This window comes from Fonticella tunisiensis, assembly GCF_004364155.1.
In the GTDB taxonomy this organism is placed as follows: domain Bacteria; phylum Bacillota; class Clostridia; order Clostridiales; family Caloramatoraceae; genus Fonticella; species Fonticella tunisiensis.
In genome coordinates, this window is record NZ_SOAZ01000001.1 from 173,014 (window position 1) to 230,684 (window position 57,671).

The following is a 57,671-nucleotide window of genomic DNA, read 5'->3' on the forward strand; positions in this document are numbered from 1 at the left end:
CAAGTGGCAAAAACAAATAGAAATTTTAAAGCCCGTATTTTTAAAGTATAGGGGTAATTGTCCTGTTCAGGTTGTTTTAAATAAATCAAGGAAGAGTTTTATGGCATCCAGAGAATACTGGGTTGACATATGCGATAAATTAATTGAAGAAATTGGAGACCTTATTGGGTCAGAGAATTTAAAGGTGAAGTAGCCTTCACCTTTATTATTAAATTATAGTTTAATAATCATTAATAATGTGAAAAATAATAGTAATACCACTACAAAGTTTTAAATTTATATGATAAAATTTTAAATGTGAATTTAGCAAGTTTTTAGTGCTGTCTTAAGTGAGATAAGCCCAATTTATTTAAAATCATTATGTAAAAGTACAGGGGGCTCAATACATATGTGGACAGTGGTTTATGTTGCACAAAATATTGAAGAAGCTAAAAAGATAGAAAAGGTTCTGGCTGCCGATGGAGTTTTAGTTAGGGTAAGGCAGATAGGAAAGGGTAAAAATGGCCAGGGGATATTCGAAGTGCTGGTTCCTAAAACTGAAGTGGAGGACGCATATTTAATTCTAACTTCCATAACATATTAAGGTAAGTTCATTGCTATCTTTATTATTAGTTCAATAGGGTAAATATTTTAAAAGTGGGACCAATATAGTCCCTATGGACAAGGAGGTATACTATGAGAACAATTGGTATTTTAACAAGTGGTGGGGATGCACCGGGAATGAACGCAGCCATAAGGGCCGTTGTCAGGTCAGGTATATCCAGTGGAATGAGAGTAATGGGGATACAAAGAGGATACAATGGCTTAATTAATGGCGAAATATATGAAATGAGCCGCTCTTCTGTTTCAGATATAATACAGAGGGGAGGAACAATCCTTAGAACAGCAAGAAGTGAAGAGTTTAGGACCCCGGAGGGAAGAAAAAAGGCATATAATGTGCTTAAAGTATTTGGTATAGAAGGGCTTGTCGTTATAGGAGGAGATGGTTCCTTTACGGGAGCTCAAAAGCTTTCACAGGAGTTTGATATAAAAACCGTTGGAATTCCAGGAACAATAGACAATGACCTTGCATATACCGATTATACAATTGGTTTCGATACAGCTTTAAATACAGTTCTTGATGCTATAAATAAGCTCAGGGATACATCAACTTCCCATGAAAGGGTAAGCATTGTTGAAGTTATGGGAAGACACTGCGGCGATATAGCTTTATATGCAGGCCTTGCAGGTGGGGCAGAAAGCATAATTATACCGGAAGTGGATTATAGTTTTGATGAATTGTGTAAAACTATTATTGAAGGAAAGGTCAGAGGAAAAATACACAACCTCATAATTCTTGCAGAAGGAGTTGGAGGTGCAGAGGAGCTTGCAAAGCACATTGAGGAAGTTACAGGAATAGAAACAAGGGCTACTATACTTGGACATATTCAGAGGGGAGGAAGTCCAACTGCCTTTGATAGAATACTAGCTTCAAGGCTTGGGGCAAAGGCTGTCGAGGTTCTTCTTGAAGGTAAGAGCCAGAGGGTAGTAGGAATTAGAAACAATAAGATTATAGATGTCGACATAAATGAAGCACTGGCAATGCAAAGAGAAAACAAGCATGACCTCTATGATCTGGCCAAAACACTTTCATACTAAGGAGTGAAATCATGAGAAAAACTAAGATTGTTTGTACAATTGGACCTGCAAGCGAAAAGGAAGATGTTCTCAGAAAGCTTATAGAAAGAGGATTGAATGCAGCGAGGTTAAACTTCTCCCATGGCGATCATGAAGAGCATGGAGCAAGAATTAGACTGGTAAAGAAGTTAAGGAAAGAGATGAAAAAGCCCATAGCCATAATGCTCGATACAAAGGGGCCTGAAATAAGGACAGGAAAGTTCGTAGATAAGGTTGAACTCGTTGAAGGGCAGAAGTTTACAATAACTACAAGGGAAGTAGTTGGGGATAATACTATTTGTTCAGTGACCTATGATAAGCTTCATGAGGATGTGAAGCCTGGAGATACAATTCTGATAGACGATGGACTTATAGGGCTTAGAGTTGAAAGCATAGAGGGACAGGATATACATTGTACCGTATTAAATAGCGGCCCTGTAAGCAATCATAAGGGGGTTAACGTTCCAAACGTTAAAATCAACCTTCCTGCCCTTACCGAAAAGGATATAGCAGATATAAAGTTTGGTATAGAGCAGGGCATAGATATGATAGCGGCTTCCTTCGTTAGAAAGCCATCAGACGTTATGGCTATAAGAAAGGTACTTGAACAAAATGGAGGCGAAGGAATATTAATAATCTCAAAGATAGAGAATCAGGAAGGCGTAGAAAATTTAGATGAAATTATAAAGCTGTCAGACGGTATAATGGTTGCAAGAGGCGATCTTGGAGTTGAAATACCGACTGAAGAAGTTCCCCTTGTACAGAAGATGATAATAGAAAAATGCAACAGGGCAGGAAAGCCTGTAATTACAGCAACTCAAATGCTTGATTCCATGATAAGAAACCCAAGACCAACAAGGGCTGAAGCTAGTGACGTTGCAAATGCAATATTTGATGGAACCGACGCTATAATGCTAAGCGGTGAAACAGCAAATGGCAAATATCCTGTAGAGGCTGTTACAACCATGGCAAGAATAGCTGAAAAGGCAGAAACTGCATTAAATTATGAGGCAATGCTGGCAAAGAGAAGAGTACAGCATGCTCCAACGGTTCCAGACGCCATAAGCTTTGCAACTGTTACAGCTGCAATGGAGCTCAATGCCTCAGCTATAATCACGGCGACACAATCAGGCCATACGGCAAGGATGGTATCCAAGTATAGACCGCAGTCACAGATTATTGCTGTAACACCATACGAAAAGGTTGCAAGAAGGCTTTCAATAGTTTGGGGAGTTTATCCGATTATAACTGAAAAGATGGAATCAGCCGATGAGGTTCTTGATAAGTCTGTTGAAGAAGCACTTAACCAGGGATATGTAAAGAAAGGCGACCTTGTTGTACTTGCGGCAGGCGTGCCAATAGGCTTTACAGGAACTACCAACCTTATGAAGGTTCATATAGTTGGAGATGTCCTTGTAAGGGGTAAGGGTATGGGAAATTCAACCTACGGCAATGCATGTGTTGTAACTGACAGCTCAATTTTGGAAGAATCACTGAATGAAGGGGATATACTGGTAACCAGGAATATTGAAAAGGAGTATCTTCACATTGTTTTAGACAGGGTAAGTGGTGTTATAACAGAAGAAGGTGGACTTTCATCCCACATTTCAGTGGAATGTATAAGCAAAGGAATTCCGATTATAGTTGGAGCAGAGGGTGCAACCAATATCATAAGGACAGGAACACTTATAACAATGGACCCAAGAAATGGAATGGTCTACAGCGGAAAAGCCAGCGTTCTATAAATAATTTTATATTTTGATTTTTAATAAGCCCTTTTTAGGGCTAATTTTTTTATGGTGATATGTTTATTTGATATAATATATATAAGTTCTATGTTAAGGAGGATAGATATGTATAAAAAATCTATCCTCAGGGGAGGTTTTAGAAATGTACGTTTATAGGCATAAATTCAGGGTAAGATACCCTGAAACCGACAGGATGGGCATTGTATACCACTCAAACTACATAATATGGTTTGATATTGGAAGGACTGAGTTTTTAAGATCCCTTGGATATACATACAGGGAGCTTGAAGAACAGGGAATATGGCTTCCTATAATTCAGGTAGGGTGTAAATATAAAAGCCCTGCAAGATATGATGATGAGATTACTATACATACCTATATTGAGGAACTTGGAAGAGTCAAAGTTAAATTTGGGTATAAGATATATAGGGGCGATGAACTGCTTGCTGAAGGCTTTAGCCTTCAGGGAATCACAAACGATAAACTGAAGCCAATTGCCCTTGATAAACATAATCCTGAAGTTTATAATAAGCTGCTTGAATGTACTGACAGGCAGTGATTATAACGTGTTGTGCCGTTTTTTTTTGAAGATGCTGCTATAAAAAATATATTCCATTTTGATTTGTCTTTATGGCGCAAGATTTTAATTTTTATGAAATCAGGGGGAATTGATATGATTTACAGGGAGCTTGGGAAAACAGGGCTTAAAGTTTCAGCAGTAGGCTTTGGAGGGATTCCCATTCAAAGGGTTGCAGCTGAAGAAGCGGTTAAGGTCATTCATAGGGCTGAGGAACTTGGAATCAATTTTATTGATACTGCGAGAGGGTATTCTGTAAGCGAAGAATATATTGGCCATGCATTAAAGGGACGAAGGGATAAATGGATTATAGCTACAAAGTCAATGGAAAGAACAAGGGAAGGGATGCTAAAGGACATCGATATAAGCCTTAAAAACCTTCAAACTGATTACATAGATCTGTATCAAATACATAATGTAAAGGAAATGGAAACATATAATCAGGTGGTTTCAAAGGGAGGGGCTTTAAAAGCTCTTGTCGAAGCAAAAAAGCTGGGAAAGATAAGGCATATAGGAATTACTGCCCACAGCCTTGATACTTTGAAGGTTGCAATAGAAAGTGGTTTGTTTGAAACAGTAATGTATCCATATAATATAATTGAAAGACAGGCGGAGGGGCTTTTTAAGCGTGCAAAGGAGCTTAATATGGGAACTATTGCAATGAAGCCCATGGCGGGAGGAGCTTTAAATAATGGGTATCTTGCAGTAAAGTTCATACTTCAAAATGAAAACATATCAGTTGTTATTCCAGGAATGGCGACAATAAAAGAGGTTGAAGAAAATGCATCTCCTGCTGAAAACCTTACTGAATTAACACAAGAAGAGGAGAGGCTATGTCAAAAAATTGCCAGTGAAATGGGTGAAACCTTCTGTAGAAGGTGCGGATACTGTGCACCCTGTCCTCAGGGCATAGACATACCTTTTAGCTTTATCTTAAAGGCATATTATGATAACTACGATCTTAAGGGCTGGTCCATGGAAAGATACAAGGGTTTAAAAGCCCATGCATCAAATTGTAAGGAATGTGGAATTTGTGAAGGACGGTGCCCTTATAATCTGCCTATTAGAAGTATGCTTAAAGAAGTTAGAAATACTTTTGGAATTTAATGAATAATCTTTTTGTATATAGTAAATAATCATAATAGCTATGTCCATGTAAATGAAGGGCAAGCTGATTCTATACCTGCACACCTTATGGTGTGTCTTTTTTTATTCACTTTTATAAACGATTTTGAAACGTATAAATCAGAAATAATATGAGCAATATAAGTATGAAAAACAATTTATTAAGCTTTTAAAGGAGGAAAAGAGATGAGGAGGTTAGACGGTTTAGACTGGATTGCAATAGTATTAACAATAGTCGGAGCATTAAACTGGGGACTTATAGGACTGTTTAACTTCGATTTAGTGGCTGCTATATTTGGAACCATGAGCTTATGGAGTAGAATAATATATACACTTGTAGGAATAAGTGGTTTATATCTTATCTATACGGTGAGCAAATTTGGTGAAACCGACGTAGATGTAGAAAGTCGTTAATCAGCTATAAAAAGTATTCTTTCCCCCGGGAGAGGATACTTTTTTGTTTCATTGTTCAAATGCTATTATTTTTTTGGTAAAATAAAGTGGTATTTATTATATTGCCTAGAGATTGATATGGGCAAAGGTCTGTAATTATGATAAAACTATTGGTACAAAGGATTAATTTTGAAAAGGGTGATATAATTGAGGACTGGAGTTCCAGTTGAAATGAATAAGGAATATATAATTGAGATTACAGGAATGGGCCACGAAGGAGAGGGAGTAGGGAAAATAGACGGCTTTACAGTTTTTGTACAGGGTGCATTACGGGGCGAAATTGTCTACGTAAAGATCGTTAAAGTAAGCAAAAACTATGCCGTTGGTAAGCTGTTGAAGGTTGTAGATCCATCCTCCGATAGGGCTAATCCCGTTTGCGGGATATATGAAAGGTGCGGTGGTTGTCAGCTTCAGCATGCGTCCTATGGGGCCCAGTTAAGGTTTAAAAAGCAGAGGGTGATTGATGCCATTGAAAGAATAGGAAAGCTTGAGGATGTAATTGTCCACGATACCATAGGTATGGCAAATCCATATAGATATAGAAATAAAGTTCAGCTTCCTGTTGGGGAGAAAAATGGTGAGATACAAATTGGATTTTATGCTCCAAAAAGTCATGATATCATCAACATGAATGTATGCCATATTCAGGATGATACTGCAGATGAAGTTGTAAAGCTAACAAGGAGATGGATGAAAAGCTATGGAGTTAAAGCATATAACGAGGAAAGAGGAACGGGCGTTGTAAGGCATATAATGGTAAGAAAAGGTTTTAAAACAGGGGAGGTAATGGTAGTTCTTATTACCAATACCAGAGAAGTTCCGTTTGTAGAAGAATTTATAGAGCTTGTTTCTAAAAACATAAAGGGTATTAAGAGCATAATTCAAAACATTAATCTTAAGAAAACCAATGTAGTATTGGGAGAAAGCTCAAGAACCCTCTGGGGAGAGGACACAATAACTGATTATATAGGTAAATTTAAATTCAACATATCCCCACAATCCTTCTTCCAGGTCAACCCTGTTCAAACGGAGGTACTTTATAACAAGGCCCTGGAGTATGCAAACCTCACAGGAAATGAGATAGTGTTCGACGCATACTGCGGAACGGGAACAATATCCCTTTTCTTAGCCCAAAAAGCAAGGAAGGTTTATGGGATTGAAATTGTACCCCAGGCAATAGAAAACGCAGTTCAAAATGTAAAGCAAAATGGAATAGAAAATGCAGAGTTTATAGTAGGAGAGTCTGAAAGGGTTATACCAGAACTAATTGAAAAAGGAATAAGAGCAGATGTAGTTGTTGTTGATCCTCCAAGAAAAGGCTGCGAGAGAGAGCTTTTAGAAGCAATTGCAAAAATGGCTCCCAAAAGAGTAGTATACGTTTCATGTGATCCTGGAACTCTGGCAAGAGATTTAGGCATATTGGACGAATTAGGATATAAAACAATTGAAATACAGCCTGTAGATATGTTTCCTCAGACGGCGCATGTGGAGTGCGTCACATTGATGTCAAAGGTTGAGAAATAAAAAACTGAAAAGCTTGTAAATAAAGGGTTTCCAGACATTTAGTTTTTCTCGAGGCCGATCTGCCGGATGTGGCAATGTCAGGAAACCCTTATTTTTATTGTTTGCGGGAACATATCAACCGTCCCGAAAATTAATAGTTGAGTTACCAGATTAGATAACCCCCTTTTTTACAGGGGGTTGAGGATGCAGGATGGATGTATAATTTAATCTTCTCGCTCAGCATCCGTATCAAAAATTCTATCAAGTTCCTCGTTTGATGTAATGCCACGAACTTTATTTCTAACAGCTACTTTTGCCATATCAAGTCTATAGAAATGTTCACGACCGTCTAATCCTTTCTTTTGCCGGATAAGTTGAATTCTTCCAAATTTATCCCAATGTTTCTCTGCGAATTTTGCTAGGCCAACTGCCTTGGGATAATTGTCCTTACGGCTGGGGTCGTGTGGTTCTAGAATATCAAAAATGTAACCTTGTGCATCAGCTCTCACTACCACTAAATCAGGAAACATAGAAGTGATAACACCGCCGACCTCATATGGGATTTCAAGTGACCACTTTTTACGATCAAGATTACGTAACCAGCAAACGGCACCGTTTTTTAGTTCTTCTTCAATAACTCCCTTTTCCCATGGGTTTAGTGATGCTTGGAATGTTCCATCCTCAGAACAATAGAGGTGTCGATCAATTTTTATACTGTTATCTGAAACTGAAAAATCGATTGAATCTGGCAATACCCAAGGAATAGCTATTGGTTGAGCGGAAGCATTTATTAATCTTTCATAGATGTTTTTTCGAGCCTCATTTAATCTTGCAATAGAGCGTTTATTATTCTCATATAGACTAATAAATTTCTCTTCTGCAAAGGCGTTTATTCGCTCCATAGCAGCAGTATCACTTGTAAGCACAATGACTTCAATCTTTACTTCAATATGGTCTCGGGTACTGTGGCGAATCCAATACTCCTTATGTAAGCCTTCTCCCAATATCCTTCCAGCTTGTTCAAAATGTCGAGAAATGTCAAATTCGGTAACAGTCATGGTTTGTGTAGCTTCATCAAATGAATAAGCATTTTCTCCATAGTCAAATGTTAGCGTATTAAGAGCAAATCCAGTGATTGAAGCAACTCGACCATCAAAGTCACCACTTTCTTTTATGCGAGCAATTTCTTCGTCCATTTTTGATAAAACTGCATTTTTAACGGCTTTTTGTGCTTCCAAATCAATACCATCCATTGTTAATGCTCTAGAAAGCTGTATTAATAACTTAAGCGGTGCTTGCTTGCGGGATGAATCCAGGCGGTATGTAATGAGCTTATCCATTGAATCAAACACATCAGAATAAGCGAGGTTGCGCCCGAGTGTTATAAGCTCTTTATTTGTACCAGTTTCAGTGGGCATAACCGATTCACTATCATGTAGAGCATTAACAACATTTTTTACTGTATCTTTATCAAAGTATGGAAGAAACAGACTTACATTATTAAGTTCAGCATCGGAGGCAATTCTTCTTGCCAAAGGAGTGCGAATCATACGCCCCAAAAGCTGTGCTATGTAGGTATAGTCCTGCGCGCTACGAAATGACATCATTGTTTCAGCACGAGGACAGTCCCAACCTGTGGAAAGGTTCATTTTGAAGAACACAACCTTCACATTTTCTTCGTCTTCGATTCTAGAAGCTTCAATTTGATGAATTTCAACGTCACGCACTTTGATCGTACCATAATCATTAAAGGTATGTACCACTTCACCGGGCAATAACTTGCGTACCATTGCCTCTTCCAGCAAATCGATACAAATCCCTAAATCGGTACGGGTTATTTCTCGTTCATTACCATCTTCGACTTGGACGACAAGGATAGGGTTTACCATTTTCTCATTTTCACGTTCACAGTAAGCTTTCCAGTGAGCACATTTATTAAGCCAATTTTCGACTGCACCTTTGAACATTGTCATATCAGCACCAAGTTGGATATCTGGGTAATGAATAATGATTCTGTCCTTTAAAAGCCCCGATTCACGTACTTGTTCAGGTGGAACAATAACTTTTTGTACTGTCGAAGTAGTCCCAGCAATTAAGTTATCAAATCTCTGGGGTGTTGCGGTCACGCCGATAACTAAAGGCATAATACAAAGTCCGTCTTCTTCGCTACCTTTGATGAATTTTTGCATGATGGATTGTGCTTTATTTTCTGCTTGAGCAGATGTATAAGTCCCTCTATGTGCTTCATCAATGACCACATAGAACTGTTTGGGAATGCGTTTAGCTGTATTTGTGAGTGTTTCCCAAATTGTATATTGCCTTGTATCGGACTTAGTTGTTAATAACTTGTCAGAACCGAGTTTTTGTGTGTTAATAAAATAAATACGTCCACCCTCCAAATACTCGGCATCAAAGTTTGAATCTACAGTTACTAAGTCCCGTACACGAATTTTGTCTGATTTGCTTTCAATTTTTAATCGCGTTTGCTCGTTAAGTTCCGGCGAATCGGAAAGCCAAACAAACACTGAATTCGGATCGCCGATATTATCTGAACCTCCATATAGGATTTCTTCAAAAAGTGCAGTCATAATTATAGTTTTTCCAGAACCCGTAGGTGCGGAAAACGATATTACCTGAGGGTCTTTTTCGCTCCACATTAAATGAGCTTTATTAATTTTCTCATGCAATTCTGCAAGAGCCGTTTCCTGAAATGGAAATAAAGTAACTCTCATTTATGAATCCCTCCTACTTCCCAACACAAAGTTATCAATGTAATCGCGGTATAGTTGGTATGTATTTTTTATTTTTATGCCATCAGTCATTTCGCGGAAAGCTTCCTCCGAGTTTGTTACAAAATATACCACTTTAATATTATTTACTTCTGAAATCTTTTTTGCAAACTCGGCATATTTTGTTTCATCAACCAGAACTGCAAAGCCGTTTTGAGGAAGAATTAACATATCTGGTTCTTCATCGCTGTTTATTTCTGGCCTCCGGCCGATAGCACCGGATTTTAGCCAAAGCAATGGTAATATTTCGCGGAATTGTTGACCTAGTGATACGCTGTTTTTATCTAAAAAACCTAGTTTAAAATACTCAACATTTGCAGGAAAACCATCGCTCATGGGACGTTTAACTTGCAATGTTACATTCATTGGACCGAGCAAGTTTGATACCTGTGCTTTAATTTCCTTGAAAGTGGCAGCAGATTTTACCACTATATAAAAGTCTGTGATGTGGTCTTGATCTTCTAAAGCTTCCAGCCATTCATTAACAGCATTTACATCAAACAAGATCGTCGCCGAATGTTTATCCGAAACAATGAATTTACTATCTGCTTTGACTAATGATTGTGGTAATTGCGACTTTCCATCCTTACCGCGTAGCAAAGAAACAAGCTGCTTTTTTGCATTAGTTGTTAGTTCCGTAGGATTATCAATAAAGCCCAGCTGATAGAATGAACGCTCTACCTCTTTTGATACTGTTTGGTTTGTGTAATACTCTCCTGATAGGATAGTGCCATCATCACGTTTTCCAAGGATACTATATTTTATCCTAGGCCAAGTAACCGAGCGACATATACCATGTTTTTCCCATTCTGGGTCGCCAGGTTGATATCCTTGTTCGCGTAAAGCTTTTGATTCTGCGTCTGATACTTCGTTATTTGTTACTAAAATACAACGACGGTTACCATTATCCTCTACGTTTAGTAAATTTACCGCATGGAGCGTTGTTCCACTACCAGCAAAAAAGTCGACAATTAAAGCATTTTTCTTTCCTGATACAGCGAATAACAATGCATCATGGACAGCATAGAGTGATTTTGGGTAAGAAAAACCGCCACCAATTATGGTTTTAAGCATATCTGTACCATGGGCTTCTGCATTATATAAAGGATCAGTCCAAACCGTTTTTGGAGGTTCGCTTTCTCTACGTAAAATAATTTCTATTCGATTTCCTCTTTTTTCAATAAACATTCTATCTTTTACTGATTCTACGGTATCACGTCCATATCGCCATTTCTTTTCAATGCCATTCTTATCAATTGGCCAAACATAAATTGTACCATCTGCATTATATTCTACTTGAGCTGTAGGGTGTAACTCTTCATCGAGTAAATCACCAAAACCGATGATGTTATAGTTAGAGTCTAGAATTACTGGATAAAAACATGTTGCACCTTCGTAGCGACCTGAAGTGCTTCCCCAACGTCTTAAATTATATACATCTCCACCAGTATGTTGCTTGCGAAAAATAGTACTTTCTGATGAATATGAAAATATTGCATATTCATGAGTCACAGAAAATTTTTTGCCCTGAGTTCCGCCGGGATTATGCTGAATGGTTATGCAGGTATGAGTTAGGTTTGGAAAAATTTCGTGAAGGAGAATCCATAGATGAGCATATTCATTGTCATCTATTGTAGTAATCAAAACACCATCATCAGCAAGTATTCTTTTTGCTATCTTTAAACGTTTCTGCATCATGGATAGCCATTTACTATGACGCCAATTATCAGTGGAATCAACATAATCATTATTATATTTCCAATCCCGAGCACCGGTATTGTATGGTGGATCTATATAAATGCAGTCTACTTTCTTTGGATATAAATATTCTAATAACTGGAGAGCGTGGTAATTATCTGCTTCAATAATAGTGTGCCATAAATTACTGTCACGTGCATTCTCTACAGCAGCAATTGGCTGAAGCATGGGGAAAATAGGTTCTCCAAATTGAGCAACTGAAACCAACTCCGAAACTGGGATATTTCTAGTATCACCTGTTGTTTTGTTGCGGCAAAGGGCAATATCCTCTTCTATTTTTAACACCGTATACAAATCGTTAATATGACCTGTTTTGAGTGCAACCGTCGAGCCACGTTTTACAGGAACATCATAAAGAGGAGTACATTCAGGAATGTGCTCTTCAAATACAAGACCAAATTTTTTATTTTTTGATAAGCGGGCAAATTCCTGTTCTAATCGATCACGCAAAGAAGTGTCAGGAATTTGACGCAGTAAATCATTTATTGCAGCCATAGTTTTTTTCCTCCTATGTTTAATAATCATTAGATTCGTATTTACTCCACGAACGACCAAATAGTTCATTACCATCTGATAATCGCAAGATTGCTGTTTCTTCTAAAATCTTGTGCGCTTTCTCAGTTGTAGAATCAGCTTTATCAAACGCAATGAAAACCTGGCGATTACTGGATTGATAACGTTCCAATATATGTTCTAAGTGTATATCCTCAATACGTTTAAGGATATTGGAGTCGTGGATAAGTGCAGGGATTGGACGTAGTTCAAGTATAGTTAAATCGTATATAACTAGGCTCTTGAAAGCGGTTCCCTCACTTGTGTTTCCGGGTGTTTCAAATATAATTTCCTTTTGAGGAGTTATCTGCAAAAGTGGGGCGATTTCCTGCTGTTCAGTTACTACGTCGTTAATTATTTTCATTCGTAGGTTAATGTTATCTTGTATTTCATGTATTATTTCGGTTTGTTGCAGCAGCAGATCTTTTAATTTCCTCTCCGCTTCAATGCGAGCTTCTTGAAGCTCTTTCTGACGAATTAAATCCGCCGTTTCTTCTTCAAGTCTATCAATTGTTTTAGACACATTAACACACTGTGATAGTATTCTCTCTGACATTTCCTTAGCTAAGCCAGTTTCTTTAATTTTTCTATTAAGGCGATTTATTTCTTTATCATATTGATCAATTATTTGCTGCAAACGCTCAATTTCCTGATTCATCTCTTCGCCTAAAATTTCTCTAATTTTCTCATGAAAATATTCAATCTTTTCAAATGCTGCTATATTAGCATTTGGGAAAAAGTGTAACAATGAATCAAATTCACTTGCGATTTCGGCCTTGCTATCAGCTATATTGCTCGTAATAGCATTAAGCTGCGATTGCAAGCGATTACGTTTGCGAATAAAACTATTCAATTCTTTTTGAATTGCAGTTATTTGTTCGAATGTATGTGTATTAAACCCAAAAACTGCTAATTGCGCTTCTTCGTTGTTTTTCATTAATTTTTGAAGCCTTTTCTTTAAAGACTCGATCATTTTTTGATTGGTTTCGATTTTTTCTATATCCACTCTCTGATGTTGGCGATATTTGAGCTGCGAAAATTTAATCCCAAGTTCTTCTTCCATGCTCTTAATCGCAGATAGAATTTCATAATGCCCAAAAAGTTTTAATAAAAAATCGACTGCCTTTTCATCTTGTTCACGAGGTTTTACAAGTAATGGATACTTTTCTAGCGTATTTTCGCGCCCATAAATGCGGAAAAAACGCTCAGTTATATCTGAAAAAGTAAGAGAGGGGATACCAACTTTATATTCTTGAAATAGAAAGCTACGAAATTCATCAAGTGTCAATTTTGTAATAAAATGTCCGTCCTTATCACTTCGATATACATTTTTAGTATCTTCAGTACTTCTATAAAAATAGTACGGTTGTCCTTCAAACTCGTAAGTGAAATGGATGGTATGTGGGCCTATTTCCTTTTTTATATCATCCGACATGGAGTAGTATCTGTCACCGCCGAATGCATAATCTATAACCCACAGAAATGTTGATTTTCCTATTGCATTAGTACCGCTGGAACTGCCCAAAACCGTGTTTAATCCTTCATTAAGTTTTATCACTTGATGATTTGGAGCAAATTTATCGCATCGTATCTCTTTCAACATAGCGCAGTACCCTCTTTTCCTCAATTAGTTTAATTCTGCCTAATGCAAACAAGCAGTCTAAAGCACTTAGAAAATCAGCCATGTTTTTTTGGCGTGGCATGGTTCGTTCAAATAATTCTTTTGGGGACATATCTTGCTGTGACAATGCTTCTAAAATACCTGGAAAAAGCGCAATAATACTGTTTGAATATGATGTTACTTTATTTGGTAATCTCATCGAACACCTCACACCTTTGCACGAAGTAGGAGATTATTATCTCACAAGCCTCTCTGTATTTACGACCGGTCTTTTCAAATAATGTCTCAACAAGGAGGTTGTAAATAGCACTTTGTGAAATCTGTGATTCACTAGCATCTTCATACATCCGTTTAATACTTTTAGCAAATCTATCCACATTTAATTTATTTTCTCCGGCTAACCGATCTAATGTATCATTTACTCCTTCATAAAACCGTCTAACATCAAAAAGCACTCTTTCTTTCAGGCGTTTTTCAGTAATTTTATTTTCAACCTTAATAGGTTCCATTTTGAGTTGTGTATCGGCTGTAACATCCATTAGATCAACTTCTCGAAGTACTTGTTCAATTTGCTTTTCTATTTCATGTCTTGATGTAGCATCTCTTGCCTTAACAAGTATTTCTAAGTCATGCTTGTCGGATAATAAAGCCAATTTATCTTCTTCAGATAAATTTCGAATTTCGCGTTCACAGTCAACACATAGAATAATATCGTCAGTTTCTGAAAGGCGAACGATCTTAGCGTAGTTAATATCGTTGCCTTCTTTTTTTATACCAAGAATTCTACCGCACTTTTGGCATCTGCCGCCCGTTTCAGCTAGTAGCACCAAAGCTCGAGCATCGATCGCAACTTCATTAGCGGCTTCCATAGAAAAATTATTGTAAGTTGTAATAAATTTAATGCTTTTCTTTTGAGTTTCAAATGATTGTATGTACTCATCGGTTATCTCTCTTACACTATTTTCACAATTCCTGTTTTCGACATTAAGTACTGTATAAAGAAATATTCCGGCAAGAAAGTCTTCCAGAACAAATGAATTACAGCTAACAATATCCTCCTTTGTCATGTTATTTACTTTCTCAACAATTGTTTCAGGTTCGATTGTGTCATCAGAAGCAATGATGTCCTTCAATGCAAGAACTATTAGGCTATTTTTATTACTATCCAACATGGGGAGGACTTTCTCCTTAAAGAAAACCGAAATATCACGAGCATCTACATCCGGAGCAGCATCGGTTACAACAGGTGAAAGATTTTTTTTACCTAATATCAAATCTGAAACGGTGCCATCATCGCTGCGAATATCATAAGTAGGCGCAATAGAAAGCAGCATGGTACCGCACAATTGCTTTTGTGTTACTCTTTTTGCCATGCAAATCTTTAAAATTGTTGCAAAAGTGCCAAAACATAGCTTCTTCATGTATTGCGCCCTCCTGTTATTTTGTTTTATTGGTTGGAATATCGTCGTCAACATAGTCGACAATATCGCCTATGTTGACATCAAGAGCTTTACAGATTCTTCCTAACACATCCATGCTTACCGGCAAATCTTTACTCAACTTCGCTATTGTTGTCGATGTTAAATTCGTCATCGCCATCAGATCTTTTTTCATCATCTTTTTATCAATTAATAGTTTCCAAAGTTTATTATAACTAAATGCCATTTTAATCGCCTCCAAGCACTATTGGATGGTATTCCCAACAGGTTATTTATTATTATAGCAATTAACTATACAAATTACAATTAGTTATTTATATATACAAACTTCGGCTTTGCAAACGCTTATGTTAGTTTTGTTCCAAAAATAAATGGAGACTTGCGGAGTTTCAGCGGAGTAACAGCGGAGTCATAGCCGAGGACTTCAGGTGCTCGAATTAATAAAATTTAGATAGACGGCGGAACAAAGCTGTAATTTAAGAAAAAGGAGGGTAACTCATGGAAGATATTCGCGATTTCAATGGTCGCTTAGTCTGTAAAGCTGACGCAGCCACAGGTCTTGTAGAAGTTGCATATAAACGATGTAAAACCAGTACACAGATACCTATCGGAGGAACATTGAAGATTGAACGTGATGGGGTTGTCACAATAATCAAACGAATAAATGATGCTGCTTTTCATGTAGAAAGCTATGTCTGCGCAGCATAAGACGTTAATCAACTAAATAGAAAATCCGCGGAGCTGCATGACGGCCAGGATTAATTCTCATACCAGAGAATTATCCCGGCCGTCATTTTTTGTTCTACGGATTTTCGGCTCCTGCGGATTTCAAAAATCTGAAATTCAAGGAGCTGAGAAAAATGAAAATCAAATATCACTTCAACACTGAAACCATTGAAATTGAAGTATCTGAAGAGTGGGGAGAAATTCTGGTCGAACTTGACCGTCAGGAATACAACATTAACCATAAAGAGACTCGCCGACATACATCACTTGATGCAATGAAATATGAGGGAGAGATTTTCGCAAGCAATACCGACATTGCCGCAGAGTACATAAGAACTCAAGAAAATGAGACATTGCTAAAAGCCATCGATAGTCTTCTCCCACAGCAAAAAGAACTGGTACGAAGGGTGTACTTCAATAATGAATCCCTTGCTTCAATAGCACGAGAAGAAGGGGTCAGTAAGATGGCTATTACAAACCGCATGAAAAAGATCCATGAAAAACTAAAAAAAATTTTGAGTTAGGGGGTTTACTTTTACTGTTTTCGTGGCCTAACAGTGAGGGCCAAAACATCAGTCCTAAGAAAGATGAGGTGAAAAGAGCATATGAAACACAAACTCAAAATCAATATCTCGGATAATGACAGAGATTTAGGTATTGTGAAATGTCGCAATGTCACTCTACGAGAAAGGTTTTTGCAATATCTGCTGGGGAGAAAACAGAGAGTAACGATTATTGTTCCTGGTAACAGTGTAAAGTCTGTCGATATCCGCGAAGTTTCGGAGGTAGATGATCTTGATGCATTCTAAACGCGAAGAAATTATTCCAATGCCCATAAAGGGCAGACCATATAAGCATCAGATTCGTGCTTTCAATTTCATCTGCAGTCTATTTGGGCTTTTGAAGGGTGGTGGTGTTTCTGCCATTTCCGGATGGGGTGCAGCGCTCCTGATGGAAATGGGCTGACCAGCACCGGGAAAACTCTTGTCTCAATTGCAATTATAGGAGCATTGCTTGCCGCAGGAAGAATAAAACGTGTGCTGATTGTTGCACCGCTTTCCATTCTTGGAGTGTGGGAGGACGAATTTAAACGGTTCGCAGATTTCCCATATCAGCTTATAGTCCTTAATGGCACGATTCAGAAGAAAATCCAACAACTAAGATTTTTAACTGGCGAAGGTGTCCATGTAGTGGTAGTCAACTACGAATCTGCATGGAGAATGGAAAAGGAACTGGCAAATTGGCATCCTGACATTATCATCGCCGATGAAGGACATAAAATTAAAACTCATAATACAGCGGTTTCAAAGGCAATGCACAGGTTGGGCTTGCTTGCCCGGTATCGGCTCCTACTGACAGGAACGGTTATAACCAACAAAGCCATAGATGTATTCAGCCAGTATAAATTTCTCGATCCACGCATCTTTGGCAACAGCTTTTATGCATTCCGAAACCGGTATTTCAACATGGTCGGCTATGGCAACCATACACCAGTGCTGAAAAAATCAATGGAACAGGATTTGATGAAAAGGATCCACAGCATTGCATTCCGGGCGACCAAAGCGGAGTGCCTGGATTTGCCGGAAACCACCGATATTATTCGCCATATTGAGCTTGAGCCTGTCACTTTAAAGAAATATAAAGAGCTTGTCAAACAAAGCTATACTGAGCTGTCAGCAGGAGAAGTAACAGCTACAAACATACTGACACGCTTGCTTCGTCTTTCGCAATTAACCGGCGGCTTCATCGGAAGCGATGACGGTGGGAAAATCGAGCAAGTCAGTGATGCCAAGTTGAAAGCTCTTGAAGATATCCTTGAAAGCAGTATTCAAGAAGGACATAAGCTGGTTGTTATAGCAAGGTTTATCCCTGAAATTCATGCCATATGCAGGTTGCTGGAGAAGAAGAACATCGGTTATGCGTGTATTTATGGGGCAACAAAGGATCGCCAAGGGCAAGTAAACCGGTTTCAATGTGATCCCGACTGCATGGTGTTCGTAGGCCAGATTGCAACTGCTGGACTCGGTATTACACTAACCGCTGCAAGCACAATGGTATTTTACTCACTTGATTATTCCATGTCGAATTTCGAACAGACAAAAGCCCGCATCCATAGAGTTGGACAAAAGAACGGTTGCACATATATCTACCTTATCGCCAAGGGTACTGTAGACTCAAAAATCCTGACTGCTCTGCGCAATAAGGCAGATCTTGCAAAAATGCTGATAGACGACTACCGCAAAGGAGCAAATCCTTTTGCCCCAGAGGGAGGTGAAAGCTGTGAGCAATAATGCGATGTTTGAACTTGCTGACCGTCTTAAGGAGCTTCGCGATGCAAAAAAGGCCGCGGAAGAGGAACTAAAAAGCATTAATGCAGAGATTGACGATGTTGAATACCGCCTGTCTGAGCTGATGATCAGCAGTGAGACGCAAAACTTCACAAGAGCAGGAACAATGTTCTGCCTTTCAACGACAACAAGAGCCAGTGCTGCCGCAGGCATGAAGGAGGAACTGTTTGACGCACTACGCAGTAAAGGCTTTGGAGAACTCATCTATGAAACAGTCAATGCAAATTCCCTGTCAGCATTTGTTAAAGAACAGATTGCGGAGAATGGGGACGAGCTTCCGGACTGGCTGAAAGGCCTTGTGAATGTCTTCGAAAAGACAACAGTAACTGTGCGGAAAGCAGCAAGGTAAATAGCTTCAGAAAGCAATGCTCCAATATCAATGTTCAAGGAATAACTGTTCGAAGAACAATGCTTCAAAGAACAATGATATAGATTACATTTCAAATTCATATTTACGGAGGTATAAAAGCATGAAAAACAATGAACTCGTAACTATTAACGAAAATACAGGTTTTCTTCAGCTCGCTGATTTCAATCTTGACGAGGCAATGGCATCAGAACTTGACGGTCTTGACATGACTTTTGAACGCATAAAAATCCCGTCCGCAGGCAGCACAGTATTCGAAGTACCCGGGGAAAATCCCGGAGAACCTGATACTGTCAAGGAATTCTCAGCGGTAATTCTTTATCATCATCCACTTTATGCATACTACAAGGACAAGTATACCGGAGGCAGTAACCCACCGGATTGCGGAAGCTTTGATGGTATAACCGGCGAAGGAGACCCCGGAGGAAGCTGTGCCAAATGCCCATATAATCAGTTCGGTTCGGGGGAAAACGGCAGCAAAGCTTGCAAGAACCGCCGCAGGATATATGTACTGCGTGAAGGGGAGATTTTCCCGTTGATACTCTCATTGCCAACAGGATCGTTGAAAGAGTTTTCCCGCTACATCAAAAGGCTGCTTTCTAAAGGTAAAAAATCGAACAGCGTAGTTACCCGCTTTTCATTGAAAAAGGCGACCAATTCAAGCGGTATCACCTATTCACAGGCTCAGTTTGCTGTAGATCGGGATCTGACCGCTGACGAATATGCGTTGATATCCAAGCTCTCCGAGCAGGTCAAAGCATTCAGTACCCGAGTCGGCCATGACACTGAACCTGCCGGTGAAGAGGTAATAAATGTAGACCCTGAATCAGGTGAAATTACTGAGCCGCTTAAGTGATCAAAGGCCCTATCGGAGAGTAACTTCCATCTCCGATAGGGCGGAAAGGAGAACCGCATGGGATACAAATGTGTTTATATGCTGCCTGAAATAAAAGAGTATCTGAAAAACACTGGTTTATTTGCTTTCGATTTTGAAACCTCGCCTTGCGATAAATGGAGGAACGATAAAAGTGCAGCTCTGGATGCTCATAAAGCAGATATTACAGGGATCAGTTTTTCAGTATCAGAAGGGACTGCTATATATGTTCCACTTAAACATCGTAGCGGGCGAAATGCAGAGAACCAGGCGGTAATATGGGATTATCTGAAATTACTATTCGAATCAAAAGATGTAATAAAAGTTGCTCATAATCTGGCTTTTGAGTCTATGTTCCTTTACGCAAGAGGTATCGTCCTTCAAAAGCCTTGCTATGACACGATTGCAGCATCACAGCTTACATTAAAAAGCAAGTGGGAGTTCAGAAGTCTTGCTGACAGCGGACTTAAAACGCTTGCGCCTGCACTCTGCAAAGCAGAAATGACAGAATTCTCAACGGTTACTGAAGGTCGGTTTTTCGATGAATTGAACCCTCAGGATGAGAAGACTGTCCGCTACGCTTGTGCTGACAGTGATTATACTCTTCGCCTATACCATGTTTTCAATCAGTGGTTTGATAGATTTTTACCCAAACACAGAACTATTGTGGAAGAGGTAGAATCGCCTACATCAGTATATGTCGGGATAATGAAGTATAACGGCATATTGGTGGATAAGTCAGCCATGCTGAAGAAACAAGCGGAAGCCACAGAAAAGATTGTCAGTATCAGAAAAGAGATTGCCGGAATTATCGGCAATGTAGAGATTGGGGCAAATGCTTCAACTTCAGCATTTAAAAAATATCTTTTTGTGGATCTCGGTCTTCCGGTAATGAAAACGACCGCAAAACATCAGGAAGCTGCCGATGATGAAACCATGATCCTATTAAAAGAATGGTGTGAATCCAACAGGCCTGAACTTGCTCGCTTATTTGAACTGGTGCAGGAATACCGCAAGTGGGGAAAACTCAAATCCACCTATATAGACGGGTATCTTCGATTTATTGATGAGGATACCGGCAGGATTCATCCGGACCTTATGCCACTGGGGACAGAGACAGGCAGATTTGCGTCAAGAAACCCGAATATGCAGAATTGTCCGCAGAAAGACAATGACCCAATAGGCGTACGGAAATTTATCATTGCACCGGAAGGAAAGGCTATTTTATCCCTTGACTTCTCGCAGATAGAACTGCGCGTCGGAGCGTTTTATTGCAGGGACAAACGTATGCTGGAAACCTATCGTACTGGCGGTGATATCCATGCTCAGACCACTTCTGTTATTTACCGCATTCCTTTTGAAGAGGCAGCAGACAAAAATGCTCCACATTATAAAGAGCGCAGGACCATTGCAAAGAACTGCAATTTCGGTGTGTTCTATGGCCTGTTTCCTACTGGCTTACAGAGGACACTTAAATTTAAAGCAGGGCTGAACCCAACTTTGTCCGAATGTGAGACCATCATTCAAAACTTGAAATCCGGATACCCCGGTCTTGCCAAATGGCAGGATGAGGTAAAAAAGCGGGCTGCTGTAAGCTGCTATTCAGAAACATGGCTGGGCAGGCGAAGATACCTGCTGGGAATTCGGTCATCAGATTGGGGCAAGAAGTCCTTTGCCGAGCGGTGCGCATTAAATACACCTATTCAAGGTACAGCGGCAGATATTCTAAAGCTTGCCTGTGGGCGCATCATCAGTGGACTTCCCGAAAGGCTTTGGCTGAAACCTATACTGCAGATACATGACGAGCTGGTTTTTGAATTACCGGAAGACAAGGTGGACGAAGCAGTTGCTTTTATAAAAGAGTGTATGGAAACACAACCCTTCCCTGAATTTGATGTACCTATTGTGGCAGAGGCTTCGGTAGGGAGAAATTTTGGAGAAATGAAAGAAATGGAGGATTGATGTTATGAATAACTTACAGGTTTTTAAGAATACAGAATTTGGAGAACTTAAAGTACTCGTTATTGATGGAAAGGAATACTTCCCTGCGGCAGATTGCGCGAGGATGCTTGGATACTTAGATCCCTACGATGCAATTAAGAGACATACAAAGGGGTCGGTGAAACACCGAGTCCTTACAAGTGGCGGTGAGCAGGATATAAAATTTATTCCGGAAGGAGATCTTTTCCGATTAATTGTTAAATCAAAACTTCCTGCTGCTGAACGCTTTGAAAGATGGGTCTTTGATGAAGTGCTGCCCACGATCAGAAAATATGGAGTTTATGCTACAGATAAAGTTATCGAAGAGATGATTTCTAATCCGGAGTATGGTATCAGGATTTTCTCTGAACTGAAGGCAGAACGCGACAGACGGAAATCTTTAGAAATAGAAAATGCAAAGAATAAACAGATTATCAGCGAGCTAAAGCCCAAGGCGAGCTATTATGATCTCATATTGCAAAATAAAAGCCTTGTGCCGATCAGCAAGATTGCCAAGGATTACGGAATGTCTGGCCGCGCTTTCAATAAGCTGCTTCATGAGCTTGGAGTACAGTACAAAATGGGAAACTGCTGGCTTTTATATCAGGAGTACGCCGATCAAGGATACACGCAGTCCAAGACTCATGCTATTGATGCAGAAAGAAGCGTAATGCACACATATTGGACACAAAAAGGAAGGCTATTTATCTATGACCTTCTTAAAAACAAGAAAGGTATATTGCCTGTAATCGAACGTGAACAAAAAAGCGCATAGGCAGGGGGTAATACCATGAGTATCAGCAAGTTTAACGCGGAAGGATATTACGACCCCACACCTTATGAAGCATTGCTTAGGATTGAGCGAGAGGCCAGGAAAGCGCCTTACAGACCGATGGTATTTATCTGCAGCCCATATGCTGGTGATATAGAACGTAATATCCGTAAGACTCAGGGGTACTGCCGATTTGCAGTGAGCAGGAATTGCATACCTATTGCTCCGCACCTCTTGTTTCCGCAGTTTATGGATGACGATGATGAACAAATGCGAAATCTGGGATTGTTCTTTGGCATGGTATTGATGTCAAAGTGCTCAGAAGTGTGGGTATTTGGCAGAAAAATTACTAAAGGGATGTCCATTGAGATTGAAAAGGCAAAGCAGCGCAGCATTCCGATTCGGTATTTTAATGAACGATGCGAGGAGGTGCAGTGTAAGTGAGCATCTCATTCCCTAAAGAATTGGCAAACCGGAAGCAATGGATATGCTGGCGTCTGGAACCAAACACAAAGGACGGAAGAGACAGTAAAATCCCTTATAATCCCTTAACTGGTAGAAAAGCCTCAAGCACTAACCCAAACGACTGGTCGACGCTTGACGATGCGATTGCGGCAAAAGAACAATACCTCTATACCGGATTAGGTTTTGTATTCGCAAAAAGCGGAGGTTTAGTAGGGATAGACATAGATCACTGCCGCGACAAAAACACTGGGGAATTAAGCGATACCGCCAAGGATATCCTTGAGCGGTTTCCGTCCTATACGGAAATCAGCCCTTCAGGAACTGGGCTTCATATTTTCTATAAAGGGGAGATGCCTGCTAAGGGCAATAAAAACACTAAAACCGGCGTTGAAATGTATGCCCACAGCAGATACTTCACAATGACTGGCGAGCGACTGCCAGGGACCCCTGATTACATTACTGAAGATAACGGGGCACTGGCCTGGATACATGAGAATTATATCAAAAGTAAAAAATGGAGAGGAAAAAGCAAGAAAGACCGTAAAAATTTTAAGCTAGAGCCGCTTACAGATGAAGAAATTCTGGAGAAAGCCCGTACAGCCGAAAACCATAAGGAATTTAATCTGCTATGGGAAGGAAAATGGCAGGAAGCAGGGTATCCGAGCCAGTCCGAAGCCGACCTTGCTCTTTGCTGTATGCTGGCTTTTTGGTCAGGCAAAAACAAAGAGCAGATGGACAGGCTGTTTAGAAATTCCGGGTTATTCCGGGAAAAGTGGGATACGGTACATCATGCAAGTGGAGCAACATATGGGCAGGAGACACTGGATAAGGCCATTGAAGTTACAGAGAACGTATACAGCCGCGAAAGCGAGTCAGTTATCTTTGAACATGAGGGCAGGTATTACCGCACCAGAGGCGAAAGTGTGTATCCTATAACAAATTTTATCATTCAACCGGTGGAGATGATTGTATCGGAAGATGAAACGCAGATGACTGCTGACCTTATTACAATTCGTGATGAAATATACCGCCAGACATTTATGACTACCGACTTCAATAACATCCAAAAATTTAAAAATATCTTGAACCGCCGGACAATATCCTTAGGCTATTTTGGCTCAGAAGGAGATTTGGAACTGCTGAAAGGTTATATATCTGAAATGGAGTGGGTAAGGAAAACAGGGGTCAAGGCTCTTGGGATTTATGAGCATGGCGGGCGGATGGTATATGTTTCAACGGATGGTGCCATTGAAGCAGGAGGCAACATGGTTGAAGATATCGTGCAGCTTGATAAGTATAAAAGCATAACAACCGATATACTAACCTTTGAGCCATTGACAAAGGAACAGCTTATTATGCTTGGTGAATGGCTCCTCAGCTATAACGAACCCATAAAAACGGTATCAGTAATGGCCTGGGTGGCCGGGTGCTTTATCAAACCGCATCTAAAAAAATCAGGCATTAAGTTTCCTCATTTATTGCTTGTCGGAGAACAAGGCAGCGGAAAAAGTAATACATTGGAGCGGGTTATTCTGCCGGTATTTTCGTGCAGTAAAATCCGCGCGGCTACACAGGTTACTGCATTTACACTGATGAAGGAATCTGCATCATCGAATCTGATACCACAGTTGATGGATGAGTTCAAGCCTTCAAAGATAGATAAGTTAAGGCTAAATGCCTTATACAACCACCTTCGAGATGCATATGACGGCCATGAAGGTGTCCGCGGTAGGGCGGATCAAAGTGCTGTTACTTATGAACTGTTGGCACCTATTATTGTAGCTGGTGAGGAATCGCCGGATGAAGCGGCCATCAGAGAACGGAGCATAGAATTGCTATTCAGCAAGAAGGATTTAAAACCGGCCAGCCACAGGCAAGCATTTTATAAGTTGTGTGCAAAAGCAGATTTGCTTGGCAGCTTCGGCCGGAGCCTGCTGGATATAGCACTCAGAGTATCGCCCGCTGAGGCAGGGAAATGGTATGAGGAAGCAAAGTCAGAGATATCTGATGAGTTTCCATCCCGTATCGTCAATAACCTTGCCTGCTGCTATGCCGGATTGAGCCTAGTTAACAAGCTGTGTGAATTTCTTAATGTTACATGGACTGAAGTGTTTCCGATTAACAAAGGGACATGTATACGTTATCTCCAGAACGGTGTGCAGGAGTACTTGCTGGATGGCGGCAGTAATAACAAGACCATTGTAGAACAGACGCTGGAAATCATGGCCCGAATGAAACTGGCTCCAAACCAAGATTACACTTTTGATAAAGGTGGCAAGGTTATCGGGATTCGTTTCTGTGATGTATATGACCGCTATACCAAGTACAGACGCGATTATGCAATCACTGGTGAATGTCTTCCATATAACCAGTTTTTGAAGCAATTGAGGCAAAGTGACTTTTTTCTGGAGAGCAATAAAACGATGCGTTTCGGGAATGAAACTAAGAAAGCCTGGGCTCTTGATTTTTCGATATTGAAAGAGCGATGCGATGTGAGCGGCTTTGAGATCACAGATATTGAGCCTCTTTAACCTCGAAAAAGGTAACAAGGTAACAAAAAGGTAACACCCGAAACGCTGATGAATAGCCACTTGTTACCTATGTTACCTTTGTCACCTCAACTTTATATATACGCGCGAGAAAACATTGCTTTTTTGAGAATAAAAAATATAAAAATAAAAATATTCGTGTATACACCTGCCCAAAAAAGAGGTAACAAGGTAACAAAATCCGGAAAAGCGCTTGATAGGTGGATTTGAGAAATGACTTTTTTGGATATTACGAGGTTACAAGAGGAAAAAAGGTAACATTTTTTGGAGGATGAACAGGTATGTCCGAAAAAAGTATTGTGACTAAAGTCCTGCGGTACTTAAAAACTGTACCGGGGTGTTTTTGCTGGAAGGAACATGGCGGTATGTACGGGACAGCAGGAATACCGGACATTATTGCCTGTGTAAATGGGCGATTTGTAGCTTTTGAAGTAAAAACTCCATCAGGAAAGGCAACAAAACTTCAGGAAGCTACTATTAGGAAAATCCTCAATGCCGGAGGCGTGGCAGCGATTGTCTATTCGGTAGATGAGGTGAAGGTTATTCTGGAAAAGCATGACCTTCTGCAAGGAACGAAGTAATAACGAACAAGGAAACGAGCACTGCGAAGCAATGCATAAAAAGCACACTGCTTAAAAGATCAAGGTTTTTTATCTTGATTTTTTGGAGGTGCAATATGCTGATTGCATGGCAGTATTTAGATAAAAAAGCAGCTGCTGTTGAAGCCTTGAAAGATTACAGCAGCATGCAGTACATTATCGAGCACAGTGATGAGGATATATATGAAGTTGAAACCCGTATGACAAGCCCGCATAGCGCAAAGATTACTGGAGTTCCGGGCAAACACAATCCCAAAAGTGGGGAAGAACGTCTTGTTGCTTGCCTTGACGAGATTGATGTGTTGAAAGAACGTTATAGGCGGGCATTGGAATATATGGAGTGGTTTAAGCCTGCATGGGAAGCCTTGTCGGAGGAAGAACAGTTTATACTGACAGAATTCTTTGTCAACGATGTGAGCAAGACAGAAGCCGTAGCAAACATCGATGAGAAGCTGTTTCTTGAAAGAGCACAGGTGTACCGCAGGAAGGACAAGGCACTTAATCATCTGGCACTGCTTTTATATGGGAAGTAGTTCAAGATAACATCATTTTGCATATAAATAGGAAACCCACTTAGATAGAGCAATCTACCTAAGTGGGTATTTTTATGGCCTACCGTATTGCGCTTAATATAAGCTTGTAGGAGCTGTTATCTTTAGTATACATATTTTAATGTAAAAATCAACAAAATAAAAAACGCATCAATTGATGCATATATCTTGACAAAAGGCATATAATATAGTATCATTGTATCACAAAAGAGGTGATGCAATGAATCAGCACTATAATCAGAATTATACCTGGGAACAGATTGATGAGATTTTGGCAATGATACAAGACTGTATTAGAGAGGGCAGATTCATTATATCAAAAAATGAGAATAGACAAGAAAACATAGATTTTATAAATGAACATAACCTAAACAGCAGAAGGCAAAAAGAGATTTTACTAAAAATAAAAACAGAAGATTTCTGCCATTCATTGCAAAATACAAAAATAGGATTTGAACATGAGGTTTTATATGTATTTTGTCCCCAGGTTACGTTATTTAACTTTGATGGCATCGAGGAGCTAGTTGATATATATACGAAATTTAATCTAATTGATAGTGAGAGCGGAAAACGAGTGGTTGTCATATCATTTCATAAGCGAAACAAGCCGATTGATTATCTTTTCCGATGATCAATCAGAAAGTTTGAAAGGAGGTCACCTTATGAACAGAAATAAGACATTTTGCGAGGAATGCAGAAGAGATGTCGAATACATGGTAGAAACTGCAACAATTAAGGGTAAGCTTAAAGGAGAAGAATATGAGTATACCGGAAAGAAGGCTGTTTGTACGGAATGTGGAAGCGAAGTCTATGTAGCGGATATAGAAGACGAAAATCTGAAGGCTTTGTATGACATGTACCGTCAAAAAAACGGCATTATTTCGCTGGAGAAGATATTAGAAATACCTCAGAAATACAATATTGGGAAACGTCCGCTGTCATTGCTTTTAGGCTGGGGAGAAATGACTTTTTCGAGATATTGTGAAGGTGATATGCCTACAAAACAGTATTCAGATATTCTTCAAAAGATTTATGATGACCCAGCATATTATAAAGAATTGCTGGAGAAAAATAAGGACAATTTAAAATCTCCGCAGGCATATGAAAAAAGTAAGCGGAAGGTACAGGAACTGCTTGGAGAAGAAAAAAAAGCAGGTTCAAAGCTGGACTCGATTATCCAATATCTGCTTTATAAATGCGAGGACATAACTCCTTTAGCTTTACAAAAGGCATTATATTATGTCCAGGGCTTTTATTACGCTTTTGAAGGACGGTTTCTTTTTGAAGAAGACTGTGAGGCATGGGTTCATGGACCGGTTTACAGAGATGTGTATAACAGGTATTCATCTTATCGGTTTGACCCCATTGAAAGCGTTGAAGTTTTCGATGAATCAATTTTTACAACATCTGAAAAAGCGATACTGGATAGTGTTATTAAAAACTTCTGCTGTTATAGCGGAAAAACATTAGAAAAGTTTACGCATTTGGAAAAACCATGGCGGCATACCAGAGACGGTTTGCCGGTGGATGCGCATTCTAATCGTGTAATACCCAAAGAATTAATCGGGGAATATTTTGTTGCTGTGAAAGAAAAATTCCGCATGCTCACTCCTGGAGATATAGAAGTATACTCGAAAGCTATCTTTGAACAAATAAACTGATATTTTTGTATTCCTTTAAGGTGAGATTTTTATGAGATGTAAAACACAGGTATACCATATATAATGATATCGTGGAAAAATGACATAAAAATGCATAAGCCCTTCGGGGCTTTTTTTATGCCATAAAACGGGAGGGAGGAAAGATGTGCGATAAATGTTTTGGAAGTAACGGAAAGAATGGCTGCAATATCCTGACTGTACGCAAGTGTCAGCAAGATAAATGTTCCTTCTATAAAAGCACCCAAGATTTAGAGGAAGACAGGAAAAAGGCTTATCTTTTGCTGGCAGCTTTGCCATCCGATATGCAGCGGTATATTTCAGATAAGTATTATAACGGCAGGATGCCATGGGCAAAAAGTAAATGTGCTGTTTAGCATTCCAGATGAGATTTTTATGAGATGAAATTCAGTAAAAAGCCAAATATAATGGTATTGTGAAAAGTTATGGATAAGCCTTCATGGGTGAACCTGTGAGGGCTTTTTTTATACCCGAAAAGGAGGTGGCCAGATGCCAAGAAAGCCAAAAAGGCCTTGCTCCTTTCCCGGCTGCCCTGTGCTGACGGACGGAAGGTACTGCGACACGCATCAAAAACAAGTTGATGCTTATTACAACAAATACGAACGAGATCCCCAAACAAGAAAACGTTATGACCGGAGATGGAGACGCATCCGGGACAGATATATCTCAGAGCATCCGCTTTGCCAGGAGTGCAAAAAGTACGGAAGGCTTACGCCAGCCGAAGAGGTGCATCATATCATCCCTTTATCCAAAGGCGGAACCAATGCAGACAGCAACCTTATGAGCCTTTGTAAGCAATGCCACTCATCGATCACTGCCCGCGAAGGAGAGCGGTGGGCAAGACGGTAGGGGGGTCAAAATCTCTGGTGGATATTTTTCGTGCAACGGGCGGGGGGTCACGCGCGAAAAATCGCAGTTTCAAACGGGGTATATCCCCCGTTTATTTTTACAGGAATCGAGGTGATGTGTATGGCAAAAGACGGTACCAACCGCGGCGGGGCGCGTATCGGCGCAGGACAGAAGAAAAAGCCGCTTGCAGATAAGATTTTGGAAGAAAACCCTGGCAGACGAAAGATCATGGTAATGGAGTTTACGGATCCTGCGGAACTGGAAGGAGAGAGCATGCCGCCACCGAGGGATTATCTTGCTGCAAAGCAGAAGAACGGAAAAACAACACTGGCGGTGGAAATATATGGAAAAACATGGCAGTGGCTTAAGGAACGCAGGTGTGTTCATCTTATTCCTGCGCAGCTTATAGAGCAGTATGCCCAGAGCGTGGCGCGGTGGATCCAGTGCGAGGAATGTATCACTGAATTTGGCTTTCTTGCCAAGCATCCGACGACTGGCAATGCCATCCCGTCGCCTTATGTGGCCATGAGTCAAAGCTTCATGAAGCAGGCCAATAACCTGTGGTATCAGATTTACCAAGTTGTGCGGGAAAACTGTGCTACCGAATACAAAGGGGCAACTCCCCATGACGATGTGATGGAAAAACTCCTGACAGCCAGGAGGGGTGGCTGATGAATAAAACAAAGTCAATTTTTCTTAGAGAACTTAGAAAATATAAAGACCATTTAACGAAGCAGCAGTTTAAGACCCTGCGGGGACAAGTATTAAACGGAGATTGTGAGGGTGCTAAAAAGGGTCTTGAGAAAATATTGAAAAGGAGAATGCAGCATGAACATACAAAAAATATCGGTTGATAAGCTTAATCCTGCAGAATATAACCCGCGCAAAGATTTAAAACCCGGAGATAAGGAATATGAAAAGCTGAAACGGTCAATTGAGGAATTTGGCTATGTGGAGCCTGTTATCTGGAACCAAAAGACAGGTAACGTGGTAGGCGGACATCAACGTTTAAAGGTTTTGCTGGACTTGGGACAGACTGAGATAGACTGCGTCGTTGTGGATCTTGATCCGCAGAGAGAAAAAGCGCTTAATCTTGCCCTCAATAAGATTCAGGGAGAGTGGGACGAGAATAAACTGGCAGAGCTGATGGCTGAGCTGGACGCAGGCGCTTTTGATGTTTCGCTTACAGGGTTTGATGCTTCTGAAATTGACGAACTGCTTAACCGATGGTACTCCAAAGAGGCGGTACAGGACAGCTTTGACATTGATAAAGCGCATGAGGAAATCATGCAGCGCGAGCCGGTAACAAAGCGTGGTGATATCTGGCTTCTCGGGAATCATCGCTTGATGTGCGGCGACTCTACGAAGGATGAAGATTTTGAGAAGTTAATGGACGGGTGTCACGCACAGATGGCAGTAACTTCCCCGCCTTACGGGGTAGGCAAAGAATATGAAAAAGCCGGGATTGAGCCATGGTTTGAGACAGTACGCCCAGTGATTAGAAACTTGTGCAGGTATGCAGATATTGTCTGCTGGAACTTAGGTGATTTATATGTAACCGGCTCCCAGTTTATTGAACCCACCAGCGTTTATAGTGTGAATATGTTTTTGGACAACGGTTACCGACCTATCTGGATCCGCATTTGGAAGAAACAAGGGCAAAACTTCGGTGTAGGCCCCTATCACCTTGTTTCAAACAAGCCGGTTCAGCAGTATGAGTATATTTCGGCTTTCAGCAATAAAGGAGAAGTTGAGGAATATAACGATCAGGAATATGTTTGGCTTTCGGCCTTTGCAGGACACAGTTATAAATTTGTGAAAAGGCTTACAAAGGAAGAACGCAAGAAATGGGGCTATGCGGGCATATGGGAGATGACGACTGTCCGGGCAAACAAGGAGCATCCGGCAATGTTCCCTGTGGAGCTTCCATGGCGGTGCATCAAAATGCACAGCGACAAGGGTGGCATTGTGCTTGAACCGTTCTCCGGTAGCGGAACCACTATAATTGCGGCTGAACAGACCGAGCGTAAATGCTATGCGATGGAGTTATCTCCTATTTACTGTGATTTAGCTGTTAAGCGCTGGGAGGAATTCACCGGTGAAAAAGCCATCAAACTGGAGGGTTAAGATTTATGGATATACTGAAAATACCAGCAGAAAAACTAAAACCTTCGAAATATAATCCGCGGAAGGACTTAAAGCCAGGCGACCCTGAATATGAAAAATTACGTCGGTCTATTGAAGAGTTCGGATATGTAGAGCCAGTCATATGGAACAAACGAACCGGGAACATTGTCGGCGGACATCAGCGGTATAAAGTACTAACAGCTTTGGGGTATAAGGAGATCGACTGTGTTGTTGTTGATTTGGATGAACAACGGGAAAAAGCACTCAATGTTGCGCTGAATAAAATCAGCGGCGAGTTTGATATTCCGCTTTTGACCGATCTGCTTATGGACTTGAATGAAGATGGCTTTGACATTTCTCTTACCGGATTTGACGCTGCGGAAATTGACGAGTTATTCCGCGATAAAACAACCACAAATGTCAAAGAGGATAATTTCGATGCGGGAAAGGCAGCAGCAGAGATTAAAACTCCGGTTACCAAAAAGGGCGATATATGGACGCTTGGCGACCACCGGCTGATGTGCGGTGATAGCACCCTGCTTTCAGATGTGCAAAAGCTGATGGATGGCCAAAAGGCGAGATTTGTTTTCACCGACCCACCCTGGAACGTTGATTACGGTTCGGATACCAGGCATCCGAGCTGGAAGCCAAGGCAAATTCTAAATGACAGGATGAGCACCGAGGAATTCGGCGCTTTTTTATTGCGCGCTTTTAACTGTATGCGGGAAGTCTCTGAGGTTGGCTGCATGACCTATGTGGTGATGTCCGCGCAGGAATGGGGCAGTTTGATGAACGTCATGCGGGAGGCAGGATATCACTGGTCAAGCACGATTATATGGAAAAAGGACAGCCTGGTACTATCCAGAAAGGACTATCACACCCAGTACGAGCCAATTTGGTATGGCTGGCTTGAGGGAACGCGCCTTTGCCCGCTTAAAGACCGAAAACAGTCGGATGTTTGGGAGATACCCCGCCCCAAAGTGTCGGAGGAGCACCCGACCATGAAGCCTGTTTCGCTTGTGGCAAAGGCCATGCTAAACAGTTCCCATACCGGAGATTTGACGCTTGATTTATTCGGAGGTTCCGGCACGACAATGATTGCAGCGCAGCAGACCGGGCGGGTTTGTTTTATGATGGAGCTTGACCCGAAATACTGTGATGTGATTGTAAAGCGCTATGTTTCACAATTTGGATCAGATTCGGTTTTCCTGCTGTGCGATGATGAAAAAACTCCTTACGCGGAAACACAGATTGCTTAAAAATGTCCTTGCTTTCCCCTTAAAACAGAGCGTTAATGTATCCCACCAAAAAGGAAAGGTGGGATTTTTTATGGGAATCAGAAATGGTTTAGCTTATTTGAGGGGAGGTGAATGGAATGAGGAATAACAGCTTCCGCTTTTCACAGAAGGTTGCCGGTCAGGAGAGAAAAGTCATTGCTGCAGTCATTGCTGAAGTACTTGGAAGCCAGGTGCGCTATGCCGGAGCGCCGGGTTTTGCGTATGAGGCAAACGGCTGGACAATTGACAGAGACAGTGTGGTGCATTCGCCGGGAATCAGCCTTGATGAAATCAAAAGCATCCGGCCGGTGATTGACGCGCTGAATATCGCAGGTTTATCTGCAGAGGGAACCATGACAATTGCTCTTTCTTTGGAGGGCTTTGGCGAGACAAGCCTTGAAAACCTTAAAAACCTGCTGGCCAGCAAGGATACGTTGATAAAGAAAGCGCTGTCGCTTGACCGGGAGCTTGAAGTATTGGCTGATAATGACGAGATTGCCTTCCCGTTCTGGAACGCGACCCTAAATGCCGACGAGGTGCAGACATATATCACGCTGGTAAAGCAGATGGCGGAACAGGCAAAAGCGCAAAAGCGCGTGCTGCGCACTGAAAAACCGACGGATAATGAAAAATACGCTTTCCGCTGTTTCCTACTTCGGCTGGGATTTATAGGAGATGAATATAAAACCGAACGTAAGGTGCTGCTTTCAAGACTATCTGGTAACGGGGCCTTCCGTAGCGGAGAAGCAAGGCGGCAAAGTCTAAGGGCGGTGGATGAAAATGAGTGATTTTCATAACACCGCCTTCTTTGTCAAGCATCCGTTCTGGGTTGAGGATCTAATGGCTCCGCATCGGTATGAGCAGAGGAAACGATTCGCAGTTGTGAAAACCATCAAGCTTTCAAAGATAGACTATGAGAACTTCATTGCCGACCTATGCGTCGACCGCCGGTTTATTGAGGAAAACAAAGGGCTTTGCCGCATTGACGAGGACGGAGTATGGCTTTGCTTGCTGGTGCAGCGGCGGGGACAGTCTGATGGGGTGCTGGTAATGCCAGACGGTATGGATTATCCCAAATACGCCGCATATTATCCTGGAGAGGAGGACGAGAAATGAGTGCAAGAGACTTTCCTTCAAAAGAAACTGTCCTTCGCCTTAAAAAGCAGTACCCGCCGGGAACACGCGTCGAGCTTATCTGCATGGATGATCCGTATTCTAAGCTGAAACCGGGAGACCAAGGCACAGTTTCTTTTGTGGATGATATCGGAACCATACATATAAATTGGGACAACGGTTCTTCCCTTGGCGCGGCTTACGGTGTGGACGTGATTAGGAAGCTTTAAATGTACACAAATCCCGCCGCAAAAAATTGTTGAAAATCCGGCGGAAACTCACGCAGAATTGCCTTGCTATCCTGTGTTTTCAATGGCCTAATGTACACTGCCAAAGGGCAGAAAACACAGAGAAAGCGAGGAGAAAAAGCACAATGCTTACAACGAGGTTTGGAATCGAGGTAGAATTAACAGGGATTACAAGGAAACAGGCGGCAAAAACTGCAGCAGCTTTTCTTGGAGGGAGGGTTGAATCCAGCGGAGATTATTACGATACCCAAAAGGTTATTGCACCGGACGGACGGGTATGGAAATTCATGAGCGACGGAAGCATCCGGACGCAGAAAAAGGAACGCGGCCGGATTGTCGAGGCAGGCCGGGAATACAGTGTGGAGCTGGTAAGTCCCATACTCACCTACCGCGAAGACATTGAAACCCTGCAGGAATTGATAAGAAGGCTTCGCAGGGCAGGAGGTTTTGCAAACGCCAGCTGCGGCATCCACGTCCATATAGACGGAGCAAGCCACACACCGCGAAGCATCCGTAATTTTATCAACATTATCGCCAGCAAGAATGACCTTTTCTATAAAGCATTGCAGATTGAGCCGGACAGGATGCGGTTCTGCAAGAAAATGGACGCGACGCTGGTGGAAAAGATGAACCGGCGCAGGCCCAAAACCATTGCGGCGATTGAGAACATCTGGTACGAGGGTTACAGCGAAAGCCGGAGCACCCATTACCACAATAGCAGATATCACTTTTTGAACCTGCATAGTTTTTTCAACGGCAACGGGACGATTGAACTGAGAGGCTTCAACAGCGAACTCCATGCCGGGAAAATCAGAAGCTACATAGTTCTTGCCCTGGCCCTCAACCATCAGGCGCTGACACAAAAATGCGCTTCCAGCAAGAAACCGCAGGTTGAAAACGAAAAATTCGCCATGCGGACATACCTCAACCGCATCGGGCTTATCGGCGACGAATTTAAGAACTGCCGGGAGCACCTTTGCAAGGCACTGAGCGGCAACGCGGCATGGCGGTTTCGGGCGGCATAGATGACTGGGCGCTTGGGGCGGACAGCCGCCCCTTGCCTGCGGCAAACACAAGGAGGAAGATGCGATGAACAAGGAAAAAGGAACAGTTTATTTAGCATACGGAAGCAATCTGAACTTGAAGCAGATGGCGTACCGCTGTCCAACGGCAAGAGTGCTGGGGCAGGCAAAGCTCACAGGCTACCGGCTGCTGTTTCGGGGCGGCAATGGTGGCGCAGTGGCAACGATAGAAAAGCAAAAAGGTGAAAGCGTACCGGTATTGCTTTGGAGAATCACACCTTATGATGAGAAAGCACTGGACCGGTATGAGGGCTATCCGCATCTGTATCGGAAAGAAACGGTTAAGGTGCGTTTCAAAGGGCAGTGGGTGTCCGCAATGGTATATATCATGAATGACGGAAGGCCTTTAGGGGCGCCGAGCCGTTACTATTACGAGGTGATTCGGCAGGGCTATATAGATGCGGGTTTTGATATTTCCGTTCTCAATAAAGCAGTGCGGGATTCGGCGGTGCAGGCGGAGAAACCGGAGATATAGGGAAAAACGCTGTCAGCATAGATAATTTCATAGAAATCCACTTGATGAAAGGAGCTTCGTTGAGAGGTTCCTTTTTTCTTGCTCATTTACAGGAAAGGAGGCGGCAAAGCTGCGGAAGTTAAAGCGATATAAACCTACAAGATTTATGGCGGAAGGATCCAAATATGACAAGGAAGCGGCGGACGCCGCCGTTGCCTTTATAAACTGCCTGAAACATACCAAGGGCGAATGGTACGGAAAGCCTTTTGAACTTATTGACTGGCAGGAGCAGATTGTCCGTGATTTGTTTGGCATCTTGAAACCCAACGGATACCGGCAGTTCAACGCTGCCTATATAGAAATCCCAAAAAAGCAGGGGAAACAGCTTGCTCTGGACACACCTGTTCCCACGCCAAACGGCTGGAAGCAGATGGGCGAACTGAAACAGGGGGACCTGGTATTTGATGAAAACGGGAACCCATGTTATGTTCTTGCTCTTAGTGAGATTGATGATACTGAACAGGCATACAGGCTTACGTTTGGTGACGGCAGTTCAATCATTGCCGGGGCAAGGCACTTGTGGAAGGTGCAGGTCATTAACAATGGACGAAAGGAAAGGCTTCTTCAAACGCAGCAGATGTATGAGGCCTTTTCCGCTTATCGTGAACGCCACAAGGACGCCCCCTTTCGTTCCATATACAGAATACCTGTTGCAGGCGCTTTGAAGCTGCCGGATGTAAAACTGCCGGTAGATCCGTATCTTTATGGCTACTGGCTGGGGAACGGGTGCGCCACCAAGCCGGAGATAACGATTCGAACAAGCGATGTCGCGGGTGTGCTGAAAAGGATACCATATGAAGTTTCTTCCCTATGGAAAAACGTCGCCGACAGTGTGGTTGTACGCATACCCGTTTTAAAAAGCGTGCTGCTCAAGTCCTTTCACAGCAAACACATACCTTTGGAGTATTTGAGAGCTTCCGAAAATCAGCGCTGGGAACTCTTGCAGGGGCTTATGGATTCCGACGGCTGTATAAGCAAATTAAAAGCGCAAAGCACCTATGTCAGCACAGAAAGACAGCTTGCCTTGGATGTACGTGAACTGTTATGGAGCCTTGGCATAAAAAACTCAATGACAGAAAGCCCGTCGCAGCGCTGCGGCAAGCCTACCGGCAAAACGCTGTATACAATCAGGTTCACATCATTTGCCGATCTGCCCACAAGCGGGCTTGCAAGAAAATTGTGCCGCCGCAAGGAAACAGGCTCATCCCCGACCCGCTCCAATTATCACTATATCCATTCCATAGAACCTGTAAAGGAGCGTATACCAATGCGGTGCATTCAGGTGAGCTCGCCGTCCCGTCAGTATTTGGCAGGGCCTTCTATGGTGCCGACGCACAATTCCGAGCTTGCGGCGGCCATTGCCCTATACCTGACCTGCGGCGATTTCGAGCATGGCGGCGAGGTTTACGGGTGTGCATCCGACCGTCAGCAGGCATCCATTGTTTTTGACGTAGCGGTTGACATGGTGGAGCAGTGCCCGGCATTAAAGTCCCGGATTAAACCGATGCTGTCGCAGAAGCGGCTGGTATACAGGCCGCTCGGGAGCTTCTATCAGGTGCTTTCGGCGGAGGCATATACAAAGCATGGGCTAAACGTCCATGGCGTGGTATTTGATGAACTTCATGCCCAGCCTAACCGCGATCTGTATGATGTAATGCTTCACGGATCTGGCGATGCAAGGAAGCAGCCGTTGTTTTTCCTGATTACGACTGCAGGCACCGACCGCAATTCCATCTGCTGGGAGGTGCATCAAAAGGCAGAGGATATCCTGCAGGGACGCAAGATAGACCCGACTTTCTACCCTGTTATCTACAGCGCGGCCGATACCGACGACTGGACAAGCGAAAAAGTGTGGAAAAAGGTTAATCCTTCGCTGGGCATTACAGTGGATATTGAAAAACTGCGGGTGGCTTTTGAAAACGCCAAGCAAAACCCTGCAGAGGAAAACTTATTCCGTCAGCTTCGCTTAAATCAGTGGGTGAAACAATCGGTGCGCTGGATGCCTATGGATAAATGGGACAGGTGTGCATTTCCTGTCGATGCGGAAGATTTACGCGGCAGAACCTGTTATGGCGGGCTTGATCTGTCATCTACTACTGATATTACCGCCTTTGTACTGGTGTTTCCGCCGCTAGATGAATCGGACAAATATCAGATCCTGCCTTTTTTCTGGATACCAGAGGAGAATATCGATCAGCGTGTGCGGCGGGATCATGTGCCATATGATGTCTGGGAGCGGCAGGGCTTTTTATACACCACCGAGGGTAATGTAGTGCATTACGGTTTCATCGAGACTTTTATTGAGGAGCTCGGTATGAAATATAACATTAAGGAAATTGCCTTTGACCGCTGGGGTGCGGTGCAGATGACCCAGAACCTTGAAGCCTTGGGCTTTACGGTTGTTCCGTTTGGCCAGGGTTTCAAGGATATGTCGCCGCCTACAAAAGAGTTGATGAAGCTGACATTGGAAGAACGCATTGCCCATGGAGGCCATCCAGTACTGCGCTGGATGATGGACAATATCTTTGTCAAAACGGATCCAGCCGGAAACATAAAACCTGATAAAGAAAAGTCCACAGAGAGAATAGATGGCGCGGTCGCGCTCATTATGGCCCTTGACCGCGCATTAAGGCATGGAGGAGATGATTGTAATGGATCAATTTATGACGAGAGAGGTTTATTAATTCTTTAAAATTATATTTGCAGATGTTATAATTTGGATATATTTATGATATTTATGGGGGACTTTTAGTGGATAATAAAGATAAATTAAGAATTGAATTTGAACGATATTTTGAACAAGTAAAAAAAGAACAGCAAATGATAGCGGAGAAATATCCACCGAATCCTCCAAATGATGTATGCTATCATGCTTTGATGTCTGGAATTTTAATTGAAAATAGTTTTGGTCCAAAAGTTCAAGACTATATACCTTTTTTTTACCACTGAATATGAAAAAGTATTTATTTGGACATATTCAAAAGATGCTTATTCAGCGCTTATTACTGAAGTGAAAATGGAAGTCAAGAAAAAGAAATTTTGGAAGAATATTGGGACAATATTATACTTAGTAATGTCATATCTTGATGCGTTTGAAGGAACAGATGAAGATAGAATTATAGATTATAATTGGATATACTATTTTGATCCTAACCTGTCTTTTGATGATATGGTTTTATATAATATTAATTCTATGGATCAAAAATTCTTAATGAGTGGGGTCATTAAGAAGGCAACCGAGATTGAAGAAATGTCACAAACAATTGAATTATTATTAAGAGATGATGTTAGTTTTACTGCATTAAGTCAGATGGTATCTTCTTTTCAAAGCCATTATTGTTGATTAATATGCGAATTAGGTCTTTCACCCGTGTTGAAGCATGAATCGCATGAGCCAAGTATATGGGAACATGGGTATTTTATACCTAAGATGGAAACATCGATAGTTCAAGCTTGTAAGTGTGTTGAAAGCATACTAGGAGAACCCCCAAATCGTAATAAGCAAAGCAGACTGATAGAACATAAAAAGAAATGGAAAGATTTGTTGGGAATAGATGCAGACGATATTTATAAAAAATCAGGGATGTCGTACTTGGATTTTTATTATCATTTATTTGATGGATTAAGAAATCCCTCAGCGCATAGTTATGGAAACATTCATTTTGATTTGGAAAGAAAAAAGACAATTGAGGCTCAATGCTTTGCTGCATTAATTCTAAGGGGATATATTAATAAACACATTAAAAGCTATGAAGAAGCATCCGCTATTCTAAAATTTAATAAAAGCTTACTAGAAAGAGTTTCGGAGAATATGAGTACAAAGTTAACAAAATAGATAAATATTTGTTGTAGTTAAGACATCTTTATGGGCTATAGATAAGGGCAATCAATCAGTTGCTCTTTTTTTATGCCTTTTTTCAGGAGAGTGATGCCTATGAGAATATTTTCTCGCCTATTCAAAGCAAGGGACAAGCCGAAAAACAGCCTGTTCGGCAACGCATACAGCTTTTTCTTCGGCGGCACATCCAGCGGAAAGGCTGTCAATGAGCGGACGGCCATGCAGACAACGGCAGTTTATGCCTGTGTAAGGATACTTGCAGAGGCCATCGCCGGGCTTCCGCTTCATGTGTATCGGTACAAGGAAGACGGAGGCAAAGAAAAAGCGCTGACCCACCCGCTGTATTACCTGCTCCATGACGAGCCAAACCCTGAGATGACTTCATTCGTGTTCCGAGAAACACTGATGAGTCATCTTCTTTTATGGGGAAATGCTTATGCCCAAATTATCAGGGACGGTTCAGGACGAGTGCTGGCGCTTTATCCACTTTTGCCAAACAAGATGATGGTAGACAGGGCTCCAAACGGAGAGTTGTTTTACACCTACCGGCGAGACAGTGATGAGAGCAGGACAAATCCGAAGGCTGGACTGGTGTACCTTCGAAGTGACGAGGTGCTGCATATCCCGGGACTCGGCTTTGACGGGCTGATCGGTTACTCCCCTATCGCTATGGCCAAGAACGCCATAGGCATGGCTATTGCCTGTGAAGAGTACGGTGCGTCCTTTTTTGCCAACGGTGCAAATCCGGGCGGCGTGCTGGAACATCCCGGCGTATTAAAGGATCCGGCAAAGGTGCGTGAAAGCTGGAACGCTGTCTATCAAGGCAGCGCTAACGCTCACCGCATTGCCGTTCTGGAAGAGGGCATGAAGTTCCAGCCAATCGGCATCCCGCCCGAACAGGCACAGTTTCTGGAGACAAGGAAATTCCAGATAAACGAGATCGCCCGGATATTCCGCGTGCCTCCCCATATGGTAGGAGACCTTGAAAAATCAAGCTTTTCAAACATCGAGCAGCAGTCGCTGGAATTTGTCAAATACACGCTTGATCCGTGGGTGGTGCGCTGGGAACAGGCCCTTCAAAAGGCTCTGCTTTTACCGTCGGAGAAGCGGACATACTTTGTCAAGTTCAATGTGGACGGTCTTCTGCGCGGGGATTATGCAAGCCGCATGAACGGCTATGCCGTGGCACGCCAGAACGGCTGGATGTCTGCTAACGATATCAGAGAGCTTGAGAACATGAACCGGATCCCAGAGGAGTTGGGCGGTGACCTGTATCTCATCAACGGTAATATGACCAAGCTTGCCGATGCTGGAGCATTTGCAGGCAAAACCAATGCTGAAACGGAGGGATCAAAAAGATGAGCAAATCACAAAAACCAAGGCCGGTTCGCCGTTTCTGGAACTGGATACAAAACGATGATGGCAGCCGGACATTATATCTTGACGGACCAATAGCCGAAGAAAGCTGGCTTGGAGACGAAGTGACTCCCAAACAGTTCAAATCAGAGCTGTTATCCGGAGAGGGTGATATAACGATCTGGATCAACAGCCCGGGCGGCGATATATTTGCAGCCAATCAGATTTACAACATGCTGATGGATTACAAAGGCAAAGTAACCGTAAAGATTGACGGTATTGCGGCCAGCGCCGCTTCGGTCATTGCCATGGCCGGAGGCGACGTCTTCATGTCGCCTGTAAGCATGATGATGATCCACAATCCAATGACCATAGCCATCGGTGATACAGAGGAGATGGAGAAAGCTATCGCCATGCTGGAGGAAATAAAGGAATCCATAATAAATGCCTATGAGCTGAAAACCGGGCTTTCCCGGACAAAAATATCGCACCTTATGGATGCGGAAAGCTGGTTTAACGCAAGAAAAGCGGTGGAACTTGGCTTTGCCGATGGCATCCTGTTTATGGAGAATGAATCCTCCTCATCCGAACTTGAAGTATCAGGAGGAATGATCTTCAGCAGGCAGGCAGTGACAAATTCCATCCTGCAAAAACTTAAACCAAAAGAAAAACCAAAAGGAACCCCGATTGAGTCGCTTGAAAAGCGGCTTTTTTTATTAAAACCATAAGGAGGATTTGACAATGAGCAAAATATTGGAACTGCGTGAAAAACGCGCCAAAGCATGGGAAGCAGCCAAGGCTTTCCTTGACAGCAAACGAGGGAGCGACGGGCTGCTTTCACCGGAGGATACCGCAACTTATGAGAAAATGGAAGCCGATGTTATTGCGCTGGGTAAAGAAATCGAACGTCTTGAGCGTCAGGCTGCCATAGATCTGGAACTGTCAAAACCGCTAAATGTCCCCATTACAGACAAGCCCACTTCCATATCAGGCAACAATGAAAAAACCGGACGTGCCAGTGATGAGTACAGGCAGTCTTTCTGGAACATGATGCGCGGCAGACGCAAATATGATGTGCATAACGCGCTGCAGGTCGGGGAGGACACCGAAGGCGGATATCTTGTCCCCGACGAATTTGAGCGTACTCTTGTGGAAGCGCTGGAGGAGGAGAATATCTTCAGGCAGATTGCCAATGTCATTACCACGTCCAGCGGCGACAAGAAAATCCCTGTGGTGGCAAGCAAGGGTACTGCATCCTGGGTGGATGAGGAAGGCCAGATTCCGGAAAGCGACGACTCCTTTGCACAGGTTTCCATCGGAGCATATAAGCTGGCCACTATGATCAAGGTGTCCGAGGAACTGTTAAACGACAGCGTATTCAACCTTGAGCAGTATATCGCCAAAGAGTTTGCCCGCCGCATCGGAGCAAAAGAGGAGGAAGCTTTCTTTATCGGCGATGGCTCTGGCAAGCCAACCGGCATCTTGGCGGATAATGGCGGCGGCGAGGTGGGAGTAACCGCGGCAAGCGCGACAGCCATTACTCTTGACGAGATCATGGACTTGTTCTACAGCCTAAAGTCTCCCTATCGCAGGAACGCTGTATTCATTATGAACGATTCTACAATAAAGGCTATAAGGAAGCTTAAAGACAACAACGGCCAGTATCTCTGGCAGCCTTCCGTTACCGCCGGAACACCGGACACCATCCTCAACCGTCCGGTTAAGACGTCTGCATTCATGCCTACTATTGCTGCCGGAGCAAAGACCATTGTGTTCGGCGATTTTTCATACTATTGGGTGGCAGATCGCCAGGGCAGGGTTTTTAAGCGGCTCAACGAGCTGTATGCTGCAACCGGGCAGGTAGGCTTCATGGCGACCCAACGCGTGGATGGCAAGCTGGTTCTGGCTGAGGCCGTCAAAATACTGCAGCAGAAATCAGCTTAATGAGAAACGGAGGGCTGCGGCGTGGAACTTTTAGAGAAGGTTAAAGCAAACCTCATACTGCAGCACAGCCAAGACGACGCACTTTTACAGGAATACATCAAGGCCGCAGTTGCCTATGCGGAAAGCTATCAGAAAAAGCCGGAAGGATATTATGCCGAAAACCCAATGCCACCTACTACTGAACAGGCTGTGATCATGCTGTCGAGCCATTTCTACGAAAGTAGGGATGGCTCGACGGCAGGTTTTTTCGGGGATAGCGTGCAGGCAGGGCAGCAGGTATGGAATACAGTAAACCTATTGTTGCGGCTTGACAGAGAATGGCGTGTTTAACGCCTTGGGCCCCCACGAAGTCATAAGACTTCGTGGGGAGAGGAGGAGCAACGGAGCGGGCGAGATTTTGCCACTAGCGGCAAAACGAGCAAAGCGTAGTTTGCGACGACGAGGAAGGTGTAAATATGAGTTTCGGGAAAATGAGCACTTTCGTGGATATCATCTCAGCCAAGCCGGTTAAGGACAGTGAGGGTTTTGCTGAAAAAGGGGATATCATCCTTGCTTCGGTAAGGGCATACAAGGAAGACAGGCATGGCAGCGAAAAATGGGCAAACAGGGCGGCGTTTTCACAGGCGTCCGCCCTGTTCCGCTTCCGCAGGATCCCTAACCTTGAAATCACCACAGATCTTGTTTTTGTCTGCAGCGATGGCAGGTACAACATTATCAGCGTAGAGGATGTGAAAGGGCGCGGAATGTATATTGAGGTTCTTGCAGAGAAGATGAAATCAAGCAAAGCATAAGAGGAGGTGGCTGCAACGTGGCTAAGGTGGACGTTAAAATGCCGGAGGAGTTCTTGCTCCGGCTTTCTAGGCTTGGAGAAAGGACAGACGAAATAATACCTAAGGTACTGGAAGCAGGCGGAGAAGTGATGCTTTCCAAAGTGAAGTCCAACCTCCAGTCGGTTATCGGAAGCGGTACTAAATACCCGTCCAGGTCAACCGGTGAATTGGTAGATGCTTTAGGCCTCTCTCCTGCCAAGCAGGATAGGGACGGAAACCACAACATAAAAGTCGGCTTTACTGAGCCAAGGAAAGATGGGGAAAGCAACGCGAAGATCGCTAATATTATCGAATAAGGCAAGTCCGGACAGCCTCCAAGACCCTTTTTGAAACCGGCGAAATCGGCTTCGAGAAAATCCTGCATCGAAGCAATGAAAACAAGACTGGAACAAGAGCTGGGGCGGATATGAGCATATTGTCAGAGTTAAATTCGTTATTGGATGTTTTGGGCATTCCCATTGAAACTGGCGTATTCAGCGGTATACCGCCGGATGAGTACCTTGTCATAAACCCGATGACAGATACATTTGAGGTTTTTGCAGACAACCGGCCTCAGGCTGAAACCCAGGAGGTTCGGCTGTCTTTATTTATAAAGGGTAACTACACTGCCCGTAAAAACGAGATAGTGAACACATTGCTCCAAGCGGGCTTTACCATTACCGACAGGCGGTATATAGGCCATGAGGACGATACCGGCTATCACCACTATGCCATTGATGTGGCAAAAGAATATGAAGTAAAGGAGGAATGAGAGACATGGCCACAATCGGACTGGACAGGTTATATTATGCAAAAATAACCGAGAATGAAAACGGAGAAGAGACCTATGACACGCCTGTTCCGCTGGCTAAGGCGATTACGGCGGAGCTTTCGGTGGAACTTGCCGAGGCGACACTTTACGCCGATGACGGAGCGGCAGAAGTGGTCAAAGAATTTCAAAGCGGTACCTTATCTCTCGGCGTTGCGGACATCGGTGTTGCCGCTGCAGAGGTTTTGACGGGAGCCACCCTTGACGACAACAAGGTGCTGATTTCCGCCAGCGAGGATGGGGGCGCTCCTGTGGCTATTGGCTTTAGAGCCAAGAAGGCTAACGGCAAGTACAGGTACTTCTGGCTGTACAGGGTAAAATTCGGCATCCCGGCGACAAATCTGCAAACAAAAGGCGATAGCATTACATTTTCGACACCTACCATCGAAGGAACGGTCATGCGGCGTAACAAACCGGACGGCCAAGGAAGGCATCCATGGAAGGCTGAGGTCAGCGAGGACGATCCCGGTGTATTGCCTGAAACTATTACCGGCTGGTATACGGAAGTTTATGAGCCGGTCTTTGCTGTGGCAGGAGGCGGCGAATAATGCAGGATAATGATAGAAGCGCAATCATCAGAATCGGCAGTGAAGACTATCAGCTTATTCTAACCACCAGAGCGACAAAAGAGATTGCAAAAAGATATGGCGGACTTGAAAATCTCGGCACGAAACTGATGAAAACAGAGAACTTCGAGATGGCGCTGGACGAAGTGGTATGGCTGATTACGCTACTGGCCAACCAGAGTATTCTTATACACAACCTGAAAAATCAGGATAAGCGGGAGCTCCTGAGCGAAGAGACAGTGGAGCTTCTCACATCTCCACTGGAGCTGGCGGCATACAAAGACGCTATCATGGAAGCAATGTTCAAAGGCACCAAAAGAAACATTCAAAGTGAGGATGACTTAAAAAACACACAGGCCGGGTGAGCGATGAGGAATTGTTCACTCGGCTTTTGTATTACGGCACTGTCCAGCTTCACCGCTCGGAGGAAGAAGTATTGCTTATGCCCGTAGGGTACCTGCTGGACTTGTGGGAATGCCACAAGCAGTTCTTAGGTATTTCCAAGCCGAAGCGGGAGATAACCATAGATGATGTAATCCCTTACGGAATTTAAAGATTTTACAGGAAGGAGGCGGTTTTGTGGCAGACGATTTTGGCCTGAAGATCGGCATTGAAGGCGAAAAGGAATTTAAAAACGCCATTCGGGAAATCAACCAGAGTTTCAAGGTGTTGGGCAGTGAAATGAACCTTATCGCATCCCAGTTTGACAAGCAGGATAAGTCCGTTGAAGCTGTTACTGCGCGCAACAAGATATTGAACAAAGAGATCGACGCGCAGAAAGAGAAGATTGCCACCTTGGAGAAAGCTCTTGCCAATGCCGCCTCATCTTTCGGGGAAACCGACCGGCGTACTCAATCCTGGCAAATACAGCTTAACAACGCCAAAGCAGAACTGAACAAAATGGAGCACGAGCTGAAGGCCAACAACAAAGCGCTGGAGATTGCGGGAAAAGAGTTTAATGAAGCTGAAAAACAGGCGGACGAATTCGGCGACGAGATTAAAAAAGCCGCGGATCAGGCGGACGACGCGGGAGGGCGTTTTGAAAAATTAGGCGGCGTTTTGAAAGGGATCGGCGTGGCTATGGGCGCTACTTTGGCCGCCATTGGCACAGCGGCTGTCGGCGCAGGCAAGGCGCTGGTGGATATGTCGGTAAATTCGGCAGCCTACGCTGATGAAATTCTAACCGCTTCAACCGTAATCGGCATGTCCACCGACAGCTTGCAGGCGTATAAATACGCCGCAGAACTTGTGGATGTCTCATTGGAAACTCTGACCGGCAGCATGGCAAAGAACGTCAAGTCCATGTCTTCCGCAAGAAAAGGCACTGGCGAGATTGCGGATGCTTACCGGCAGCTCGGCATTTCGGTTACCGACGCAAACGGCAACCTGCGCGACAGCGAAACTGTCTATTGGGAAACCATAGACGCCCTTGGCAAGGTGTCCAACGAAACCGAACGGGACGCGCTAGCCATGCAGATTTTCGGAAAATCCGCACAGGAACTCAATCCCCTGATTGCGCAAGGTTCGGCAGGTATTGCGGAACTTACCGAGGAAGCCAGACGCATGGGTGCGGTTATGAGCGAGGATTCGCTTAACGCACTCGGAGAATTTGACGACAGCATCCAGCGGCTCAAAGCAGGCGGTGAAGCGGCCAAAAATATGCTGGGCACAGTGTTGCTTCCGCAGCTTCAGATACTGGGCGATGATGGAGTTGCGCTTCTTGGGGAATTTACTCGTGGATTATCTGAGGCTAACGGCGATTGGACGAAGATAAGCGAGGTTATTGGCAATATGGTGGGAAGCCTTGTGAGTATGCTGATGGAAAACCTGCCGAACCTCATTCAGGTGGGATTGGATATCGTCACCTCCATCGGCGGGGCTATTGTGGAGAACCTTCCCGTCATTATCGATGCGGCGGTACAAATTGTCATGACACTTTTGCAGGCTTTGATTGACGCACTGCCGCAGATAACAGACGGCGCCCTGCAGCTTGTAATGGCGCTGGTGCAAGGAATCATTGACAATCTTCCTGCTTTGGTGGAAGCTGCAGTTCAAATGATTGTTACGCTGGCGACTGGTATCGGGGAGGCGCTTCCGGAGCTGATCCCGGCTATTGTCGAAGCCGTCATCCTTATCTGCGAGACGCTGATAAACAACATGGATCAGATACTTGAAGCAGCGTTTGCCATTATTGAAGGGTTAGCGCAGGGACTTTTGAACGCTCTGCCAAAGCTTATAGAGGCACTGCCCCGAATCATTACGGCCATTATAAACTTTGTTACTAATAACTTACCGAAGATTGTGGAGATGGGCATACAGCTTACTGTCCAATTAGCAGCAGGCCTTATCAAAGCAATACCCCAACTTGTGGCAAGTTTACCTCAGATTATTTCAGCCATTGTCCAGGGGCTCGGAAAGGCTGTCACCTCAGTTGTGGATATTGGTAAGAACATAGTGAAAGGCTTGTGGGAAGGTATAAAAAGCCTGGGGAACTGGATCAAAGACAAAGTATCAGATTTCTTTTCTGGAATTGTGGACGGAGCAAAAAATCTTCTTGGCATACATTCACCATCAACAGTTTTTGCTGGTATCGGGAAAAACATGGGTGAAGGCATAGGAATAGGGTTTGATAAAGCAATGAACACAGTCGTACAGGATATGCAAAAGGCTATTCCTACTGAATTTGAGATAGATGCAGGTCTTAAGACGGGTGCTTCAGGCATCACTGGAAAGAGTGATGTAAATGGTAATGGATTTATACTCCATATCGAAAATTTCTATAATAATACAGAAAAGGATATTGAGCAGCTTGCTTATGAATTTGAGTTTTATAGACAGCGTTTATCCTTCGCAAGGGGTGGTGCATAATGCTTAGTTTTGTTTTTAATGGGAAAGACAGTTTTAAAGATTATGGGATATTTATAGAAAAGCGGCCCAATGTACCTTCTCCAAAGCGCAGAGTTTCATACATTAGCATTCCGGGAAGAAATTCGAGTCTGAGATATGACGAGGAAACCTATGAAGATATAACTTTATCCGTAGAGTGTGCTGTAATTGGCAATATACAAAGCAAAATTGACGATATTAAGGCATGGCTCATTGGTTCAGGCGAAAGTGATCTTATTTTCAGTTTTCAGAGTGATAAGAAATACATTGCACAGGTTGTAAACAGCATCGATTTTGAAGTTATCCTGAAGATTACTTCAAGGTTCGTAATCATTTTTAACTGCAGGCCTTTTAAATATTCAGTGATGAATGAGGTTATTAATATTACTTCAGGAACGGGGACATCTGTTTTAAACCGTGGAACTGTTAAAAGCAGGCCTTTAGTCAAGGTTTATTGTTCTGGGAACGGCGCTTTTGTTATTAATAACAAAGAAGTTAAATTGATAGGTATTGAAAAGCCTTATGTTGTTATTGATAGTGAGCTTGAGGAAGCCTATTTTGTTGAAAGCGGAATCCTATCTAACGCAAATAATTATATGTCAGGCGAGTTTCCAGTTCTTGATGTTGGTAATAACATTGTCACTTTTAACGGTGGGGTGAGTAAATTAGAAATCACTCCTAATTGGCGGTGGTTGTGATGATTCATGTTTATGATAAAAAAGAGAAAAGCTTTGATAAAAATGGGCTTGCAGTTTTAAACGAGGCAGTGGAATGTAAGATAATAGAAAAACTGAATAATGAATATGAATTGATATTGTCATATCCTTTGCACTCGAAAAAAGCGCAATATCTTCAACCATTTAATGTTATCAAAGCTGACGGTCAGTTATTCAGGATTTATAACACTGATAAGGACAGTAATACCGGATTAGTCACAGTTTATGCAAGGCATATTTTTTATGATCTATTAAATTACATCATTGAAGATAGAAGGGCTGAAAACAAAACTTGTAAGGAAGCACTCGATATAATATTGGAGGAAATAGGACTTTCAGAGGTATATACAGCTGAATCGGATCTCACTGAAGTTGCTACGCAATATTTTGTTAAGAAAAATGGAGTAGAGGCTGTTTTCCTGCTTGTAAATGAATGGCAGGGTGAGTTGGTGCGTGATAATTACACAATTGGAATTATGAAAAGTAAAGGGACTGACAGAGGGGTGCACATTAGGTATGGTAAGAATATTATCGGGATAAGTGAAAAATTGAATTGTGACAATGTAGCGACTTGGATTTACCCGGTTGGCATGGATGGGATTACACTGCCGGAGAAATATTTATTAAATCCGCTATGGGAAGGTTCGGATTACCCTGACTTTGCTCTCGTCAAGATGGTTGAGTTTAAAGAGGCAAACAGTGAAGGATTACTTAGAATAGAGGCACAAAAGTATCTTGATTCCCATGCAATTCCCGATGTCAATTATAAGGTTGATTTCATTTTGTTGGGACAAACCGAGGAATACAGGAATTATAAAGCACTTGAGCATGTTGAAGTTGGTGATATTGTAACAGTAAAGCACAGTATTCTTGGTATTGATATTAAGGTGAAAGTCATAAGCATTGAGAAAGATATTTTAAGTGCAAAAAACACAAGGGTTGAACTTGGACAACCACTAAGTACCCTTGAACAGTATTTTGCCGAAATCTCAAGAAACAGCGAAATTTTAGCAAGTACAATCTCTCAGGCATTAAGTTCCATGCTGTACTTTACAAATCCCAGTACTCTGATTATAGGGACTGCTGAAAAGGAAGTCATTTATATGCCCATTGGTACTGTGAGAAATACGAATATCATGTATTACTTGATTTTGAGCGTAAATGCTTCTTCCGTTTGTACTTTGACTATAAAATATAGTCTCGATAACAGTATCATTTCAATCAATTTAAAACAGAAGCTGCAAATTGGAGATAACTTAATAGCAATTCCTATGGCATTAGTGGCCATTCCGGAAGGAGGTCACTATTTTAGCGTAAAGCTCAGTCTAGATACGGGTTCTATTACAATTATGCCAAATGGTCTGCAGCTTGCTATTGACGGAAGAAATCTGACAGGGGGTTTAAGCTCGGAAATACCCCATGCAGAAGTAAGAGAAGAATTGAAGTACTCCGACGTAAGTTCAAATAGAGTGACTTTCAATTATATAGTACAGTCAAAAGTTCCTATTCCTGCAGCATGTACTGAAATGCTTATATATACTGATGTCAGCGAAGACCGGACAACTGAAGTTGTAGATATTATTTTAACGCAGGAGGTGTGATTAGGAAATGCATGAAGCTAAAGGTTATGACAAAAGCTTTAATGATGGAACAATAAAAGAGCATATAAAGATGAAGCCGGATGTCGAGATAAAGGGTGTAGTTACAATCCAGTTGTTTGACGAGAAAGGTAAGCTGGAACGTGAAATAAAGACTGAGAATCGCATTACCGACTCAATTGCGAGAATGGCTTTCATGGATTATTTCTGTTGCAGGATAAGAGGAAATCCATGGGGTGTGCAATACGAGTACAATGACGATGAGGTAGGCAGTTCAATTTCTGTTAAAGATAGTAATTATACGGAGCAGAATGGATCATATTCATACTTTACAGCACCTTTTCGACATTTTTTCCTTACAGATGACGCTTCTCCAGAAGAGGGTTTCGCAAGAGCTATAAAAGGAAATATTATAGGCTGGGCAGACAAATCCCGGCCGTATGCAGGATCAAGTACGGTAAAAGGGACAATTAATCTCAGCGAATCTTTCTTTACGGAAAGCAATCTGCATTTTGTATTTGACTTTCCAACAAGTGTTGCAAATGGTACGTTTCAGAAGCTGTGGTGGTGTGAGATGAAATATGATTCAACTACACAAGAAATATTGTATGGACTAAGACCAATATCAAGAAGATATAAGCTTGATGGCTATACGGGTAAATCAGTAAATATACAAGCACCTACAAACTTTACTCCCGGTAATTATAACACATATAAGTTTAGAGTATTTAAGTATAATAATAAACTCTATGTGATTGGGGTGAATATTAGTACAGGAAGAATATGCATGGCGGTTATTGATCTTGATACAGAAGAATATACCGAAGTTGATTTATACACAACAATGGGATTGACATCATCGAGTTACAGGCCATCAGCATACTTGATGGCTCAGGAAAATAATTATGTCTACATGATGTATCCGTCCTACAGTAATAGGTTGCACATATTAAACCTTGATGACAATACCAAAACTGAAATTATTCTGTCGGATAGCTACTATAACCTTATAGGTAAACAAATCCCAGAAATACCTTCAAATTGGTACAGTAGTATTGATTCCTATTTACAAAATGGTATGATGGCTTGTAAAAACGGTAGATTATATATACCTTTGAGGTATTATAACGGAAGTACAAGTAAAACTTTTATTTTAGTTTGTAATCCGGATGAGAATCTTACTAAAACAGCTCTGTACGACTTAAGTACGGTGGGTTCACCTGCTGGACCGTTTTTAACCAGTGCAATGTCATTGGATGGCTATGATTTAAAGCTACAATCAAGGGATGCGGATACATGGTTTGTCTGTAACGGAAGTTATACTTTTATTACAGACAATAGCTTTAACATTATTGATATTGGATATAGAGATCATACCTTTGACTACCGGTACTTCTTAGAAGATACTCCTGGATGTGCAATCAAAAAGTATTATGTACCAAGCGGCAGCCAAATTTATCAATGGCAATATTACTGGAGCATTTGGGAACCAATAGCAGCAATGACTTTACTTCCGAGTCCGGTAACCAAAACTCCTACTAATACAATGAAAATACAATATGACTTTAATATCCAAAGAGTAGATCCGTTTCAGCCATAGAATGGAACAAGTCTAATTATTGAAAGCGCCTTTGTTGATACAGAGGTTCTTTTTTATATGGAAAATTATAAAGAAATGAGGGATTTAATATGAAAGAAGTTTGGAACTGGATGCAGATCGTTTTCGCTGCGATCGGTGCATTTTTAGGCTGGTTTCTCGGCGGGCCGGACGGTTTTCTGTATGCGCTGATCGCTTTTGTGGCCATTGACTATCTAACCGGCGTGATGTGTGCCGTTGTAGACAGGAAGCTTTCAAGTGAAGTCGGAGCCAAGGGCATCTTCAAGAAAGTGCTTATTTTTGTGCTGGTGGGTGTGGGACATATCATCGACAGCCAGGTGCTCGGCAACGGCGGGGCAATCCGGACAGCGGTGATTTTCTTTTACCTGAGTAACGAGGGAATTTCAATTCTTGAGAATGCAGCACATATAGGACTGCCCATTCCTGAAAAGCTGAAGAACGCGTTGGAACAACTGCATGGCCGCTCAAATGAGGAGGATGAAAAGAAATGAAGCTTTTTACTAAATACATGACGCGAAACGATTGCTATACAGCGGGCCGCAAAATCACGCCTAAAGGAATCATGGTACATTCGACGGCTGTGCCGGGCGTAATGGCGACTGACTGGTTTTCTCGTTGGAACAAATCTTACAAAGCTGGTGAAATAAACAGGCAGGTCTGTGTTCACGCCTTTGTAGACGATAAAGAGGTTTGGCAATACCTGCCTTGGGATCATCGCGGCTGGCATGCAGGAGGATCCGCCAACAATACCCATATTGGCTTTGAAATCTGTGAACCCGCCGGGTTTTCGTATAAATCCGGGTCGGTGATGGTGGGTTATGATGCAGCAAAGCAGGAAGATTATTTCCGTAAAGCATGGCAGAATGCGGTTGAACTCTGCGTTATGCTCTGCAAGAAGTACGGCCTTAATGAGAATGACATCATCTGCCACTCCGAAGGGTATAAGCTTGGTATTGCCAGCAACCATGCTGATGTGATGCACTGGTTCCCCAAGCATGGGGAGAGTATGGACACCTTCCGCAAAGCAGTAAAAAAAGCGCTGGAGAACAGTACAGATACCAATACTGATATTGGAATTGGAGATATGGTGGAGTTTAAGGACAGTGTAAAGAATTACTACCCCGGCAGTGTGGAAGTTCCAACGTGGGTCAAAAATGACTATTACCACAGAGTCACACAGACTTTATACAAAGGCAAGCCGGTCATAAAAGGCGGCAAAGAATGTGTTTTGCTTGGCAAAAAGGTAAAGAAATCCAGCGGTCAAGAGATTGCAGGCATAAACACTTGGGTAGCAAAAGAAAACCTTGTAATTGTAAACAGCATTCCTGATAACAAGGGCAATAGAACCTATACAGTGCAAAAAGGCGACACCTTATGGAGAATAGCGGAAAAAGAACTCGGTAGAGGAACAAGATATCCGGAGATTAAGAAACTCAATGGCCTGACTTCAGATACTATTTACCCCGGACAAGTTTTGAAATTGCCGGAATAATGATATAAGGACAGCCAATCGAGGCTGTCCTAAATTTTTATAGGAGGTGCTTGAATGATAGAGGCGGCTAATCATTTACCATATAACCCGCAGGAAACTAACTATACAAAGATAACACAGGAGGAACTTCAAAGAGAGGTTGATTACTGGCGGGCATATAAAATCCTGCGGAAGATGCTTAAGGCGGGACTGATCTCAGAGGAAGAATTCGACAAAATCGACAAGTTAAATCTTAAAACTTTCTCGCCGATGTACGCACAGCTTATGGCCTAATTAGCTTGCTATTAGCGGCACACAGAGGTAACATGTCACATGCCCAAAGGAGGTGAAAACAGTGAGAAAGGTAACAAGGATTGATGGAAACAATGCTCTCCAAGCTTTCAAGCCAAAGGTGAGGGTAGCGGCTTATTGCAGGGTTTCAACTGACAGTGATGAACAAATGGCAAGTCTGGAAGCACAAAAGGACCATTATGAATCCTATATAAAAGCAAATCCTGATTGGGAATTTGCAGGGATTTACTATGATGAAGGCATATCAGGCACAAAAAAGGAGAACCGAACTGGACTTTTAAGGCTGCTTGCAGATTGTGAAAACAAGAAAATTGACTTTATTATAACCAAGTCAGTCAGCAGATTTGCCAGAAATACAACCGACTGCATTGAGATGGTGCGAAAACTTACCGATCTCGGTGTTTTCATCTATTTCGAGAAAGAGAATATAAACACGCAGCGCATGGAAGGCGAATTGGTGCTGACAATTTTGAGCAGCCTTGCACAAAACGAATCATTATCCATTGCAGAAAATAGTAAGTGGTCTATCAGGCGCAGGTTTCAAAACGGAACATACAAGATTGCATATCCTCCCTATGGTTATGATTATATGGATGGAAAGCTATTTATCAATAAAGAACAGGCTGAAATCGTAAAGCGGATTTTTTCCGAAGTCTTGGCCGGTAAAGGCACACAGAAAATTGCAGATGGGTTAAATTTGGATAAAATCCCAACAAAGAGAGGTTCACATTGGACAGCGACCACTATCCGCGGTATCCTTAGCAATGAAAAATATACCGGGGATGTCCTTCTGCAAAAGACATATACAGATGAGAATTTTAAGCGGCATTATAATCATGGGGAAAAGGATCAATACATGATAAAAGCTCATCATGAAGCCATCATATCCCATGAAGAATTTGAAGCTGCCCAAGAAATATTAAGGCAAAGAGGAAAAGAAAAAGGTGTGATCAAGGGAAGCAGTAAGTATCAAAACCGCTACCCTTTCTCCGGGAAAATCAAATGCGCAGAATGTGGCAGCAGTTTTAAGCGTCGAATTCATGGCAGCGGTGACTGTAAATATATTGCATGGTGCTGCACAAAGCATATAAAGGACACATCAAGCTGTTCAATGAAATTTGTCAGAGAGGATGCGATCCATCAGGCCTTTGTTGTTATGATTAATAAGCTTATTTACGGTCATAAGTTCATTCTAAGACCATTGCTGCAAAGCTTAAAGAAAACAAATTACTCAGATAACATAACAAAGATTCAGGAGCTGGAAACTAAAATAAAAGAAAATACAGAGCGGGTTCAGGTTATTATGGGACTTATGGCCAAGGGATACCTGGAACCCGCTCTTTTTAATACACAGAAAAATGAGCTGCTCAAAGAAGCAGCCATATTAAAAGAACAAAAAGAAGCCATAAAACGCGCAATCGATGGGAGTCAGACTATCCTTGTTGAGGTTGAGAAGCTTCTTAAATTTGCAACGAAAGCTGAAAAGCAGATTGATACATTTGACAGGGAAATATTTGAGAACTTTATTGAAGAAATCATTGTGTTTTCACAGGAAGAAATAGGTTTCAAAATGAAATGCGGGTTGAACCTGAGGGAAAGGTTGATGAAATGATGAGCCATATACCTTTTGGATATACCATTCAAAACGGAAAGGCTGTAGTTAACCAAGAGGAAGCAGTTAAAATTAAGAAGCTATTTGAGGTTTATCTTTCCGGGCTTTCTTTAAGCGAAGCGGCACAAAAAGCGGGTATTAAGCGTTATCACGCATCTGTTGCAAGAATGCTGACAGATAAACGGTATGTTGAGGATAAATTCTACCCGCCCATTATAAGAAGAGACACATTCGAAAAAGCACAACTTGAAAGACGCAGACGAGCAGAGATGCTTGGCAGGATTTATGAACATAAGGGAAATGAAAAGAAATGCCTGATTTTTAGGTTTCATGCTTCAATACCGGATAAACAATACGACGATCCATTTAAGCAGGCAGAGTATGCTTATAGTCTTATTAAGAGCGAGGTGATTTTAGATGACAACCAGGAATGTTACGGTAATTCCTGCTCGTAAACGGATTGGAAATAGTGCAAAGGCTGAAGAATTGCCTAAGCTTCGGGTAGCAGCCTATTGCCGCGTATCTACGGACAGCGAGGAGCAGGCAACCAGTTATGAAGCACAGATTGAGCACTACACAAATTACATCAAAAGCAATCCCGAATGGGAATTAGCCGGTATATTTGCAGATGAAGGTATTACCGGAACCAACACGAAAAAGCGTGAAGAGTTTAACCGGATGATAGAAGAATGCATGCAGGGCAAAATCGATATGATAATTACCAAATCTATTAGCCGTTTTGCAAGAAATACGCTGGACTGCCTAAAGTACATAAGGCAGCTTAAAGAAAAAAATATTCCGGTTTACTTTGAAAAGGAAAATATAAACACGCTGGATTCCAAAGGAGAAATCCTATTGACCATTATGGCATCTTTGGCACAGCAAGAAAGCCAATCGTTAAGCCAGAATGTAAAACTGGGTATTCAGTACCGATATCAGCAAGGGAAAATCCATATCAATCACAACCGTTTTCTTGGCTATACAAAGGATAAGGATGGCAATTTAGTTATCGTGCCAGAAGAAGCTGAAATTGTTAAACGCATTTATAGAGAATACCTCGAAGGTTCCAGTATGCTGCAGATAGCAAGAGGTTTAGAAGCTGACGGAATACTGACGGGTGCAGGCAATCCCAGATGGCATACCAGCACAATCAATAAGATTTTGAGGAATGAAAAATATATCGGTGATGCACTGTTGCAGAAAACCTATACAGTAGATTTTTTATCGAAGAAAAGGGTACCCAATAACGGCATAGTTCCTCAATACTATGTAGAAAACAGCCATGAGCCCATAATCCCGCGCGAAATTTATATGCGGGTTCAGGAAGAGCTTGTCCGCAGAAGATGTGTGCATATAAGTAAGAACGGAAAGAAGAGAAACTACAGCAATAATCATCCATTATCTCAAATGGTGTTCTGCGGCAAGTGTCATGAAGTATTCCGCAGGGTTCATTGGAATAACCGAGGAAAGAAATCAATCGTATGGAGATGTGTTAGCCGATTAGAAAATACCGGTTTGTTTTGTACCGCTTCCACTATACTTGAAGATACGCTAAAAGAGAAAATTGTAGAAGCCATCAATATAGCTGTCAGCGGAAAAAACTCTTTTCTGGCTATACTGAAAAAGAATATTGAAACCGTATTAAGCGAGGATTTGGATGAAAGTACAGCAGATATTGATAAAAGGCTGGAGGAGCTTCAAACCGAGTTGATCCAAAAGGCAAATTCAAAGGAAAGCTATGATAATATCGTCAATGAGATTTACCGACTAAGGGACTTAAGGCAAGAAACACTTTCAAGAAACGCCCTCCGCCAAGATAAGCGAGATCGGATTGCTGAGATGACGGACTTTCTTAACACGCTAACCGATGATATTACAGAGTTTGATGATAAACTGGTTAGAAAACTAGTTGAAAAAGCAACTGTATATGATGACAGGTTGGTGGTAGAGTTTAAGTCGGGGTTAGAAATAGAAGCAAACCTATAAGCTCGTATTAAGATGGCTGCCAGTTGAGAAGAAAACCTTCTTAATTGGCGGCATATTTGTTTTATACAAATATATAAAACAAATATATAGACAAATAAATAATTTTCATATATAATTGTAATGAGGTGGTGAATTATGGATATTAGAATAGACAGCTTAATTCCCTTTGATTCATTGAAAACCAATATAGACCATATGTTCTCTGTAGTTGATAAAAACGGAAAAGTCGTTCTGCTTAAAGATAATAAGCCAGCTTATATAGTCTTAAAATATGATGAAAACAATTTAACTGATACAGGAATTGGCATGCAAGAAATGCCTAATTATACGCTTCATGAAGCCATGAGAATTGTCTTATCAGAGGCAGAAAACAAGACAATGCATGCAGCTGAACTTGCCGATGAGATATATAGGCGTAGGCTGTATTTAAAAAAGGATGGCAGTAAGGCGGAATATACACAGATAAGGGCAAGATGCGGGCATTACCCTGAAATGTTTGAAGCATTGCCTGGCAACTATATTAAATTGAAGGAGGTTTAGAATGTATATCTGTAATGACCCTGTTTGTGATCCAGTTTGCGATTTTTGCTGGTTTTGTGAACACGACGAAAATGGTGTACCTAAGTGTTGTACAAAGGGAAAGATTGAGGAATTTGATGATGGTTTAGGATATTGCAATGAATTTAAATGTAGTATACATGAAAAACAGCCATAATGTGGTTCTTGAAGTGATTACCAGTTTATTTATACTTACCAACAGGCTTTTTCTGAAACATATTTATCAGTGAA

The 57,671-nt window shown here is 42.2% G+C and carries 62 protein-coding genes and 1 pseudogene (1 of these 63 running past the window's edge); 57 read left to right on the top strand and 6 right to left on the bottom strand.

Translation table 11 applies throughout. The features are described 5' to 3' along the window. From EDD71_RS00805 to rlmD, 8 genes are all read left to right on the top strand, one after another. Positions 1-193: the end of a DNA polymerase III subunit alpha gene (locus EDD71_RS00805; protein WP_133626849.1), read on the top strand. It extends 3,284 nt beyond the left edge of the window; 193 of the gene's 3,477 nt are visible here — the last part of the coding sequence; the start codon falls outside the window, past its left edge; the stop codon is at positions 191-193. Positions 194-388: 195 nt separating this feature from the next. Beyond that, positions 389-583, top strand: a complete 195-nt coding sequence (locus tag EDD71_RS00810) for a hypothetical protein (protein WP_133626850.1) — start codon at positions 389-391, stop codon at positions 581-583. A gap of 92 nt (positions 584-675) precedes the next feature. Beyond that, positions 676-1,638, top strand: a complete 963-nt coding sequence (gene pfkA / locus EDD71_RS00815; RefSeq protein WP_133626851.1) for a 6-phosphofructokinase — start codon at positions 676-678, stop codon at positions 1,636-1,638. An 11-nt stretch (positions 1,639-1,649) separates the two neighbouring features. Further along, positions 1,650-3,401 (top strand): pyruvate kinase, encoded by a 1,752-nt coding sequence (pyk, locus tag EDD71_RS00820; protein ID WP_133626852.1) that lies wholly within the window; start codon positions 1,650-1,652, stop codon positions 3,399-3,401. 145 nt (positions 3,402-3,546) lie between these two features. Continuing rightward, positions 3,547-3,963 carry an acyl-CoA thioesterase gene (locus tag EDD71_RS00825; RefSeq protein WP_133626853.1) on the top strand — a complete coding sequence of 139 codons (417 nt, stop codon included), beginning with the start codon at positions 3,547-3,549 and terminating at the stop codon, positions 3,961-3,963. Positions 3,964-4,077: 114 nt separating this feature from the next. After that, positions 4,078-5,088 carry an aldo/keto reductase gene (locus EDD71_RS00830; protein ID WP_133626854.1) on the top strand — a complete coding sequence of 337 codons (1,011 nt, stop codon included), beginning with the start codon at positions 4,078-4,080 and terminating at the stop codon, positions 5,086-5,088. A gap of 204 nt (positions 5,089-5,292) precedes the next feature. Continuing rightward, on the top strand, positions 5,293-5,520 hold the full coding sequence (locus tag EDD71_RS00835; protein ID WP_133626855.1) for a DUF378 domain-containing protein: 228 nt from the start codon (positions 5,293-5,295) through the stop codon (positions 5,518-5,520). Between the two features lie 210 nt (positions 5,521-5,730). Continuing rightward, entirely contained in the window at positions 5,731-7,083 is a 1,353-nt protein-coding gene (gene rlmD, locus EDD71_RS00840; protein WP_133626914.1) for a 23S rRNA (uracil(1939)-C(5))-methyltransferase RlmD, read from the top strand. 203 nt (positions 7,084-7,286) lie between these two features. On the opposite strand, the gene EDD71_RS00845 is transcribed toward rlmD, so the two are convergent. From EDD71_RS00845 to EDD71_RS00870, 6 genes are read right to left on the bottom strand one after another with little or no spacing between them, the layout of a single operon-like run. Next, positions 7,287-9,794, bottom strand: a complete 2,508-nt coding sequence (locus tag EDD71_RS00845) for a DEAD/DEAH box helicase (RefSeq protein WP_065820987.1) — start codon at positions 9,792-9,794, stop codon at positions 7,287-7,289. Continuing rightward, a complete protein-coding gene (locus tag EDD71_RS00850; RefSeq protein WP_065820986.1) occupies positions 9,795-12,104 on the bottom strand; it encodes a site-specific DNA-methyltransferase in 2,310 nt (769 codons plus the stop codon). 19 nt (positions 12,105-12,123) lie between these two features. Continuing rightward, a complete protein-coding gene (locus tag EDD71_RS00855; RefSeq protein ID WP_133626856.1) occupies positions 12,124-13,764 on the bottom strand; it encodes a DUF2326 domain-containing protein in 1,641 nt (546 codons plus the stop codon). After that, positions 13,739-13,981, bottom strand: a complete 243-nt coding sequence (locus EDD71_RS00860; protein WP_065820984.1) for an ABC-three component system middle component 7 — start codon at positions 13,979-13,981, stop codon at positions 13,739-13,741. Before EDD71_RS00860 ends, EDD71_RS00855 begins: the two co-directional genes overlap by 26 nt. After that, positions 13,965-15,203 (bottom strand): ABC-three component system protein, encoded by a 1,239-nt coding sequence (locus EDD71_RS00865; protein WP_028306831.1) that lies wholly within the window; start codon positions 15,201-15,203, stop codon positions 13,965-13,967. Before EDD71_RS00865 ends, EDD71_RS00860 begins: the two co-directional genes overlap by 17 nt. Before the next feature lie 16 nt (positions 15,204-15,219). After that, complete coding sequence (locus EDD71_RS00870) at positions 15,220-15,447, bottom strand: helix-turn-helix domain-containing protein (protein WP_028306832.1); 228 nt, start codon at positions 15,445-15,447, stop codon at positions 15,220-15,222. A 272-nt stretch (positions 15,448-15,719) separates the two neighbouring features. Here EDD71_RS00870 and EDD71_RS00875 point away from each other — a divergent pair, with 272 nt between their 5' ends. The 49 genes and pseudogenes from EDD71_RS00875 (at position 15,720) to EDD71_RS01120 (ending at position 57,422) form a co-directional block, all read left to right on the top strand. Continuing rightward, positions 15,720-15,929, top strand: coding sequence for a hypothetical protein (locus EDD71_RS00875; protein ID WP_065820983.1), 210 nt, complete (start codon positions 15,720-15,722; stop codon positions 15,927-15,929). A 152-nt stretch (positions 15,930-16,081) separates the two neighbouring features. Beyond that, positions 16,082-16,471, top strand: a complete 390-nt coding sequence (locus tag EDD71_RS00880) for an RNA polymerase sigma factor (protein WP_028306834.1) — start codon at positions 16,082-16,084, stop codon at positions 16,469-16,471. A 408-nt stretch (positions 16,472-16,879) separates the two neighbouring features. Continuing rightward, positions 16,880-18,238, top strand: coding sequence for a DEAD/DEAH box helicase (locus tag EDD71_RS00890; RefSeq protein ID WP_133626857.1), 1,359 nt, complete (start codon positions 16,880-16,882; stop codon positions 18,236-18,238). Continuing rightward, on the top strand, positions 18,228-18,644 hold the full coding sequence (locus EDD71_RS00895) for a gp33 family protein (protein ID WP_200773642.1): 417 nt from the start codon (positions 18,228-18,230) through the stop codon (positions 18,642-18,644). The genes EDD71_RS00890 and EDD71_RS00895 overlap by 11 nt, the downstream gene beginning before the upstream one ends. A gap of 121 nt (positions 18,645-18,765) precedes the next feature. After that, complete coding sequence (locus EDD71_RS00900; protein WP_011838170.1) at positions 18,766-19,518, top strand: hypothetical protein; 753 nt, start codon at positions 18,766-18,768, stop codon at positions 19,516-19,518. Positions 19,519-19,575: 57 nt separating this feature from the next. After that, entirely contained in the window at positions 19,576-21,498 is a 1,923-nt protein-coding gene (locus EDD71_RS00905; RefSeq protein ID WP_093751276.1) for a bifunctional 3'-5' exonuclease/DNA polymerase, read from the top strand. A 4-nt stretch (positions 21,499-21,502) separates the two neighbouring features. Beyond that, a complete protein-coding gene (locus EDD71_RS00910) occupies positions 21,503-22,291 on the top strand; it encodes a phage antirepressor (RefSeq protein ID WP_093751275.1) in 789 nt (262 codons plus the stop codon). A gap of 15 nt (positions 22,292-22,306) precedes the next feature. Then, positions 22,307-22,732 carry a DUF7768 domain-containing protein gene (locus EDD71_RS00915; RefSeq protein ID WP_133626858.1) on the top strand — a complete coding sequence of 142 codons (426 nt, stop codon included), beginning with the start codon at positions 22,307-22,309 and terminating at the stop codon, positions 22,730-22,732. Beyond that, on the top strand, positions 22,729-25,284 hold the full coding sequence (locus EDD71_RS00920; protein ID WP_133626859.1) for a phage NrS-1 polymerase family protein: 2,556 nt from the start codon (positions 22,729-22,731) through the stop codon (positions 25,282-25,284). The genes EDD71_RS00915 and EDD71_RS00920 overlap by 4 nt, the downstream gene beginning before the upstream one ends. 317 nt (positions 25,285-25,601) lie before the next feature. Further along, on the top strand, positions 25,602-25,883 hold the full coding sequence (locus tag EDD71_RS00925) for a VRR-NUC domain-containing protein (protein ID WP_479724188.1): 282 nt from the start codon (positions 25,602-25,604) through the stop codon (positions 25,881-25,883). Positions 25,884-25,978: 95 nt separating this feature from the next. After that, the gene (locus tag EDD71_RS15605) at positions 25,979-26,434 is read left to right on the top strand and encodes a hypothetical protein (protein ID WP_243116346.1); all 456 of its coding nucleotides are present in this window, start codon (positions 25,979-25,981) and stop codon (positions 26,432-26,434) included. A gap of 238 nt (positions 26,435-26,672) precedes the next feature. After that, positions 26,673-27,083, top strand: coding sequence for a hypothetical protein (locus tag EDD71_RS00935; protein ID WP_133626862.1), 411 nt, complete (start codon positions 26,673-26,675; stop codon positions 27,081-27,083). A 31-nt stretch (positions 27,084-27,114) separates the two neighbouring features. After that, complete coding sequence (locus EDD71_RS00940; protein WP_133626863.1) at positions 27,115-28,113, top strand: type II TA system antitoxin MqsA family protein; 999 nt, start codon at positions 27,115-27,117, stop codon at positions 28,111-28,113. 143 nt (positions 28,114-28,256) lie between these two features. Then, on the top strand, positions 28,257-28,487 hold the full coding sequence (locus tag EDD71_RS00945; protein ID WP_133626864.1) for a hypothetical protein: 231 nt from the start codon (positions 28,257-28,259) through the stop codon (positions 28,485-28,487). Positions 28,488-28,620: 133 nt separating this feature from the next. Then, a complete protein-coding gene (locus EDD71_RS00950; RefSeq protein WP_133626865.1) occupies positions 28,621-28,980 on the top strand; it encodes an HNH endonuclease in 360 nt (119 codons plus the stop codon). A 120-nt stretch (positions 28,981-29,100) separates the two neighbouring features. Continuing rightward, positions 29,101-29,652 (top strand): P27 family phage terminase small subunit, encoded by a 552-nt coding sequence (locus EDD71_RS00955; protein ID WP_133626866.1) that lies wholly within the window; start codon positions 29,101-29,103, stop codon positions 29,650-29,652. Continuing rightward, a complete protein-coding gene (locus tag EDD71_RS00960) occupies positions 29,652-29,834 on the top strand; it encodes a hypothetical protein (RefSeq protein ID WP_133626867.1) in 183 nt (60 codons plus the stop codon). Before EDD71_RS00955 ends, EDD71_RS00960 begins: the two co-directional genes overlap by 1 nt. After that, complete coding sequence (locus tag EDD71_RS00965; protein WP_133626868.1) at positions 29,809-31,107, top strand: site-specific DNA-methyltransferase; 1,299 nt, start codon at positions 29,809-29,811, stop codon at positions 31,105-31,107. Before EDD71_RS00960 ends, EDD71_RS00965 begins: the two co-directional genes overlap by 26 nt. Before the next feature lie 5 nt (positions 31,108-31,112). After that, positions 31,113-32,366 carry a site-specific DNA-methyltransferase gene (locus tag EDD71_RS00970; RefSeq protein ID WP_133626869.1) on the top strand — a complete coding sequence of 418 codons (1,254 nt, stop codon included), beginning with the start codon at positions 31,113-31,115 and terminating at the stop codon, positions 32,364-32,366. A 116-nt stretch (positions 32,367-32,482) separates the two neighbouring features. Further along, positions 32,483-33,172, top strand: a complete 690-nt coding sequence (locus EDD71_RS00975) for a virulence factor (protein ID WP_133626870.1) — start codon at positions 32,483-32,485, stop codon at positions 33,170-33,172. Next, the gene (locus EDD71_RS00980) at positions 33,165-33,500 is read left to right on the top strand and encodes a DUF6329 domain-containing protein (RefSeq protein WP_133626871.1); all 336 of its coding nucleotides are present in this window, start codon (positions 33,165-33,167) and stop codon (positions 33,498-33,500) included. The genes EDD71_RS00975 and EDD71_RS00980 overlap by 8 nt, the downstream gene beginning before the upstream one ends. Next, on the top strand, positions 33,497-33,727 hold the full coding sequence (locus tag EDD71_RS00985) for a DUF4314 domain-containing protein (protein WP_133626872.1): 231 nt from the start codon (positions 33,497-33,499) through the stop codon (positions 33,725-33,727). Before EDD71_RS00980 ends, EDD71_RS00985 begins: the two co-directional genes overlap by 4 nt. A gap of 143 nt (positions 33,728-33,870) precedes the next feature. Beyond that, positions 33,871-34,770 (top strand): amidoligase family protein, encoded by a 900-nt coding sequence (locus EDD71_RS00990; protein WP_133626873.1) that lies wholly within the window; start codon positions 33,871-33,873, stop codon positions 34,768-34,770. Between the two features lie 64 nt (positions 34,771-34,834). Next, positions 34,835-35,302, top strand: a complete 468-nt coding sequence (locus EDD71_RS00995) for a gamma-glutamylcyclotransferase family protein (RefSeq protein WP_133626874.1) — start codon at positions 34,835-34,837, stop codon at positions 35,300-35,302. Between the two features lie 109 nt (positions 35,303-35,411). Further along, positions 35,412-38,033 (top strand): terminase TerL endonuclease subunit, encoded by a 2,622-nt coding sequence (locus EDD71_RS01000; RefSeq protein ID WP_133626875.1) that lies wholly within the window; start codon positions 35,412-35,414, stop codon positions 38,031-38,033. Positions 38,034-38,092: 59 nt separating this feature from the next. Continuing rightward, positions 38,093-38,290: a hypothetical protein gene (locus EDD71_RS01005; RefSeq protein WP_133626876.1), complete on the top strand. Its 198-nt coding sequence runs from the start codon at positions 38,093-38,095 to the stop codon at positions 38,288-38,290. A gap of 67 nt (positions 38,291-38,357) precedes the next feature. Beyond that, positions 38,358-38,684: a hypothetical protein gene (locus tag EDD71_RS01010; protein ID WP_133626877.1), complete on the top strand. Its 327-nt coding sequence runs from the start codon at positions 38,358-38,360 to the stop codon at positions 38,682-38,684. A gap of 87 nt (positions 38,685-38,771) precedes the next feature. Beyond that, entirely contained in the window at positions 38,772-39,176 is a 405-nt protein-coding gene (locus tag EDD71_RS01015) for a hypothetical protein (RefSeq protein ID WP_133626878.1), read from the top strand. A 99-nt stretch (positions 39,177-39,275) separates the two neighbouring features. Beyond that, on the top strand, positions 39,276-40,541 hold the full coding sequence (locus EDD71_RS01020) for a phage portal protein (protein ID WP_133626879.1): 1,266 nt from the start codon (positions 39,276-39,278) through the stop codon (positions 40,539-40,541). Next, positions 40,538-41,263 (top strand): head maturation protease, ClpP-related, encoded by a 726-nt coding sequence (locus tag EDD71_RS01025; RefSeq protein ID WP_133626880.1) that lies wholly within the window; start codon positions 40,538-40,540, stop codon positions 41,261-41,263. Before EDD71_RS01020 ends, EDD71_RS01025 begins: the two co-directional genes overlap by 4 nt. 13 nt (positions 41,264-41,276) lie before the next feature. After that, the gene (locus tag EDD71_RS01030; RefSeq protein ID WP_133626881.1) at positions 41,277-42,479 is read left to right on the top strand and encodes a phage major capsid protein; all 1,203 of its coding nucleotides are present in this window, start codon (positions 41,277-41,279) and stop codon (positions 42,477-42,479) included. 21 nt (positions 42,480-42,500) lie between these two features. Beyond that, a complete protein-coding gene (locus EDD71_RS01035; RefSeq protein WP_133626882.1) occupies positions 42,501-42,809 on the top strand; it encodes a head-tail connector protein in 309 nt (102 codons plus the stop codon). A 125-nt stretch (positions 42,810-42,934) separates the two neighbouring features. Next, positions 42,935-43,270, top strand: coding sequence for a head-tail adaptor protein (locus EDD71_RS01040; protein ID WP_133626883.1), 336 nt, complete (start codon positions 42,935-42,937; stop codon positions 43,268-43,270). Between the two features lie 17 nt (positions 43,271-43,287). After that, positions 43,288-43,719: pseudogene (locus EDD71_RS01045) on the top strand (HK97 gp10 family phage protein). After that, complete coding sequence (locus EDD71_RS01050; protein ID WP_133626884.1) at positions 43,716-44,060, top strand: hypothetical protein; 345 nt, start codon at positions 43,716-43,718, stop codon at positions 44,058-44,060. The pseudogene EDD71_RS01045 and the gene EDD71_RS01050 overlap by 4 nt, the downstream one beginning before the upstream one ends. 5 nt (positions 44,061-44,065) lie before the next feature. Further along, the gene (locus EDD71_RS01055; protein ID WP_133626915.1) at positions 44,066-44,665 is read left to right on the top strand and encodes a major tail protein; all 600 of its coding nucleotides are present in this window, start codon (positions 44,066-44,068) and stop codon (positions 44,663-44,665) included. Then, positions 44,665-45,048 (top strand): hypothetical protein, encoded by a 384-nt coding sequence (locus EDD71_RS01060; protein ID WP_133626885.1) that lies wholly within the window; start codon positions 44,665-44,667, stop codon positions 45,046-45,048. Before EDD71_RS01055 ends, EDD71_RS01060 begins: the two co-directional genes overlap by 1 nt. After that, entirely contained in the window at positions 45,045-45,236 is a 192-nt protein-coding gene (locus tag EDD71_RS15610; RefSeq protein WP_133626886.1) for a hypothetical protein, read from the top strand. Before EDD71_RS01060 ends, EDD71_RS15610 begins: the two co-directional genes overlap by 4 nt. A 26-nt stretch (positions 45,237-45,262) precedes the next feature. Continuing rightward, positions 45,263-47,551 carry a phage tail protein gene (locus EDD71_RS01070; RefSeq protein WP_243116348.1) on the top strand — a complete coding sequence of 763 codons (2,289 nt, stop codon included), beginning with the start codon at positions 45,263-45,265 and terminating at the stop codon, positions 47,549-47,551. Next, positions 47,551-48,267 carry a distal tail protein Dit gene (locus EDD71_RS01075; protein ID WP_133626887.1) on the top strand — a complete coding sequence of 239 codons (717 nt, stop codon included), beginning with the start codon at positions 47,551-47,553 and terminating at the stop codon, positions 48,265-48,267. The genes EDD71_RS01070 and EDD71_RS01075 overlap by 1 nt, the downstream gene beginning before the upstream one ends. Next, a complete protein-coding gene (locus EDD71_RS01080; protein WP_243116355.1) occupies positions 48,258-49,886 on the top strand; it encodes a phage tail spike protein in 1,629 nt (542 codons plus the stop codon). The genes EDD71_RS01075 and EDD71_RS01080 overlap by 10 nt, the downstream gene beginning before the upstream one ends. A 70-nt stretch (positions 49,887-49,956) precedes the next feature. Continuing rightward, on the top strand, positions 49,957-51,483 hold the full coding sequence (locus EDD71_RS01085) for a hypothetical protein (protein ID WP_133626889.1): 1,527 nt from the start codon (positions 49,957-49,959) through the stop codon (positions 51,481-51,483). A gap of 89 nt (positions 51,484-51,572) precedes the next feature. After that, positions 51,573-51,992, top strand: coding sequence for a phage holin family protein (locus tag EDD71_RS01090; RefSeq protein WP_133626890.1), 420 nt, complete (start codon positions 51,573-51,575; stop codon positions 51,990-51,992). Then, entirely contained in the window at positions 51,989-52,993 is a 1,005-nt protein-coding gene (locus EDD71_RS15875; RefSeq protein WP_133626891.1) for an N-acetylmuramoyl-L-alanine amidase, read from the top strand. Before EDD71_RS01090 ends, EDD71_RS15875 begins: the two co-directional genes overlap by 4 nt. Before the next feature lie 54 nt (positions 52,994-53,047). Next, complete coding sequence (locus tag EDD71_RS01100) at positions 53,048-53,266, top strand: SHOCT domain-containing protein (protein WP_133626892.1); 219 nt, start codon at positions 53,048-53,050, stop codon at positions 53,264-53,266. Between the two features lie 61 nt (positions 53,267-53,327). Further along, entirely contained in the window at positions 53,328-54,896 is a 1,569-nt protein-coding gene (locus tag EDD71_RS01105) for a recombinase family protein (protein ID WP_133626893.1), read from the top strand. Beyond that, entirely contained in the window at positions 54,860-55,351 is a 492-nt protein-coding gene (locus EDD71_RS01110; protein ID WP_133626894.1) for a recombinase, read from the top strand. Before EDD71_RS01105 ends, EDD71_RS01110 begins: the two co-directional genes overlap by 37 nt. Beyond that, positions 55,314-56,882 (top strand): recombinase family protein, encoded by a 1,569-nt coding sequence (locus EDD71_RS01115; RefSeq protein ID WP_133626895.1) that lies wholly within the window; start codon positions 55,314-55,316, stop codon positions 56,880-56,882. Before EDD71_RS01110 ends, EDD71_RS01115 begins: the two co-directional genes overlap by 38 nt. Positions 56,883-57,017: 135 nt before the next feature. Continuing rightward, positions 57,018-57,422, top strand: coding sequence for a hypothetical protein (locus EDD71_RS01120; protein ID WP_133626896.1), 405 nt, complete (start codon positions 57,018-57,020; stop codon positions 57,420-57,422). Positions 57,423-57,671 lie beyond the last annotated feature (249 nt).

Excerpts from the sequence above, each read along its gene's own strand:
- EDD71_RS00915 (WP_133626858.1), top strand. The coding sequence starts at position 22,307 with ATGAGTATCAGCAAGTTTAACGCGGAAGGATATTACGACCCCACACCT.
- EDD71_RS01075 (WP_133626887.1), top strand. The coding sequence starts at position 47,551 with ATGCTTAGTTTTGTTTTTAATGGGAAAGACAGTTTTAAAGATTATGGG.
- EDD71_RS01010 (WP_133626877.1), top strand. The coding sequence starts at position 38,358 with ATGGAAGTCAAGAAAAAGAAATTTTGGAAGAATATTGGGACAATATTA.
- EDD71_RS01110 (WP_133626894.1), top strand. The coding sequence starts at position 54,860 with ATGCGGGTTGAACCTGAGGGAAAGGTTGATGAAATGATGAGCCATATA.
- EDD71_RS00970 (WP_133626869.1), top strand. The coding sequence starts at position 31,113 with ATGGATATACTGAAAATACCAGCAGAAAAACTAAAACCTTCGAAATAT.
- EDD71_RS01100 (WP_133626892.1), top strand. The coding sequence starts at position 53,048 with ATGATAGAGGCGGCTAATCATTTACCATATAACCCGCAGGAAACTAAC.
- EDD71_RS01085 (WP_133626889.1), top strand. The coding sequence starts at position 49,957 with ATGAAGCCGGATGTCGAGATAAAGGGTGTAGTTACAATCCAGTTGTTT.
- EDD71_RS00825 (WP_133626853.1), top strand. The coding sequence starts at position 3,547 with ATGTACGTTTATAGGCATAAATTCAGGGTAAGATACCCTGAAACCGAC.
- EDD71_RS00950 (WP_133626865.1), top strand. The coding sequence starts at position 28,621 with ATGCCAAGAAAGCCAAAAAGGCCTTGCTCCTTTCCCGGCTGCCCTGTG.
- EDD71_RS01040 (WP_133626883.1), top strand. The coding sequence starts at position 42,935 with ATGAGTTTCGGGAAAATGAGCACTTTCGTGGATATCATCTCAGCCAAG.
- rlmD (WP_133626914.1), top strand. The coding sequence starts at position 5,731 with ATGAATAAGGAATATATAATTGAGATTACAGGAATGGGCCACGAAGGA.
- EDD71_RS01115 (WP_133626895.1), top strand. The coding sequence starts at position 55,314 with ATGACAACCAGGAATGTTACGGTAATTCCTGCTCGTAAACGGATTGGA.
- EDD71_RS01050 (WP_133626884.1), top strand. The coding sequence starts at position 43,716 with ATGAGCATATTGTCAGAGTTAAATTCGTTATTGGATGTTTTGGGCATT.
- EDD71_RS00865 (WP_028306831.1), bottom strand. The coding sequence starts at position 15,203 with ATGAAGAAGCTATGTTTTGGCACTTTTGCAACAATTTTAAAGATTTGC.
- EDD71_RS01055 (WP_133626915.1), top strand. The coding sequence starts at position 44,066 with ATGGCCACAATCGGACTGGACAGGTTATATTATGCAAAAATAACCGAG.
- EDD71_RS00985 (WP_133626872.1), top strand. The coding sequence starts at position 33,497 with ATGAGTGCAAGAGACTTTCCTTCAAAAGAAACTGTCCTTCGCCTTAAA.
- EDD71_RS00875 (WP_065820983.1), top strand. The coding sequence starts at position 15,720 with ATGGAAGATATTCGCGATTTCAATGGTCGCTTAGTCTGTAAAGCTGAC.
- EDD71_RS00900 (WP_011838170.1), top strand. The coding sequence starts at position 18,766 with ATGAAAAACAATGAACTCGTAACTATTAACGAAAATACAGGTTTTCTT.
- EDD71_RS00855 (WP_133626856.1), bottom strand. The coding sequence starts at position 13,764 with ATGTTGAAAGAGATACGATGCGATAAATTTGCTCCAAATCATCAAGTG.
- EDD71_RS00860 (WP_065820984.1), bottom strand. The coding sequence starts at position 13,981 with ATGAGATTACCAAATAAAGTAACATCATATTCAAACAGTATTATTGCG.
- EDD71_RS00845 (WP_065820987.1), bottom strand. The coding sequence starts at position 9,794 with ATGAGAGTTACTTTATTTCCATTTCAGGAAACGGCTCTTGCAGAATTG.
- EDD71_RS00910 (WP_093751275.1), top strand. The coding sequence starts at position 21,503 with ATGAATAACTTACAGGTTTTTAAGAATACAGAATTTGGAGAACTTAAA.
- EDD71_RS00935 (WP_133626862.1), top strand. The coding sequence starts at position 26,673 with ATGAATCAGCACTATAATCAGAATTATACCTGGGAACAGATTGATGAG.
- EDD71_RS15875 (WP_133626891.1), top strand. The coding sequence starts at position 51,989 with ATGAAGCTTTTTACTAAATACATGACGCGAAACGATTGCTATACAGCG.
- EDD71_RS00810 (WP_133626850.1), top strand. The coding sequence starts at position 389 with ATGTGGACAGTGGTTTATGTTGCACAAAATATTGAAGAAGCTAAAAAG.
- EDD71_RS00870 (WP_028306832.1), bottom strand. The coding sequence starts at position 15,447 with ATGGCATTTAGTTATAATAAACTTTGGAAACTATTAATTGATAAAAAG.
- EDD71_RS01120 (WP_133626896.1), top strand. The coding sequence starts at position 57,018 with ATGGATATTAGAATAGACAGCTTAATTCCCTTTGATTCATTGAAAACC.
- EDD71_RS01060 (WP_133626885.1), top strand. The coding sequence starts at position 44,665 with ATGCAGGATAATGATAGAAGCGCAATCATCAGAATCGGCAGTGAAGAC.
- EDD71_RS00980 (WP_133626871.1), top strand. The coding sequence starts at position 33,165 with ATGAGTGATTTTCATAACACCGCCTTCTTTGTCAAGCATCCGTTCTGG.
- EDD71_RS00975 (WP_133626870.1), top strand. The coding sequence starts at position 32,483 with ATGAGGAATAACAGCTTCCGCTTTTCACAGAAGGTTGCCGGTCAGGAG.
- EDD71_RS00940 (WP_133626863.1), top strand. The coding sequence starts at position 27,115 with ATGAACAGAAATAAGACATTTTGCGAGGAATGCAGAAGAGATGTCGAA.
- EDD71_RS00890 (WP_133626857.1), top strand. The coding sequence starts at position 16,880 with ATGGGGTGCAGCGCTCCTGATGGAAATGGGCTGACCAGCACCGGGAAA.
- EDD71_RS00850 (WP_065820986.1), bottom strand. The coding sequence starts at position 12,104 with ATGGCTGCAATAAATGATTTACTGCGTCAAATTCCTGACACTTCTTTG.
- EDD71_RS01030 (WP_133626881.1), top strand. The coding sequence starts at position 41,277 with ATGAGCAAAATATTGGAACTGCGTGAAAAACGCGCCAAAGCATGGGAA.
- EDD71_RS01015 (WP_133626878.1), top strand. The coding sequence starts at position 38,772 with ATGGAAACATCGATAGTTCAAGCTTGTAAGTGTGTTGAAAGCATACTA.
- EDD71_RS00960 (WP_133626867.1), top strand. The coding sequence starts at position 29,652 with ATGAATAAAACAAAGTCAATTTTTCTTAGAGAACTTAGAAAATATAAA.
- EDD71_RS00990 (WP_133626873.1), top strand. The coding sequence starts at position 33,871 with ATGCTTACAACGAGGTTTGGAATCGAGGTAGAATTAACAGGGATTACA.
- EDD71_RS00830 (WP_133626854.1), top strand. The coding sequence starts at position 4,078 with ATGATTTACAGGGAGCTTGGGAAAACAGGGCTTAAAGTTTCAGCAGTA.
- EDD71_RS01025 (WP_133626880.1), top strand. The coding sequence starts at position 40,538 with ATGAGCAAATCACAAAAACCAAGGCCGGTTCGCCGTTTCTGGAACTGG.
- EDD71_RS01090 (WP_133626890.1), top strand. The coding sequence starts at position 51,573 with ATGAAAGAAGTTTGGAACTGGATGCAGATCGTTTTCGCTGCGATCGGT.
- pyk (WP_133626852.1), top strand. The coding sequence starts at position 1,650 with ATGAGAAAAACTAAGATTGTTTGTACAATTGGACCTGCAAGCGAAAAG.
- EDD71_RS01020 (WP_133626879.1), top strand. The coding sequence starts at position 39,276 with ATGAGAATATTTTCTCGCCTATTCAAAGCAAGGGACAAGCCGAAAAAC.
- EDD71_RS00905 (WP_093751276.1), top strand. The coding sequence starts at position 19,576 with ATGGGATACAAATGTGTTTATATGCTGCCTGAAATAAAAGAGTATCTG.
- EDD71_RS00880 (WP_028306834.1), top strand. The coding sequence starts at position 16,082 with ATGAAAATCAAATATCACTTCAACACTGAAACCATTGAAATTGAAGTA.
- pfkA (WP_133626851.1), top strand. The coding sequence starts at position 676 with ATGAGAACAATTGGTATTTTAACAAGTGGTGGGGATGCACCGGGAATG.
- EDD71_RS00995 (WP_133626874.1), top strand. The coding sequence starts at position 34,835 with ATGAACAAGGAAAAAGGAACAGTTTATTTAGCATACGGAAGCAATCTG.
- EDD71_RS00945 (WP_133626864.1), top strand. The coding sequence starts at position 28,257 with ATGTGCGATAAATGTTTTGGAAGTAACGGAAAGAATGGCTGCAATATC.
- EDD71_RS00835 (WP_133626855.1), top strand. The coding sequence starts at position 5,293 with ATGAGGAGGTTAGACGGTTTAGACTGGATTGCAATAGTATTAACAATA.
- EDD71_RS00965 (WP_133626868.1), top strand. The coding sequence starts at position 29,809 with ATGAACATACAAAAAATATCGGTTGATAAGCTTAATCCTGCAGAATAT.
- EDD71_RS15605 (WP_243116346.1), top strand. The coding sequence starts at position 25,979 with ATGCTGATTGCATGGCAGTATTTAGATAAAAAAGCAGCTGCTGTTGAA.
- EDD71_RS00955 (WP_133626866.1), top strand. The coding sequence starts at position 29,101 with ATGGCAAAAGACGGTACCAACCGCGGCGGGGCGCGTATCGGCGCAGGA.